A 56,276-nucleotide genomic window follows, 5' to 3' on the forward strand; every position below is an offset into this window, starting at 1 on the left:
TCGCCATCAAGGTCAGCGACAACGTGGCGACGGACGAGAGCGAGCCCGAGGTCCTGTTCACCTTCCACCAGCATGCGCGCGAGCACCTGACGGTGGAGATGGCGCTGTATCTGCTGCGGGAGTTGGGGGCCGGGTACGGCAGCGACTCACGAATCACCAGCATGGTGAACAGCCGGGAGATCTGGATCGTGCCCGATCTCAACCCGGACGGCGGCGAGTACGACATCGCCACGGGCTCGTACCGGTCGTGGCGCAAGAACCGGCAGCCCAACTCCGGTTCCTCGTACGTCGGTACGGACCTCAACCGGAACTGGAACTACAAGTGGGGCTGCTGCGGCGGCTCTTCGGGGTCCACGTCCTCGGAGACGTACCGGGGTGCGTCCGCCGAGTCCGCGCCCGAGGTGAAGGTGGTCGCCGACTTCGTGCGCGGCCGTGTGGTCGGCGGCAAGCAGCAGATCACCGCTGGGATCGACTTCCACACGTACAGCGAACTGGTGTTGTGGCCGTTCGGCTACACGTACTCGGACACGACGACCGGGATGACGACGGACGACTACAACGCGTTCAAAACCGTCGGGCAGAAGATGGCCGCGAGCAACGGGTACACCGCCGAGCAGTCCAGTGACCTGTACATCACGGACGGGTCGATCGACGACTATCTCTGGGGTACGCAGAAGATCTTCTCGTACACCTTCGAGATGTACCCGACGTCCGGTTCCGGGGGTGGGTTCTATCCACCCGACGAGGTGATCGAGCGGGAGACCTCCCGGAACCGGGATGCCGTCCTGCAGTTGCTGGAGAACGCGGACTGCATGTACCGGTCCATCGGCAAAGAGGCCCAGTACTGCGGTTAAACCATGGGGTGGCGGCCGGGGGCCTGGACAGGACGGGTCCCCGGCTCGGCACATCCGCGCTGCTCCGCGGCCGCGATGGTCGGGTGCTGGGCGGGAACCTGGCGGAGTTGCCGAGCTGGGGGTGAGGTGGGACGGAGTGCCCAGGAGGCCTAGTCGGCCTTGGCCTCGGTCTCGGCATCGGCCTTGACCTCGGCATCGGCCTCGACTTCAGCCTCGGGCTCGGCATCGGTCTCGGCTTCAGCTTCGGCGTCCGACTCATGCTCGGCATCGGTCTCGGCTTCAGCTTCGGCGTCCGCCTCGGGCTCAGTCTCAGGCTCGGACTCGGGCTCCTCCACACCGTCCTCGAAGTAGGCGTCGAGGACCGCGTCCAGCTCCTCTTCCCACTCCTCGAAGCGCGCCCGGGCCGTCGCCTCGATCTCGATCGGGTACCAGCGGCGGTCAGGGGTGTGGACCGTGATGGTGAAACGCTTGCCGAAGCGGGGGGACTCCGTCTCTACGGCGCCGATCTCGTCCCAGCGGAACTCGCACTCCTGGTCGTCCAGGGAGAGCCGTACACCGTTGTGGTCGGCGACGATCTTCGCGCGCCGGTCGGAGGCTTCGAAGACGGGGCCTTCGGGGGCCTCGGCGTTTTCCCCGTCGTCTTCCTCTTCCGTTTCCTCGCGCTCGTCCTCGTCGACCGCGGGCTCCGCCGGGGCCGTCTCCTCGGAGGTGACCCCCGCCGCCGTCTCCTCGGCATCCTCCGGGCTGGCATCATCCGGCTCAGCGGATGCGGGCGAGGTGAGCCCGGGGATGAAGGCCGGGTCGATCCCGGCGCCGTCCAGGGCCTTGCTGCTCGAATCTATTCGCTGCTCCACGCCGGAAGTATGGCCGACGATCCTGTGCCGGGGACAGTCAGCCCTGCCTTCACATCCGCATACCCGGGTTACATCTGCGCAACGGACGCGTACGCCACGAACTCCGCCCAGGCCGTCGGCTGGAGGGCGAGCCGGGGGCCGTCGGTGTGCTTGGAGTCGCGGACGTGGATGGTGGCGGGGGTGTTGGCCACCTCGACGCAGTCGTTCGGGTTGTTGCTGTCGCTGTAGCTGCTCTTGAACCACACCAGCTCGGAAGCGCCCCCGGCAGAGGCCTTGCGGATCATGTTTCTCCCACCAGTTGCTCGACGAAGGACAGTGACTCCCGTGCGGTCAGAGCCTCGGCCCGGATGATGCCATAGCGCAGTTCGAGGATCCGGAGCTGCCTCGGGTCGTGGACAGGGCGCCCATTGAACTCGTCGTCCATGCGCCCGACCGCCGAGCCGTCCCCGAACTTCAACACCTGGACTCGCCCTCCCATACCAGGATGGTCCCAGCGGTCCATCGGCATCACCTGAATTTCGACGTTCCGCAACTGAGCCATCTCCAGTAGATGTTCAAGCTGCCTGCGCCACACCATCTTGCCTCCGACCGGGCGCCTCAGCGTCGTCTCTTCCAGGACGAAGCTGAATTCAGCAGCCGGTGAGCGTTCGTAGATCACCTTACGGGCCATCCGCGCCGCCACTGCCTGCTCCAGCTGGCCTTCTGGAGGCACGGGCCGCCGCGTCCTCAGCAACGCCCATGCGTACTCCTCCGTCTGGAGCAGACCATGCAGGTTGTGGTTGCCGTAGGAGAGCAACTCCACCGCCCTGGCCTCCAGTTGCGCCAGATCCCGCACCTGCTTCGGGTAACGGACCTTCTCCACGTCCTCCTTCATCGCCGAGATCAGCCCACCCGCCCCCAACACCTCGTCCCCCTTGTCCAGATAGCCAGGCTGGGGAATCCGCTTCCCGGACTCGATCTTGCGCACCATGTCCTCGCCGTAGCCGACGGCCCTCCCGAAGTCGGCAACGCGCATCCCCACCGCCTCCCGTCGCAGCCTCAACTGCCGCCCCACGGTGGCGATGACCGCCAGCCCCCACTCGTCGTCCGGATCCACCTCCCAACCCGGCTCGTCCGCCTCGGTCTTGAGCCGCTCCGTCTCGCCGTCCACGCTCATCCCGCACCCCTTCGCCGTACGTCCGCGCACTCGACGCCCCCTACCCGTACGACCGCCCCCGACAGCCCGGACAGCACCGGACAAGCCCCGGACAGTCACCGTACGCAACGGCGTCGTCACTGTTCACGGTAAGCACGCATCGCCACGCTGAGTGACGTGAATCAAGAAACCGCCGGGCTTCGAACGCGCCCGCGTCCCCGGCGGCCGTATCGTCACCCGCACGATCTCCTGCAACCAGCCCGGATTGGTGGCCGTGGACCTCTCCTTCTACAAGTCGTACATCTCGGAAGAGATCCGTGACGAGGGCCGTGAAGAAGGCCGCGTTCGGACGGCCGCCGAGGACGTCCTACTCGTCCTGGAAGCACGCGGCCTCGACGTCTCCGACGAGATCCTCGAACGCATCACCGGCTGCGCCGACTCCGACCTCCTCCGCCGCTGGCTCACCCGCGCCGCCACCGCAACGACCGCCGAGGAGATCTTCACGGAACCGGAGAGCGAAGCCTGAGCCGCCGGGCCGGTGAGGGGGCCACCCCCCTCACCGGCCCGTACGGTCGCCGTAGGCCTACACGAACAGGCTCAACACCGCCGCCACCACGAACCCCACCACCGACAGCACCGACTCCAGCACGGTCCATGTCTTGAGGGTGTCCCGTTCGCTGATGCCGAAGTACTTCGCCACCATCCAGAAGCCGCCGTCGTTGACGTGCGAGGCGAAGATCGAGCCCGCCGAGATGGCCATGATGACGAGGGCGACGAAGGCCTGGGAGTGGTGGCCCTCGGAGAGCAGGGGGGCGACGATGCCGGCCGTCGTGACGATGGCGACCGTGGCCGAGCCCTGGGCGACCCGGAGGACGACCGAGATCAGGTAGGAGAGGACGAGGACCGGCAGGCCCACGTCGTGGAAGGTGTCCGAGAGGGCCTGGGCGACGCCGCTCGCCTTCAGGATCGCGCCGAAGATACCGCCCGCGCCGACCACCAGCAGGATGTTGCCGACCGGCTTGAGCGACGCCGTCGAGACGGTCTCCAGGGACTTGCGGGACCAGCCCCTGCGGATGCCCAGCAGGTAGTACGCCAGCAGCAGCGCGATCGTCAGCGCCACGAACGGGTGGCCGAAGAACTCGATCACCGAGCGGCCCGTGGAGGGGTCAAGGGCGATGGAGGAGAAGGTCGCCGCCAGGATGAGGATCAGGGGAGTGCCGATGATGCCGAGGACCGTGCCGAGCGGCACCGGCTCCTCGCGCGGCTCCACCCCCTGCTCGCGCTGCTCGTTGATCACCGCGAGCTTCGCCTCCGCCGCGGCCTCCACCATGTCCTGCGGTACGGCGACGAAGATACGGCGGCCGACCCACGCGGCGTAGGCCCAGGCGGCCAGTACCGCCGGGATGCCGCAGATGATGCCCATCAGGATGATCCAGCCGAGGTCCACGTGGAGGAGGCCGGCCGCGGCCACCGGGCCCGGGTGCGGGGGCAGGAACGCGTGGGTCATCGACAGGCCCGCGAGAAGGGGCAGGCAGTACAGCAGGATCGACTTGCCCGAGCGCTTGGCGGCGGCGTAGACGATCGGCGCGAGCACGAAGATGCCGACGTCGAAGAAGACCGGGATGCCGAAGATCAGGCCCGTGAGGCCCATCGCGAGGGGCGCTCGCTTCTCGCCGAAGAGGTTCAGCAGGCGGGAGGCCAACACCTCGGCGCCGCCGCTGACTTCGAGGATCGCGCCGAGCATCGTGCCCAGGCCGATGATGATCGCGACATGGCCGAGGATGCCGCCCATGCCGGACTCGATGGTCGACACGGCGTCCGATCGCTGGACGGTGCCGAAGAGTTCGGTGACGGACAGGCCGGCCAGCAGGCCGACGGTTATGGAGACGGCGAGCAGGGCGACGAACGGCTGGAGCCTGACCTTGATGATCAGGAAGAGGAGCAGGGCGATGCCGAGGGCGGCGACCGTCAGGAGGCCGGCCGTTCCGTCGATCAGGAGGAGGAGGCCTCCCGTGTGGGGTGGGGTCTCGACGGGGGCCGTTGCGGCGAGCGGAAGGGACATTGGGGGGTCCTCTGCGTAAGGGCATGGTCCAGGGGGTTGCGAGGTGTCCCCCCAGCGGGCGCAGCCGGGCAGGGGGGATCGCGGCACGGCGCCCCGGGGAGGAGGGGCGCCGTGCCGTGAGGTGTACGAGGTGCGGGAGTTGAGGGAGCGTCAGCCCAGGACGGCCAGCGCGTCGATCTCGATGAGAAGCCCGGCGGGCAGACCGACGTACACCGTGGTGCGGGCGGCCGGCGGCTGGGTGAGGCCCTGCTCCTCGAAGTAGGTGTTGTAGATGCCGTTCATCTCGGCGAAGTGGTCGACGTCCGTGAGGTAGACGCGGATCATCATCACGTCGTCCCAGCTCGCGCCGCCCTCCTCGAGGATCGCCTTGACGTTGGCGAGCGTCTGGAGGGTCTGCTCGCGCAGGGTCGGGCCGGCGGGCGTGGGGGCCTTGCCCTCCTCGGCGGGCAGGAAGCCGACCTGGCCGGCGACCTGGAGGATGTTGCCCTTCTTGACGCCGTGGGAGAACTTCGCGGGCGGGGTGGTGTGGGTCTTGGGGGTGAGTGCGATCTTCTCGGTCACAGGCTGTCCTTCACTGGCGTTCTTCCGGAGTACTCCCCGCTGATCGCGTCGGCCGTGCGGCGCACCAGCGGGAGCAGGGTGAGGAGTTCGTCGGCGGTGACGACGACGTTCGGTGCGGAGACCGACATCGCGGCCACGACCCGGCCGTCGGCGCCGCGGATGGGGGCCGCGACGCAGTTGATGGACTCCTCGTGGCCGCCGAGGTCGGTGGCCCAGCCCTGGTCGCGCACCTTGTCCAACTCCCGTAGAAAGGCAGGGGCGTTGGGGGTGGACCGGGCCGTGTACATGGGGTAGTCGAGCTTGTCGGCGAGCACCCGGCGCTCGCTTTCGGGAAGGTCGGCGAGCAGCAGCTTCGCGACCGCGGCGACGGTGATCGCCACCGGTTTCCCGATCCGTGAGTACATCCGGACCGGGTACCGGCTCTCCACCTTGTCGATGTAGAGGACCTCGGACTCCTCGTACACCGCGAGATGGACGGTGTGCCCGCACTGCTCGTTGAGGCGTACGAGGTGGGGGTGGCCGATCTCGCGGATGTCGAGGTTCTCCATGGCCTCCTGGGCGAGCGCGATGAGGCGGGCGCCGAGGCGGTAGCGCTGGTCGGACTGGCGGTAGACGAGACCGTGCTCGTGCAGCGTCCTGAGCAGGCGCAGGGCCGTGGACTTGTGCACGCCGAGCCGGTCGGCGACCTGGCCGAGGTCGGCGGGGCCCTCGGCGAGCAGCGGCAGGATGCTGAGCGCGCGGTCGACGGTCTGGCTCATGGCGCGGGTACCTCCTCGTCGGCCCGGTGTACGGCTTGATCGACGGCTTGTGTCCAGCCGGGGCCGAGTCGAAGTGTCCCCCACGCGTCGTCGTCGAGAGCGGCGAGGCGGTCGGCGTGGTCGCGGGCGGGGGGTGCGGCGAGGTCGCCGGGGACGGTGAGGGCGGCGGCGGCCATGAGGTGGCCGTGGCGCAGGCGGTCGCGGACGGGCAGTCCGCGCAGGGTGGCGGAGAGGAATCCGGCGGCGAAGGCGTCCCCGGCTCCGACGGCGGCCACCACGTCCACCCGCGGCGCGGGCACGAAGGTGACGTGCTCGGTGCCGGACTCCTTGTCGAACACGGTCGCCCCGTGCCCGCCCTGCTTGACGACGAGCACCTCGGGGTCGGGGAACGCGGCGCGGACGGCGTCGGCGCCGGTCAGCCCCCACACCTCCTGCGCCTCGTCCTCGCCGACGAACACGAGGTCGGCGCGGCGGGCCAGTTCCAGCAGCACCCGGGGCCCGTCGGCCTCCCGCCACACCGTGGGCCGGTGGTTGACGTCGAAGGAGACGAGGGGCCGCCGGGCGCGGGGCGCGGTCAGCGCGCGGACCAGGTCGAGGCAGTCGTCGGAAAGCATCGGCGTGATCCCGGACAGGTGCAGTACCCGCCCGGCGCGTACGACGTCCAGATCCGTGTTGGCGACGGCCATCGCGGAGGCGGCGGACCCGGCCCGGTAGTACGCCACCTCGTGGGCATCGGTCGACCGGTCGCCGGCCGTACGGAAGTAGATGCCGGTGGGGCGTGCCGGGTCCCTTCGTACGGCGGTGACGTCGACGCCGTACGCCCCGATCGCCTCGACCAGGTGGTCGCCGAAGCCGTCGGCGCCGACCCTGCTCACCCAGCGCACGGAGTGCCCGGCGGCCGCCAGCGTGCACACCACGTTGGACTCCGCGCCGCCGATGGCGCGGTCGAAGGAGGGGACGTCGGCGAGGCGGCCGGGGCTGGAGGGCAGGAACGTGACCATGGACTCGCCGAGCGTGACGACATCGACGACATCGACGGCGTCGAGGGCATTGCCAGGTCCGGTCGCGGTCACGATCGTCGTAGCTCCTCGGTGCGGTGGCGGGCGAGCGCAGCGAGATGGGGGTCCCCCGGCCGAAAGCTGGGGGAGGCTCCGTTGACCCCGCGTTGGCCGAGATGTTAGACAGCGGTAAGCGATATACGCAATGAGCGTTGCAGAGATTGCAACGCACCCGATCAGGGAGGCCTCATGGTCACGGAAGCCCTCGCCCGGCTCGCCGGGGAACGCGTCGACCACCGCTTCAAGGGCCTCCCGCCGGACGCCGAGGGCCTGACCGTCGGCGAGCTGGCCGCGCAGCGCCGCAACCTCTTCACCGACAGCTTCGCGACCCCCGTCCTCGCCCTGTCGGCCGAGCGCCTGGAGCACAACCTCGCGCTCATGGAGACGTACGCGACCCGCCACGGCCTGGCCTTCGCCCCGCACGGCAAGACCTCCATGGCACCCCAGCTGTTCCAGCGGCAGATCGAGCGCGGCGCCTGGGGCATCACGCTCGCGCTCCCCCACCAGGTGCGCGTGGCAAGGGCGTTCGGCATCGAGCGGATCTTCGTCGCCAACGAGCTGGTCGACCCGGCCGCCCTGAAGTGGATCTCCGCCGAACTCGACGCCGACCCCCGCTTCCGCTTCATCTGCTACGTCGACTCCGTGCGCGGGGTGGAGCTGATGGACGCGGCACTGCGGGGGGCCGCGCGTCCGCTGGACGTCGTGGTCGAGCTGGCCGCCGGTGAGGGCGCGCGCACCGGGGTCCGTACGGAGGCGGAGTGCGCGGCGGTGGCGGACGCGGTGGCGGCCTCCGCCACGCTGCGGCTCGTCGGTGTCGCGGGCTACGAGGGCGAGGTCCCGCAGGCCGACCCGGAGCGGGTGCACGCGTGGCTGCGCCGGCTGGTCGCGCTGGCGGCGGACTTCGACAAGGCGGGGCGGTTCGCGGGGCTGGACGAGGTCGTCGTGAGCGCGGGCGGCAGTGCCTGGTTCGACGCGGTGGCCGACGTGTTCGCCGAGATCCCCGAACTGTCCGTCCCCGTACTGAAGTTGCTGCGCTCGGGCGCCTATGTCTCGCACGACGACGGGCACTACCGCAAGATCACCCCCTTCAACCGGGTGCCCGAGGAGGGCGCCCTGGAGCCGGCCTTCCGGCTCTGGGCGCAGGTGGTCTCCCGGCCCTCCCCCGAGCAGGCCTTCGCCAACGCGGGCAAGCGGGACGCGGCCTACGACCTGGACCTCCCCTTCGCCCAGGTGGTCCGCCGGGACGGCGCCGAGCGCCCGGCCACCGGCGTCTCGGTGACCGGGCTGTCCGACCAGCACGCGTGGCTGCGTACGGCTCCCGAGGCGGACCTGGAGGTCGGAGACTGGCTGGGCCTGGGCCTGTCCCACCCGTGCACGTCCTTCGACAAGTGGCAGCTGATCCCGGTGGCCGAGGCGGACGGCACGGTCGTCGACTACATCCGTACGTTCTTCTAGGAGGAGTCATGGAGGTGGGAGGGGCCATGGAGCAGCTCGTCATCCGGGACGCGGACGTCGTGGACGGCAGCGGCGAGCCGTCGTACCGCGCCGACGTGGTGATCGACGACGGCAGGATCGTCTCGATCGTCAAGGAGGCCGCGGCGGCCGGCTGCCAACGCCCCAGGGCGCGCCGCGAGTTGGACGCGGAGGGGCTGGTCCTCTCCCCCGGCTTCATCGACATGCACGCCCACAGCGACCTGGCCCTTCTGCGCGACCCGGACCACAGCGCGAAGGCCGCGCAGGGGGTGACCCTGGAAGTCATCGGCCAGGACGGGCTGTCGTACGCGCCGGTCGACGACCGCACGCTCGCCGAGGTGCGCCGGGCGATCACCGGCTGGAACGGGTACGGCGACGACATCGACTTCGACTGGCGTTCGGTGGGCGAGTACCTGGACCGGCTGGACCACGGTTTCGAGGGCCGGGGCATCGCCGTCAACGCGGCGTATCTGATCCCGCAGGGCACGGTCCGCATGCTCGCCGTCGGCTGGGAGGACCGCGAGGCGACCCCGCAGGAACTGGACCGTATGCGGCAGTTGGTCGCCGAGGGGCTGGAGCAGGGCGCGGTCGGCATGTCGTCCGGGCTGACGTACACGCCGGGCATGTACGCCAAGGACGCCGAACTGACCGAGCTGTGCCGGGTGGTGGCGTCGTACGACGGCTACTACTGCCCCCACCACCGCTCGTACGGCGCCGGGGCCCTGGAGGCGTACGAGGAGATGGTCGCCCTGAGCCGGGAGGCGGACTGCTCGCTCCATCTGGCCCACGCCACCATGAACTTCGGCGTGAACAAGGGCCGGGCGCCCGAGCTGCTGACCCTCCTGGACGAGGCGCTGGCGACCGGGGCCGACATCAGCCTCGACACGTACCCCTACACCCCCGGCTGCACCACTCTCGTGGCGATGCTGCCGAGTTGGGCGAGCGAGGGCGGTCCGGAGGCGATCCTCAAGCGGCTGGCGGACGAGGAGACGGCCGAGCGCATCCGGCACCACATGGAGGTCGTGGGCGCGGACGGCTGCCACGGTGTGCCCATCGAGTGGGACACCATCGAGATCTCGGGCGTGACCGATCCGGCGCTGGGCGACTTCGTCGGCCGGACGGTCGGGGAGTCGGCGGACCTGCGCGGCGAGTCCCCCTGGGCCACGGCCCGTCGCCTGCTGCTTCAGGACCAGCTGGGCCCGACGATCCTGCAGCACGTGGGCCACGAGGAGAACGTCCAGGCGATCATGCGGCACCCCGTCCACTCCGGCGGCTCTGACGGCATCCTCCAGGGCGCGAAGCCGCACCCGCGCGCCTACGGCACCTTCCCGCAGTATCTCGGCCGGTACGTACGGGAGTTGGGCGTGCTGTCGCTCGAGGAGTGCGTCGCCCATCTCACGTCGCGGCCGGCCGCGCGGCTGCGGCTGCCGGACCGGGGGCTGGTCCGCGAGGGCCACCGGGCGGACCTGGTCCTGTTCGACCCGCAGACGGTCGCGGCGGGGTCGACGTTCGAGAATCCGCGCACGCTCCCGACGGGCATTCCCCATGTCCTCGTCGACGGGCGGTTCGTGATCGAGGACGGGCGGCGGACGGACGTGCTGGCGGGCCGGGCGGTCCGTCGCAGTCCCGTGCGACGGAGCGCCACCCGTCCCTGACCTACGGCTTGGGCAGCGTGCAGCCGCTCTTGCTCAGGTCGAGCTTGTTGCCGGTGCCGAAGCAGGCCGGTATCTGGTAGGTCTCCTCGGCGTAGTTGATGCCCTTGCGGACCGTCACGTTGCCGCTCTCGTCGACCTCGCAGGGGTTGTTCTCGGTGCAGCGCTCGCCGTCCTCGTTGCCGGTGTTGTTGACGGCGACGACCTTGCCGGTGGCGTTGTCGACGACGGGCGAGCCCGAGGTGCCGCCGATGGTCTGGCAGGCGGAGGTGTAACGCAGCGAGTCCTTCCAGGTCCAGTCGCCCTCCTTGAGGCGGTAGACGAAGCCGTCGACGTTGCAGGCGTACGTCTTCTTCCAGTAGCCGGAGACGACGGTGATGGCGGTGCCGGCGGTCGGGTGCGTGTCGCTGACCGTCAGCGGGCTGATGCCGTACGAGCTCTTGATCTGCGCGTAGGTGGTGGTGAGCTGGTAGATCGTGACGTCAGTGTCGGTCATGGTCGAGTACACGACCTTGCTCGCGCGCAGCGTCCCGACCCTGGTGGCGGAGGAGTTGAGCAGCCCGAAGGTACGGCTGGAGGTCTGGTTCGTGATGACCTCGCCGGGCTCCGGGAACCCGGTCTCCAGGCAGTGTCCGTTGCTCATGACGAGCGCCGGGTCACTGTCCGCGGAGTTCGGGAAGCGGATGACGGAGCCGGAGCAGTTGCTGAGCGAGACGGTGCCGGCGAAGTTGACGGCCTTGACCGACGGGGTGGTGAGCCGGGCCAGGTTCGCCGTGGTGGACGTGACCGCGTCGTGGACCACGGACTTGACGGTGTCCGTGTCGGTGACCGGGGCGGCGGGTTCGGCCGCGACCGCGGGTGCCGCACCGATCCCGGCCAGTGCCAGGGCGCTGAGCGCGGCGACGAGAGGCTTTCTCATGTGGGGGTCCCCTCTTGCGACTTGGGCGACCGGAGAATTTCCGGCCGCCCATAGATTTGACATGTGCATTGTGAGGGGACAGGGGTGGATGAGCAAGGAGTTCTTTTTGGCCTGGGGGTGCCGTGAAGCGTCGCCGTCCGGCCCTCACGTCATGTCGGAGACGAAGTCCAGGCGCACCTGCCCCGTTTCGGCAGAGCCAACCCACCGAGTGCGGTGGCTATTTGGGCTTCTTGGTGGCGCCCTGTCCCCGTCCGGGATTCCCGTTGGGGTTGCCCGGGCCCGACGTACTCGTGGCGGGGGCGGAGGTGGTCGGGGACCCGGCGGAGGCTTCCGGGTCGGTACCGGCGGGCGCCGACCCCTCCCCGGTGGGCGAGCCACTGCGCGCCGCGCTCGCCGAAGGTGCGGCCGACGGCTGCGCACCGCCGGAGGACGACCGGGCGGCGGGGGCCCCCGGGCCGGACGACCCCGGGCCCGCGGAGTCCCCGGTCGTCGACCGGGTGCGCCCGTCCTTGCCGTCCGTGCCGCCCGACGACGAGCCCCCGAAGGAGAACCCCACGATCACGGCCGCCACCGACACCGCTGCGACCGCCCCGGCGACGACCGCCGCCCGCCGCGAGCGCGGGGCACGGCGTCCACGCGGGGCGCGGTGCCCCGAGCCGTCACGACGGGGCTCCCGCGTCCCTTCGGCCACCGCGGGCAGCTCGGCCGTCTCGTCGTACGCGTTCTGCCAGCCGTGCGCGGCGGCCGGATCGGCGTACTCCTCGTACACGGGGGCCCGCTCCGGCTGCGGGTGGTACACATTCGGCGGAGCCTGGGACCCAGCCGGCGTACCCGTTTCACTGGTGCCATGAGCGCCGTTCGCGCTGTTCGCTCCGTACATCTCGTTTTCGTGCTGCGGCGGCCTGGACATGGGCGCGCATTCTAGGTACGGACGGGGCCCCTGGGACAGCTACCGGCGATAACAGCCCAAACCACCCGTCTCACGTGGTGGAAAACACGGCCCGCGGGGCGTTACCGGGCCGTAAGCTCCCAGACATGCAGGTGATCCAGTCGACCAAGCTCGCCAACGTCTGTTACGAGATCCGGGGCCCGGTGCTCGAGGAGGCGATGCGGCTTGAGGCGGCCGGGCATCGGATCCTCAAGCTGAACACCGGGAACCCGGCGGCGTTCGGCTTCGAGTGTCCGCCCGAGATCCTCGAGGACATCCTCCGCAACGTGTCGACGGCGCACGGCTACGGCGACGCGAAGGGCCTGCTGGCCGCGCGCCGGGCGGTCGTCATGCACAACCAGACCCTCGGCATCGAGACGGACGTCGAGCACGTCTTCGTCGGCAACGGCGTCTCCGAGCTGATCGTGATGGCCATGCAGGGGCTCCTCGACGACGGGGACGAGGTCCTCGTACCGTCGCCCGACTACCCGCTGTGGACCGCAGCCGTCTCGCTCTCCGGCGGCACGGCCGTGCACTACCGCTGCGACGAGCAGTCGGACTGGATGCCCGACCTCGCGGACGTCGAGCGCAAGGTCACCGACCGCACCAAGGCGATCGTCATCATCAACCCCAACAACCCGACGGGGGCCGTCTACGACGAGGCGATGCTCAAGGGGCTGACCGACATCGCCCGCCGCCACAACCTGCTCGTCTGCTCGGACGAGATCTACGACAAGATCCTCTACGACGACGCCACGCACACGGCGACCGCGGCGATCGCCCCCGACCTGCTGACCCTCACCTTCAACGGCATGTCGAAGGCGTACCGGGTGGCCGGCTACCGGGTCGGCTGGATGTCGATCTCCGGCCCGCGCGCGCACGCCGACTCCTACATCGAGGGTCTGACGATCCTGGCCAACATGCGCCTGTGCGCGAACATGCCGGGACAGCACGGCGTGGTCGCCGCGCTGAGCGGTCGGCAGACGATCAACGACCTGGTGCTGCCGGGCGGGCGGCTGAAGGAGCAGCGGGACGTCGCGTACGAGCTGCTCACCCAGATCCCGGGCGTGACCTGCGTGAAGCCCAAGGGCGCGCTGTATCTCTTCCCGCGCCTGGACCCCAAGGTGTTCAAGATCAAGGACGACCGGCGGCTGGTCCTGGACCTGCTGCGCCGCGAGAAGATCATGGTCGTGCAGGGGACCGGGTTCAACTGGTCCGAGCCCGACCACTTCCGGGTCGTGACCCTGCCGTCGATCGGGGATCTGCGGGATGCGGTCACCCGGATCGGGAACTTCCTGGACGGCTACAGCCAGCCCTGACGCTCACACTGGGTATACAACGCGTCCTTCTTTGTGAACAACTCAACTTTAGACGGAATCTAAGCTAGGATGGTTTCCTGACAGCTCAGGAGGCCATCCATGTACGAACCGATCCGCACCAAGTCGGTCCACAGCACGATGGCCGGCACCACCTCCGACTTCCCCCACCGGTCCCGTGAGGAGGAGCTGGACATCCAGCTCGCGGGGCACCTCGCGGCGCTGCTCGCCGTCACCGACGAGCTGCGCTCGGCGGCCCCCTCCGAGGACCTGGACACCGCGGCCGACCGGCTCACCACGCAGGTGACCCGGCTGCGGGGCGGGCATCCGCCGGTCCGCGCGGTCGCCGGAGACGCTGGCCGGACCAAGCCCGCGGCCCTGCACCGGCGGGCGCACGCACTCGCGGGACGCGCCCTGGTGGTGGCGGCGTCGCGCGCGGACACCGCGGCGGCGATCCTCTCCGCCGAGCAGATGGACGTCCACGCGGCGGCGCTGGAGCCCCGCGAACTCGCGTCCCACTGAGCCCCCGGGCTCCCCCGAACGGCCCCGGTCCGCGTGCACCCGCAGCGACGCGCGGACCGGGTGCCATGGCACTGCGTCTGCCTGGGCCGGGGTGCCTGTTCGCCGTAGGGGTTCGTGTCGTCCTGCGGCTGCGGGTTCACGGTGGCTGATCGCGCCCACGCGGCGGAGCCGCATATCGATACAGCCCCGCGCCCACTCTTTTCGGGAGTTGCAGTGCCGGGGCAGGTACGACACCCCCCGTTCACCCTCCCCGCCGTTCACCCTCCCCGCCGGGCGGCTGGTGACGGGCCCTCGGGAGACGGAGGCGCGACGGCAGGAGTCGCACACGCGGTATCCGGAGGACCGGGGCCGGGCGAACTGACCCTCGGTTCCCCGGAAAAGGACGAAGGCCTGTCGTCGGTCTCCCGTCGGGGCGGACGGGAGACCGACGACAGGCCCGGAGCCCCCCACGCCGTTGTGCGGGGCCTCGTCGACTGTCACCGCGGCCGGCCGTGACGATCACTGGTCAGGGCTCCACCATGCCTTGAAGGCGTGGAAGTACCCCCAGTGCAGGCCGCGGAGGTATCGGGTTGGGTTCAGCCCAGGCGCTGCACCAGCGCGCGGTACTCGTCCCACAGCTCCTTCGGGGTGTGCTCGCCGAAGGTGTTGAGGTGCTCGGGGACCAGGGCGGCCTCCTCGCGCCAGACCTCCTTGTCGACCGTGAGCAGGAAGTCCAGGTCGGAGTCGGACAGTTCGAGGCCGTTGGTGTCGAGGGCCTCCTTGGTCGGCAGGATGCCGATCGGGGTCTCGACGCCCTCCGCCCTGCCGTCGAGGCGGTCGACGATCCACTTCAGGACGCGGCTGTTCTCGCCGAAGCCGGGCCAGACGAACTTGCCCTCGTCGTTCTTGCGGAACCAGTTGACGTAGTAGATCTTCGGGAGCTTCGCCTGGTCCTTGTCCTTGGCGACGTCGACCCAGTGACCCATGTAGTCGCCCATGTTGTAGCCGCAGAACGGCAGCATGGCGAAGGGGTCGCGGCGCAACTCACCGACCTTGCCCTCGGCGGCGGCGGTCTTCTCGGAGGCCACGTTGGCGCCGAGGAAGACGCCGTGGTTCCAGTCGAAGGACTCCGTCACCAGCGGGACCGCGGTGGCGCGGCGGCCGCCGAAGAGGATCGCCGAGATCGGCACGCCCTTGGGGTCCTCCCACTCGGGCGCGATGATCGGGCACTGGGCGGCGGGGGTGGTGAAGCGGGCGTTGGGGTGGGCGGCCGGGGTCTGGGACTCCGGCGTCCAGTCGTTGCCCTTCCAGTCGGTGAGGTGGGCCGGAGTCTCCTCCGTCATGCCCTCCCACCAGATGTCGTTGTCGTCGGTCAACGCCACGTTCGTGAAGACCGAGTTGCCCCACAGCGTCTTCATCGCGTTGGCGTTGGTGTGTTCACCGGTGCCGGGCGCGACGCCGAAGAAGCCGGCCTCGGGGTTGATGGCGTACAGACGGCCGTCCTCGCCGAAGCGCATCCAGGCGATGTCGTCGCCGATCGTCTCGACGGTCCAGCCGCCCACCGTCGGCTCCAGCATGGCGAGGTTCGTCTTGCCGCAGGCGCTCGGGAAGGCGGCGGCGACGTACTTCGACCCGCCCTGCGGCGGCGTCAGTTTGAGGATCAGCATGTGCTCGGCCAGCCAGCCCTCGTCGCGGGCCATCACCGACGCGATGCGCAGGGCGTAGCACTTCTTGCCGAGCAGCGCGTTGCCGCCGTAGCCGGAGCCGTAGGACCAGATCTCGCGGCTCTCGGGGAAGTGCGAGATGTACTTGGTGGAGTTGCACGGCCAGGGAACGTCCTCCTGGCCTTCCGCCAAGGGCGCCCCGAGGGTGTGGACGGCCTTCACGAAGAAGCCGTCGGAGCCGAGTTCGTCGAGGACCGGCTGTCCCATGCGGGTCATCGTGCGCATGGACACGGCGACGTAGGCGGAGTCGGTGATCTCGACGCCGATCGCGGAGAGGTCCGAGCCGAGGGGGCCCATGCAGAACGGGACGACGTACATCGTCCGGCCCTTCATGGAGCCGCGGAAGACGCCCTTCTCACCGGCGAAGATCTCCCGCATCTCGGCGGGATCCTTCCAGTGGTTGGTCGGGCCGGCGTCCTCCTCCTTCTCGGAGCAGATGAACGTCCGGTCCTCGACCCGCGCGACATCGGTCGGGTCGGAAGCGGCGTAGTACGAGTTGGGGCGCTTGATCGGGTCGAGCTTCCTGAAGGTGCCCTTGTCGACGAGCTCCTGCGCCAGTCGCTCGTACTCGGCCTCGGATCCGTCACACCAGACCACGCTGTCCGGCTGCGTCAGTTCTGCGATCTCGTTCACCCACGAGACCAGTTCCTTGTGCTGGGTGGGGATGACGGGGGGAGCCGCGATGTCGCGCGCCACGATTGCTCCTAAATGAGGGATTTTTTGTTGGAGGCCCCGTGGGGGCTGCGACCCGGATGCTGCCGTGGCTGGATCTTCAGCGCTCATCCGGTGCCGACCGCACTCATTTGATCATCCGACGAGAGCGCCCATATGTCCAGAGGGCCTCACAGGTGAGCGGAGTGGGGATCGTCACGCGACAGTGTGTTTCCGAGTGTGTTTTTGCGTGCACGTTGAGTTCATCTGAAGGTTCTTTTGCCTGGCGGGCGTTGGCCCAACTCCCGTGAGACGATGGCCACTCTTGACCGAATCTCGGCCCGCACTCATCCGTAACTTACGGTTCCGTAGGTACGATGCGGGGCATGACTGCCCCCGTCCCCGACGCGCCCACGGACACGCCGGCCGCCGGCCGCGATTCCGACGCGGGCTCCCTGTCGCACCAGATAAAGCAGCACGCCCAGCAGCTCGCCGAGCCCATCAAGCCGAAGCTGCGCGGCTGGCTGCACCTCGGCATGTTTCCGGCCGTACTGGTCTCGGGCCTGGTACTCACCGCCCTCGCCGACTCCCCCAGAGGACGTATCGCCTGCGGGATCTTCGCCCTGACGGCCTGTCTGCTGTTCGGCGTGAGCGCGCTCTACCACCGGGGCAACTGGAGCCCGCGCATGGACGGCATCCTGCGCAGGCTCGATCACGCCAACATCTTCCTGATCATCGCGGGCACGTACACGCCGCTGACGATGCTGCTGCTCCCGGGGGCGAAGGGGCAGTGGCTGCTGTGGGGGATCTGGGGTGCCGCCGCGGCGGGCATCGCCTTCCGCGTCTTCTGGGTCGGCGCCCCGCGCTGGCTCTACACCCCCTGCTACATCGCGATGGGCTGGGCGGCCGTCTTCTTCCTCCCCGACTTCATGCGCAGCGGCGGCATCGCGGTGCTGGTCCTGGTGATCGTGGGCGGTCTCCTCTACAGCGCGGGCGGCGTGATCTACGGCATCAAGCGGCCGAACCCGTCACCGCGCTGGTTCGGCTTCCACGAGGTGTTCCACTCGCTCACGCTCGCCGCGTTCGTCGTCCACTACGTGGGGATCTCGCTGGTGGCTTACCAGCACGGGTAACCGCCCCCTCTTCAGGGACACATGGCCACGGCTCTCCAGCCGTGGCCATTTTTCGTGCGCCGTTTTTTCGTGCGCCATGGCCGGTCCCGCCACCCGCCGTGGCCGGTCCCGCCGTATGCCGACGGCAGATCCCGTATACCGAGAGCAGATACCTATTGACACTCACTATATTTTGAGAGCTACTCTCATTTCATGGCTACTGTCACTCATCCGGACGAGACACGGCGCGATCCCCGCCGCTGGTGGGCCCTCGGGGCCCTGGTCGCGAGCATGCTCACGCTCGGCTTCGACATGACGATCCTCAACGTGGCGCTGCCGACCATGGCCGGCGACCTCGGCGCCACCACAGGCGAACAGCAGTGGATGGCGGACGCGTACGTCGTCGTCTTCGCGGCCCTGATGCTCCCGGCCGGGCTGCTGGGCGACCGGTTCGGGCGACGCCGGATGCTGATCGCCGGGCTCGGCATCTTCCTCGTCGGCTCGCTGGCGGGCGCGCTGGCCGGGAACGTCGACTGGGTCATCGCGGCCCGTGCGTTCATGGGCATCGGCGGCGCGCTGGTCACCCCGCTCGCCCTGTCCGTGCTGCCCTCGCTCTTCGGCCCCGACGAGCGCACCAAGGCCGTCGGTGTCATCTCCGCCGCCTCGGCGCTCGGCCTGCCGCTCGGCCCGATCATCGGCGGCTGGCTGCTCAACCACTTCTGGTGGGGCTCGGTCTTCCTGGTCAACGTCCCGATGGCCGCGATCGGCATCGCCGCCTGCGTCTTCCTGCTCCCCGAGACCCGCGACCCCTCCTCCCCCAAGGTCGACGCCCTGTCCACCGCGCTCACCGCAACCGGACTCGGCGCCCTCATCTACGCGATCATCGAGGCACCGGGGCGCGGCTGGGGCGACCCGCTGGTCCTGGTCATGTTCGCCGCGGCCGCGATCCTGATCACCGCGCTGGTGCTGCGCGAGCGGCGGGTGGCACGGCCGATGCTCGACATGGAACTGCTGGCCCAGCGCGGCTTCCTGTTCAACACGCTCGCCGCGACCCTGGTGATGTTCGTCCTCTCGGGCCTGCTGTTCGTGCTGCCCCAGTACCTCCAGGCCGTCCTCGGCCATGACGCCTTCGGCACGGGTCTGCGGCTGCTGCCGCTGATGGGCGGCCTGATGATCGCCGCCCGGGGCGCCCAGCCGGTCGTCGCCAGGTTCGGTCCGCGCGCCGTGGTGAGCGCCGGTCTGGTGGTACTGGCCTTCGCCGCGCTGCTCGGCAGCCGTACGACGGTCGACTCCGGCTACGGCTTCACGGCGCTGTGGCTCTCGATCACCGGGGTCGGCTTCGGTTTCTCCGTGGTCCCGGCGATGGACGGCGCCCTCGGCACCCTGCCCCGCGACCGGGCCGGCAGCGGCTCGGGGCTGCTCATGACGTTGCGCCAGGTCGGCGCCGCGATCGGTATCGCCCTGCTCGGCAGCCTGCTCGCCGGCATCTTCCGCGACCGGCTCGACGTCGGCGGACTGCCCGCGCGGGCCGCCGACACCGCGGGGGACTCCGTGGTCGCGGCGCACATCGTCGCCGAGCGGGCCCACTCGGCCCATCTGGCCGCCTCCGCGAACAGCGCGTACGTCCACGGCATGAGTGTCGTCCTGCTGGTGTGCGGCATCGCGGCGCTCGTCGCGGCGCTGCTGGCCGGGGCGTTGCTGCCCGGCACGCGGGCCGCCGCACGGAACAAGTCGCCCGAGGCCCCGGAGATGGCCACCTCCGGGACCGATGCCGGACAATGACCTGCATGACGGCCGCACGATCTCCCCTCTCCCCCGCCGACCGCCCCGGGCTCGGCCTCCGCGAACGCAAGAAGATCAAGACCCGCGAGGCGATCCGCTCGGCGACGTACGGACTGATCAAGGACCAGGGATACGACGCCACGACGATCGAGCAGATCGCCGAGCGGGCGGAGGTGTCGCCGTCGACCGTCTTCCGGTACTTCCCGACGAAGGAGGACATCGTCCTCACGGACGAGTACGACCCCCTGATGCTGGAGGAGTTGCGCGCCCGGCCCGCCGGTGAGCCGTGGATGACGTCGCTGCGGCACATCATGTTCAGGGCGCTGGACTGGAGCATGCAGGACAGCCCGGAGATGGTGCGGATGCGGGCGCACCTCTGCGTTCAGGTCCCCGCCGTCCGTTCCCGGATGTTCGAGAGCATGTCGGAGACCGGGCGCCTGCTGTGCGGGGCGATCGGCGACCACTTCGGCCTGGACCCGGACGACCTCAGAGTCCGTGTCTACGCGATGTCCCTGATCGGCGGTCTCATGGAGGTCTCCATGTACTGGGCGGAGAGCGACTTCAAGGGCGACCTCAAGGACCTCATGCACCAGGCCCTGGACGTCATGGAGCACGGCCTCCCCACGGAAAAGCCCTGAGCCCGCCGCCCCCACCCGTGACATCCTGACCGGGTGAACGGTCCCGAGATCCACGTCGAGTTCGCCCCCGACCTGGCCGTGTTCGTCCCGCACGAGCGCCGGCGCGCAGCCACCGCGCTCGTCACCGACGGCGTCTCCTCCCTCGGTCACGTCGTCGAGTCGACCGGCGTCCCGCTGACCGAGGTCGGGACGCTGTGGGTGAACGGCCGCGAGGTGCCGTACTCGTACGTCCCCGCCGCGGGCGACTGTGTGGAGGTCCGGACCGTCGACCGCCCCCAGCAGGTCCCGGGCGCCCCCCTCCGCTTCCTCCTCGACGTCCACCTCGGCACGCTCGCCCGCCGCCTGCGCCTGCTCGGCGTGGACACGTCGTACGAGTCGACGGACATCGGCGACCCCGCCCTCGCCGCCCGCTCGGCCGCCGAGCAGCGGGTCATGCTCAGCCGCGACCGGGGCCTGCTGCGCCGCCGCGAACTGTGGGCCGGCGCCTACGTGTACAGCACCCGCCCCGAGGACCAGCTGCGGGACGTCCTGGACCGGTTCCGGCCGCGGCTGCTGCCCTGGACGCGCTGCACCGCCTGCAACGGGCTGCTCAGGGAGGCCACCAAGGAGGAGGTGGCGGACCAGTTGGCGGGCGGCACGCACCAGTCGTACGACGTGTTCGCGCAGTGCCAGGACTGCGGGCGCGCGTACTGGAAGGGCGCGCACCACGAGCAGCTGGTGGCCATCGTGGAGCGCGCCCTGGAGGAGTTCGCGGGCTAGAACCTGAAAAGGATCAGCCCTTCCTGACGTCCGCCTTTCCGCAGGCGATGCCGTCCTTGTTCCGGTCGAGGCCCAGGGGGTCGTCCCTGCCGTTGACCTTCAGGCGGCCGTAGTCGTTCTTCTTCAGCCAGGCGCAGCGCGAGGCCGTCGTCTTCCGCACGCCCTTCGGGAAGGCGGTCGGCACGCACACGTTGATCGAGCCGTAGTGCCGGTCGCAGCCGGAGAGGGTGACGGGGACCTTCTGCGACGTCCGCTTCTTGCCCGGCCCCACCACCTTGCCGGAGAGGTCGTCGGCGAAGGAGTGGACGTGCGCCGAGGCGGTGTCGGCGCTCAGGGCCTGCGGGCCCTGCAGGTGCACCCACTTGGCCACCGACGGCACCCCGTTGGCGTCGACCGCGAAGAGCATGTACCAGCCGGGCGGGGCCACGTTGGGGTTGCTCGTCACATTGAGGTCGACGTTGTTGCCGTCCACGGACAGCGGCAGGTCGACGAACCGCTGGTTCGGGTCCGAGGAGTGCGTGACGGCGGCCGGGCGGATCAACTCGGCCTTGGCGATGGGCCGGTCGACCGTGATCCGCTGGGTGTCGCCGTAGTTCCACTCGGTGTCGATCACCGAAGTGATCGTCGGACGCGTGCTCTTGAGCAGATACGGCGGCGTGTAGATCGACACGTTGTGGTTCCAGGTGCCGTTGCCCGGGTTGTCGCCGGTGGCCATCACCCGGCCGTCCGGGAGCAGGAACGCCGACGAGTGGTAGCCGCGGGCCTCGGGGTCGGCGGCCACCGGGTCGAAGGTGTTGGCGGTCGGGTCGTAGATCGACGCCTCGTAGACCGGGTTGGCCCGGTTGTGCAGAGCGCCGCCCGTCTCCAGCACGTTGCCGTCGGGCAGCAGTACGGCGGAGACGTACATCTTGCCCTGGTTGCCGGTCTCGGCCACCGGGCCGTTGCCCAGGTCCACCGTGCCCTGCGGGATCGGGGGCCCGGCGACGTAGGACGGGTTGGCGTCCTTGAGGTCGATGACGTCGGTCAGCCGGTTGCCGTCCGGGTTGGAGTCGATGTTGCCGCCGCCGATGGTGAGGACCTTCTGGTCCTGCGCCGGGGGCAGCAGCACGCTCGCGGACTGGTCACGCTCGTCCTTGCTCTGCAGGCCCGGGACCTGCGTGATGGTGTTGGCGCCGTAGTCGTAGATCGCCGAGCCCGTGCCCGGGATGTTGTTGCCGAAGACGTGGCTGCCCGAGTAGAAGAGGCGGCCGTCCTGCATCAGGATCATCGACGGGTACAGACCCCAGTACGACCAGGTCTGGTTGACCTGCCACAGCGCCAGCCACTTCTGCTGGGCGTCCGACCAGTACTCGGCGGTCACCGAGCCGGTCGAGTCCTCGCGCAGACCGCCGAAGGAGATGACGTCACCGTTGCCGAGCTCGGTCGCCGACGGGTACCAGTGGCCGTCGTTGAGGTCGTTCGTCCTGCTGTACGTCTCGGTGACCGGGTCGAAGATGTACGAGTCCTTGTAGCCCTCGTAGCCGTGCGAACCGTCCGCCGCCGGGAACGCCTTGTTGCCGCTCAGCACCAGCACCCGGCCGTCCTGCAGCTGGATGTGCCCGGAGCAGAACATGTCCTTCGGGGTCGGGATCACCTTGTAGCTGCCGTCGGCCGGGTTGTAGACGGCCGAGGTGAAGGTGCCCGCGTCGAAGTTCTCCTGGCTGTTTCCGGAGCCCGCGATCAGCAGCACCTTGCCGTTGTTGAGGACGACGGAGTGCATGGAGCGGACCGGGTTCTGCGTGGGCAGCACGTCCCAGCGGCCGTTGGCGCACTCGTCCGCCGTACCCGTGCAGGTCGCGGGCGGGGTGACGTCGGCGACCTGGTCCATCGTGTAGTCGTCGGTGGTCGCCGAGCCGGTGCCGTAGACGGAGACACCCCAGGTGATGCGGTCGGTGCCGGCCGGGACCTCCGGGGTGCGGACGGTGGCCTGGGTCCAACTGCCCTGCATCTCCAGGGTCTTGAGGTCGGTCCAGTACTGCCAGCCGCCGGTCGCGTCGTGCCGGAACACGGTGACGTTCGCGTCCGGAGTGGTCGTCTTGTACCAGAGCGACAGGTCGTACTGCTTGCCCGCCGTCACCACCGGCGCGCAGTCCGTCGACTCGGTGATCAGCGCCTTGCGGTCGCCCTCGACGCGGCGGGTGAGCGACACCTTCATCGCCTTGGAGCCGCTGTGGGCGTCCGCCGTCGTCTCGAAGGTGAAGTCGTTGTCGCCCCAGCCGGACTTCTCCCAGCAGTACGGCATCCCGTCGCTCCCGGCGGTCTCGAAGCCGGGGTTCTTCACGAGGTTGGCGGCCTCGGCGGACTGAGGGGAGGTGAGCAGCATACCGGCGGTCAGGGCCCCCACCCCGACCAGCGCGGTTCTTCTACGGTGCTGGGTGAGACTCTGTCTGTTCACACGGCTCTCCTTGCTGCGGTGCCACTGTCGCGCCCCCTGCGCGGCAGATAGACCAGCGCCTCGGTCCCCACGAAGCGCAGGACGAACGTCGTCACCAGCGCGAGCGCGGTGGCGGACAGCACCCCCATCCCGAACCGGTCCACGAACAGCGCGATCAGCGGGATGCGCAGCACCAGGTCGGCGTTGGCGAGCAGCGCGAACCTGCCGACGCGGTCCCACCAGCGGCGGTGCCCGCGGCGGTCGCGGAACAGCAGGTGCTCGATGAGGACGAAGTTCCAGGCGACGCCGAGCTGGTTGGCGAGGATCTCGGCGGGGACGTAGTGCATGCCGACGGCCATCAGGGCCCACAGGCCGACCAGGTTCGGCAGGAAGCCGCTCGCGCCGATCAGGCCGAAGCCCACCATGCGGGCGACGGGCGAGGCGGTGCGCAGCCCGATCAGATGGCGCAGGAAGCGGAAGCCCTCCTGCGCGCTCGACTTGGACTCCCCCGCGAACCGGTCCTGGAAGACGAACGGCACCTCGGTGACCTGGCGCGGACGGCTGCGGACGGCGAGTTCGAGGAGGATCTTGTAGCCGAGGGGCTTGAGGGCCTGAGCCGTGATGTCGCTGCGGCGGATCGCGAAGAAGCCGCTCATGGGGTCGCTGATGCCGCGCAGCTTGCGCGGGAACAGGGACTTGGTCAGCCAGGTCGCACCGCGCGAGACGGCCACCCGGTAGTTGCCCGCGAGGCCGGCGCGGCTGCCGCCCTTGATGTAACGGGAGGCGACGACCAGACCGGCGTTCGCGCGTTCGCCGGTGGCGACCAACTCCGGTACCAGGGACGGCGGATGCTGGCAGTCGCCGTCCATGACGACGATCCAGTCCGACCCGGCCGCCTTCATGCCCTCGACGACCGCGCCGCCGAGGCCGCCGACCGGTTCCTCGCGGTGCAGGACGGTGACCGGGAAGGGGCAGTCCTTGGCGGCCTCGTGGATGACCTCGGGGGTGTCGTCGGTGGAGTCGTCGACGAAGACGACCTCGCAGGGCAGCCGGGACGGCACCGACTCGGTGATCTGGTGCAGGAGTTGACGGATGTTCGCGGACTCGTTGTACGTCGGTACGACGATGGTGACGGCGCCGGGTTCGGCGATCTCGGCGGCCTGTACGGCCGGATCGCCCAGCTTCCCGGGGGCGGTGTATTCGTGGGTCATCGGACGCCTCCATCAGCCGTAGCGGTCGTCTGGATCTGCCGGATCTCGATCCGGTCCTCACCGGTACCGAACGTGGCGACCGGGGTCGAATGCTCAATGGCCGCCTTCACGTTGGGCAGGTCCACCGCGTCGCGCCGCACCGTCGGGGAGGCCACTACGTAGTCGATGTCCTTCCAGCCGTGCGGCATCGTCTTCGTCACGGCCGGGTCGAGGTCGGCCTTGTAGAACCAGATGACGCCGAGCCCGGGCCGGTACCCGCCGTGCACCAGGTCCAGCCAGAGCGCGTCGTCGACGAGGACACGGGTGTCCTTCGGGTCCTCGACCTGGGTGGTGAGCCACTTGGAGGCGCCCCGGTAGGGGGCGTTGGCGTCGGCGGTGACCGCGGTGCGGTCGCCGTCGTACCACTTCGGGACGACGTACGCACCGGCGGCGATCGCCAGGACGGCCGCGAGCGCGTAACGGCCGCCGGTCCTCCACCGCTGCTCGTCGGGGCGCCGCCATCTGCGCAGCACACCGTGGGCGACGGAGGCGGCGCCTCCGGCGAGGACCAGGGCGAGGAAGGGCAGCGCCTGGATGACGTACATCGCTGGCAGGTAGCCGCCCGGGCGCATGGCCAGCCCGGTGAGGATCGCGATCGTGAGGGCGGGTCCGGCCAGGGCGCGGGCGGTGACCGACCAGCGCCAGGTGGCCACCAGCAGCAGCGCGCCGGCCAGTCCGCCCAGCGGCAGGACACGGTCGTAGTACAGCCACGAGTGGAGCACGCCGTACGAGCCGGAACCCTGGTCCAGGATGAAGCCCGAACCCGGCCTGGTCATCTGGTACTTGACGCCGTCCCAGAGCGAGACGTGCCCGCCGCCCGGCAACAACTCGCCCTTGAGCAGAGCGAAGAGGGGGTAGCTGAAGCCGATCAGCACGCAGGCGGTCACGGCGCCGGTCACCGCGAACTTCCGTGTGTCCCGGTGGCTGTGCCGCCACAGGGTGACGAACAGCGCCGGCAGGATGACGAGCATCGTCTCCTTGGTGAGCACGGCCGTGGCGGCCGCGAGGCCCGCGCCGAAGTGGTGCCAGAGGTGACGGCTCGGGGAGGCGGCGAGGGTGAAGGCGAGCAGCGTCCACATCACCGCGATGTTGTCGAGGAAGATCTCGCGCTGGAGTACGACCGAGAGCGGCGACAGGCCGAACAGGGCCATGGCGAGCCCGGCGGCCCAGCGCGGCAGGGACAGGCGGCGCGCCAGGACGTAGACGAGGACCGCGCTGACCGCGGAGACGACCAGCATCACGATCCGCATGCTGCCGACCGTCATCGAACCGGGGCTGAGCCATGACGGTATCCAGGTGAGCACCGCTATCTGGATCCAGCCGAGGGGCGGATGGTCGTACCAGTAGGTGTAGTGGGCCAGGCCCCTGCCCTGCTGGACCGACCAGGCCTGGGCGAGATAGGTGCCCTCGTCGTCGCTGAGCGTCGGGTAGTCGGCGATGTTCCAGCCCTGCACGACGAGGATCGCCACCAGGAGCGCGCCGCACAGGAGGAGGTCGGGTCGGGAGGAATGCAGGCGCTTCGGCGGGGTCGTTCGACCGGCCGAACCGACGTCAGGCGCAGGCTGCCGCTGCGCGGGGACCTTGGGTGCGGTCACCGCGGGAAGGGTGGAAGTCACGCAGGGACGTCCTCTCGGAGGTCTCGGTTCGATCCGACTTCGACTTCGGCTCTGACTTCGGGTCCGGCTGCGGGTTCGAGTTCGGGTCCGGCTGCGGGTTCGAGTTCGGGTTCGGTGAGATGTGCGCCGACGTGGCTGGTCAACTCCCAGTCGTTGCGGCCGCGTTGCTCGCGCCATACGGCGCGGATCGCGGCCCCGGCGAGGAGGACCTGGTAGAAGGGGCCGCCCACGACCAGCTTGAGGTAGTGGACCAGGCGGACGCGAAGCCCGTACTGCTTGCCGAAGTCGTGCAGTCCGACGACCTCGAAGACGAAGGTGACCGCGGCCGTGACCAGCGGCAGGAAGGTGAGGAAGGCGACCCCGACGGGCACGTCGAGGAAGAGCGCGACCGCCGCGTTCAGCGGGATGATCACGCCGGAGAACGCCTGCAGGAACGGCGTCATGAGGGTGTACCGGGCGAGCAACCGCTGCCCGAATCCCGGGAGTTGCTTCCAGTCCTTCTTCCGGTAGACCTGGAGGAAGCCCTGGTTCCAGCGGGTGCGCTGCTTGAGCAGCGACATCAGCGAACCCGGTGTCTCCTCCCGGGTCACCATGTCGGAGTCGTAGGCGACGACGACCTTCTTGCCGACACTGGACAGCCGCACACCCAGGTCGCAGTCCTCGGCAAGGCAGTCGGGGTCCCAGCCGTCCGCTTCCCTGAGCACGTCGGTCCGTACGAAGACGGTGTTGCCGCCGAGCGGGATGAACCCCTTCTGCGCGTGCAGGTGCAGCCGGGAGCGGAACCAGAAGAAGTACTCCAGGCAGTTGCGCAGGGAGTACCAGCTGGAGTGGAAGTTGATGAGCTGGACGCCGCCCTGGACGACATCCGCTTTCGTCGTCCGGAACGCGTGGTCGACGTGGGCGAGGAGCTCCGGGTGGACCTGGTCCTCGGCGTCGAAGACCCCGACGACATCGCCGCGGCAGTGCGGCAGCGCCGTGTTCATGGCCTTCGGCTTGTTCTTCTTCTCGTGGGTGTCGACGACGACACGGACGCGCGGATCGCGTTCGGCGGCCTTCTCGGCCACCGCCGTGGTCTCGGGGTCGTCGTGCCCCACGATGACGATGATCTCGAAGTCGGTGTGTGTGGACTCCAGCAACCGCTGGATCGTGTGGTCCAGCACGGCCTGCTCGTGCCGCGCCGGAAGCAGCAGCGAGAAGGAGACGTGCTCGTCCCCGTCCGGTCTGCTGAACCGGGTGGAGGCGAGCACTTCGGGCGTACGCCACGCGTGCATCTGCCACCACAAGGTGAAGGCCGCCATCCAGAACAAGGCCAGCGAAACGGCAGCGATGAAGACAGACGTCAGCAACAGATCCCCCCAGATCCCCAATTCCCCCTGCCGCGACGGTGAGTCACTCACGTCGCGTCCCTGTGCAGAGATTAGGGGGGATCTGTGAAGTGAACGGGCCCCTTCAATGAAGAGCGCGTTTCATCACAACGATGCTCCAGAGTGAACATCTGGAACGCCGATTGCGTGAACTGACGTTTCTTGCTTGTCGTTTCAGCTGCTCAACGCGGTGCGCAGCTGTTCCGGATCGGTGGTCGGTGCGTCGCAGGTGAAGTTACGGCAGACGTATGCGGTGGGTGCACCGCCGACGAGAGGCCGCTCGGCGAGCAACGGGAACTCGTCACTCTCCGGAGCCCCCACGGCGACCACCGCACCTGGCGCGCGACCCAGAAGCGCCGTACGGTGCAGGGTCTTCGTCGCCTCGTCGCCCAGCGCGGGCCCGACGATCGCGACCTCCTTCGGCCCGTCGAGGAACGCCTCGGCGACCGCGAGCCCCCAGCCGATGAAGCGGGGCACGCGCGGCCCGAGCGCCTTGACCACGCCCAACGCCCTTTCGGCGGCGGTGCGATGGGGCTCCGCGCCCGTCTGCGCGGCATAGCTCAGCAGGGCGCCCGCGGCGGCGGACCAACCGGACGGCGTGGCGTTGTCGGTGGGGTCCTGCGGCCGGCGGATCAGCTTCTCGGCGTCGGCGGCGGTGTCGTAGAGGGTGCCGGTCTCCGGGTCCACGAAACCGGCCAGGACATGGTCGAGCAGGAACCCGGCGAACTCCAGCCAGACACCCTCACCCGTGACGGACGCCAGCGCGAGGAAGCCCTCGGCGACATCCGCGTAGTCCTCCAACACACCGGCGTTGGCGCCCACTTGACCGTCCTTGCTGGTACGGGCCAGACGGGCGTGCTCGTCCAGATGCAGCCGTACGAGGAGATCGGCGGCGCCGACCGCGGCCTCGACCAGGTCGGGGCGGTCGAAGTAGGCGCCGGTCTCGGCGAGCGCGGCGATGGCGAGGCCGTTCCAGGCGGCGACCACCTTGTCGTCGCGGCCGGGGGCGGGGCGGGCGCTGCGGGCCCGGAGCAGACGGTCCTTGATGCTATCGATCTTCCCGGCGTCGAACACGCCCTCCTGCTGCGGGAGTTGGAGGACGGAGGAGCCGTGCTCGAAGGTGCCCTCCTCGGTGACGCCGAAGTGCTGGGCGGCGAGTTCGGCGTCGTCGCCGCCGAGGACCTCGGTGAGCTGCCGGGGCGTCCACACGTAGTACGCGCCCTCGACGTGCTTGCCCGTACCGTCGTCGCTGTCGGCGTCGAGAGCGGAGGCGAACCCGCCCTCGTTCGTGCGGAGTTCGCGGACCATGAAGTCGGCGGTCTCCAGGGCGACGCGGCGGGCGAGCTCGGAGCCCGTGGTGCGCCAGAGGTGGGCGTAGACGCGGCACAGCAGGGCGTTGTCGTAGAGCATCTTCTCGAAGTGCGGGACGACCCAGTCGCGGTCGACCGAGTAGCGGGCGAAGCCGCCGCCGAGCTGGTCGTAGATGCCGCCGCGGGCCATGCGCTCGCAGGTGTCGTGGGCCATCTGGAGGGCGCCGTCGGAGCCGGTGCGGGCGTGGTGGCGCAACAGGAACTCGATCACCATGGACGGAGGGAACTTCGGCGCGCCGCCGAACCCGCCGCGCTGCGGGTCGTACTCGCGGGTGAGACCGAGCAGCGCCTGCGCGAGCTCCTCCTCGCCCGGGGTGGCGGCGTCCCCGTAGGAGATCTCCCGTCCGGCGAGGTCCTTCACGATCTTCCCGGCGACCTCGGCGACCTCGTCCCGACGGTCGGTCCACGCGGAGCGGACTCCCTCCAGCACCTGCCGGAAGGAGGGCATGCCCTGACGGGGGGCGGGCGGGAAGTAGGTGCCGAAGTAGAACGGCTCGGCGTCCGGGGTGAGGAACACGGTCATGGGCCAGCCGCCCTGACCCGTGGCCGCCTGGACGGCCTCCATGTAGACGGCGTCGACGTCGGGGCGTTCCTCGCGGTCGACCTTGATGCTGACGAAATGTTCGTTGAGGAAGTCGGCGGTGGCCTGGTCCTCGAAGGACTCGTGAGCCATGACGTGACACCAGTGACAGCTGCTGTATCCGACGCTCAGCAGAACGGGTTTGTTCGCCTTGCGGGCCTCGTCGAAGGCCTCGGTCGACCAGGGCCACCAGTCGACGGGGTTGTCGGCGTGCTGGAGGAGATACGGGGACGTCTCATGTGCCAGTCGGTTCACCGTCCCACTCTCCCACGGGCTCGGGCGCCGCGTAGAAACGCATGTTGACCGGGCGCGCCCCGTCGGGGGCCCTCTCGCGGGGGTGGCCGTAGCGGTCGATGAGGGCGTGGTACTCGCGCATGAAGGCGAGGAGTTCGTCCTTGGTCATCCAGGCGCCGTGACGCTGGACCTGGGCCCAGCCGTCCGGCCCCCGGTACTCCTCGTGGGCGCGGCGGAACAGCCTGGTGTCGACCTCGATCTTCAGCAGGGCGAGCTGCTCGGCCGCCGCGTACTCCTCCGGGGGCATCGTGGCCGGGTCGGGTGTGGTGTGACTGAACGGCAGCGACCGCCACCACCTCTCCCGCCCGCCCGACTTCTCCGGGATCTCCTCGATGAGCCGCTGCTCGGCGAGTTTGCGCAGGTGGTAGCTGGTGGTGCCGGAACTCTCGCCGAGCTCCTTCGCCAGCACGGTGGAGTTCGCCTCCCCGTGCCGGCCGATGTAGTCGAGGATCCGGCGGCGCAGCGGGTTGCCGAGGGACTTGTACAGGGCGGTGCGTTCGAGGCTGGTCAGCTCGGGCGGGCCGTCGGTCATGCGGCCACGGTAACCCTGAGAACCCTGAGACGTCCCTGATGTCTGCCGAATTTTCTTTGCAGAACTTTCTCTGCAGTCTAGCGTGGAGGCATGCCAACTGAAGGGGGAACCCGATGAGTTCGACGAAGCCGAATCCGCCGACACGGCCGACTCCATCGGTGAAGCCGGCGACGTGGCAGCCGCGCAAGAAGCCGCTGCTGGGGTGGACGCTGCTCCTGCTGGGCGTGGCAGCCGCGCTGCTGCAGAGGTGGACGCTGGCCCTCCTGGGCGCGGCAGCGGTGCTCCTGGTGCCGTGGATGGTGATACTCGGCCTGACGCTGCCGGGCAGCACCGAAGTGCGGCACTGGTCACTCGCCTGGATCGGCCTGGACGTCCTGATGGCGGCGGGCTGCGCGACAACAGCCGTGCTGGGCCTGCGGGGTGACGGACGCGCCCGGCTGACGGCGTCCGCGACCGCCGCCGTCGCCGTCCTGGACGCCTGGTTCGACATAACCACGGCCTCGTCGGGTGCGTCGCTGCTGCAGGCATTGGGCTGTGCAGTGGCGGAGGTTGCGCTGGCCTGGGCGTGTGTGGTTCTGGCGGTGTCGGGTGGGATGGGGCGGGGTGTGCGTGAGTGAGTGATTGGTGGTGGAGGTGGGGGTGGGGCCCTCCGTCGCTGGAGGGGGTGGGGCCCCAGCCGCGTCACGACACGGAACAGGCCCCCCGGCCTCGCCGTCACCCACCCCAATGATCGCCGCCCTCTCGCGCTAACGCCCTCCCCGAAGGACACTCGTACGCAAAGGAGTTGCCGCCAAAGGGGGACGTGACATGCGGGACAGCCATCGGGCGGACGCCGAACGGCTGTTGGCCCGGGCCGTGGAGGAAGAGGTGCGACGCTCCGGCGGACGCACCGACGGGGCAGTGCTGCTGTCCCGGTCGCGCGGCGCGCTGGACGCGATGGCGGAGACGGCCGCCGAGGAGTACGAGGCCTACACACGCGCACTCGACGAGGCGGAGGGCGACCGGCTCACCTTCGCGCAGAGGTACGCGAAGGAGGGATCCGGAACTCCCTTGCTGGTGGCGGCCGTTGCCGCGGTCACGGCGGCGGTGGCCGACGTGGCTCTCGGCACCGACACGGGCACGGCACTCGGCGTGGGCGTGACCGTGGGCGTCGTGGGCGCGGCGGCGACGGTGATCAAGGTGGCCGGCTCGCATCTGCCCGCCGCACACCATCGGGCCGGTGCCGCGAGCCAGCCGGGTGGGCCGGAGCAGCTGCGGCTGCAGTGGCTGACGGCTCTGGAGGTGCGCGGCATCCGCCCGTTCCTCGACCAGCAGCGGGTGCGCGCCGCGTCCACCGGCCCGAAGAAGACGGGGCCGCAGCTGCGTGGCACGGACAAGAGCGCGGCGGCCCGCGGGCGCAACGTACTGACGCAGTCGTTCGGTCAACTCCCCGAGTCTGCCGGCGTGTTCGCGGGCCGGCGGCAGGAGATGGCGCGGATCCGGCAGTGGGTGCAGGCCTCGCGTGCGAGCACGGAGACCCGCCCGACGGTCGTGGTGCTGCACGGAACGCCCGGCAGCGGCCGTACGACACTGGCCGTGCGCGCCACGCACGACCTGAAGGACTACTTCCGCGGCGCCTGCGTCGTGGACCTGCGCGGCGGCAGCCCCGAGGAGACGCCGCTGTCCACCCGTGACGCCCTGCTCCACCTGCTGAACCGTCTGGGCGCGCCGCGCGAACAGTTGTTGTTCCGTGAGCGTTCCTCTCCCGATCAGCAGGTCAAGCGGCTGAGTGAGCTGTATCACCAGCATCTGACGGGTCTGCCGGTCACGATCGTCCTGGACGACGCCTCGGACCCCGAGCAGATCCGTACGCTCGTTCCGGAGCGTTCCGACAGCCTGGTCCTGGTCACCGCATCGCAGCCCCTCGAGCTGCCGGCCGATCTGCTGGCTCAGGTGCACCAGTTGCCGGTCGAGGCGCTGGACTCGGCGGGCGCCGAGGAGTTGCTGGACGCGGCGGCGCAGGAGAGTTCGGGGCCGTACGACGCCGATGCGGCCGACCGGATCAGGGAGTTGTGCGGCGGGCTGCCGCTGGCGTTGAGCATCGCGGGCTCGTCGCTGGGCCCGCGTTCACCGCGTCAACTGGCCACGGATCTCGAGGCGTACGGCCCGGTGGAGCCGATCGAGCGTGTGCTGTGGCTGCGTTATACGGACCAGTCGGAGACGGCCCGCCGTCTGCTGCGCCGGCTGGCCCTCGCCGGCCGCGCCTCTCTCGGTGCCGCCGCGGCCGCCTCTCTCCTGGCGACGGACGACACGGAGGCCACCCGCCATCTGGTCGCGCTGTCCCGGGCGGGTCTGATCGACCATGTGCGCGGCGACCGGTACCGCCTTCACGACCTGGTGCGGGCCTTCGCCCAGGCCCGTCTGCTGGACGAGGAGGAACCGCGGGAGCGCACGGCCGCGCAGGAACGCCTGATCGTGAACTACGCCGATCTGGCGGACTCGGTGCTGCGCCTGGTCGACGGCAACATGTCGACCCGCTCGGACCGTTTCAGCCCGCACGGCTTCACGTCTTTGGACGAGGCGCTGCGCTGGCTGGACGACGAGTCGAGCTTCATCACGTCGACGCTGCGGCACGCGGAGGGCGTGAACCAGGCGGCGGTGCTGAATCTCCTCGGTGCGCTGTGCGACTACTGCCTGCTGCGCGGCGACCTCTACCGCCTGGGCGAGATCAGCGAGTTGGCGCAGGCCGTCGACCAGGGTCTGCTGGTCCGCTCGGTGCAGTGGCGTACGGGCATCGCGGCCCGTCAGCTGGGCGAGCTGGACAAGGCGCGTACGACGCTGACGTCGGTGGTCGATCTGTACATGGAGGCGCACCACGACGCGGGGGCGGCCCGCGCCCTGTGTTCGCTGGGCATCACCCTGCACCATCAGGGCAACCTCACCGAGGCCGCGGCGAAGCTCCGCGAGGCGCTGGACCTGCAGGCGCCCCCGGAACTGGCGACGGACCGCGCCTGGACGATGCACGCCCTGGCCGCGGTGGAGCGGGACCGCGGTCATGTCTCCGAGGCGCTGCGCCTCCTCACCGAGTCCCTGGTCCTGCACGGCGAGGGCGAGTCCGTGCACGGCGAGGCCTGGGCCCACTTCCAGCTCGGCCAGCTGTCCCTGCGCATGGGTGACGTCCCGCGTGCGGAGTCGGAGCTGCGCGCGGCCCTGGACCGGTACGGCCGTACGCGCGACGCCCGCGGCGAGGCCTGGGCTCTGACCCAGCTGGCGCGTGCCCGTCTGGTCGCCGGGGACCCGTCCCCTGCGGTGGACGGCCTGCGCCAGGCGGCGTCCCGGCATCGCGACAACGAGGACGCGCGGGGGGAGGCATGGACGGTCTACCACCTGGGCCAGGCCCTGGAGGAGACGGGCAACCTCGACCACGCGGTCCGCGAGCTGGAACGCTCCCGCACGATGTTCTCCCGCATGCGGGACGTCTACGGCCTGGCCTGCGCCCGTCACCACTCGGCGAGGGTCACTCGTGACCAGCGGGCGGCCCAGACGGGCTCGCTGCGCAACTCCGGCTTCGCCCGTCAGCTCCTGGTCGATGCCCGGGCCGACTTCCAGCGCATCGGCGTGGCCCACGGCGAGGCGTGGACATGCCTGGAACTGGCCGTGGTGGACGCGGGCAATGCCCGTACCCAGCAGGCGCTGACGCTGTGCGACGAGGCGGTGGACCTGTTCACGTCGTATGCCGACAGGCGCGGCGAGGACTGGGCCCGCTTCCTGCGCTGCACCCTGCTCCCCTACGCGGCTCCCGGCGGCGTGGAGATCGGCACGGCGGTCGCCCAGGAGGAACTGACCCAGCTCTCCCGCACGAGTCACCCGCTGCGGGACGAGAAGCTCGACGACTACGTGGAGGCGTACCAGCTGCTGCTGGAGCGGGGTGTGAATCTGGAGGCGGGCTGGCAGGCCTGGCGCCTTGGGATGGTGCCGAGCCGGCGGGCGCGGGAGGTGATGGGGGTGGTGGTGCCGGCCAGTCACTGACCGTCGGCCACCCCCATTCCCACGACGTCAGCTCTGGCCGGCCTTGGGTTCTGCGGCGGACTCCTCGGAGCCGGCCTTCGGGTCCGCGGGCTCCTTGAACTCGACCCTGTTCATGTGGCGGCTCATGGACTTCATCAGTGCCCAGACCGCGAGGGCCATCGCCGCGAAGACGATGAAGCCGAGGACTCCGGGGGTGACCTTGTCCTCGTCCACCTCCTTGGCGAGGGGGACGAGGTGTGTCAGTGCCAGGCTCACGCTTGCGCTCATGTCAGGCATTGTCGCGGATGCCCGCGAAGAGGTCGTCCTCGGGGAGGGAGGTATCGACGAGGGACTTCGCGAGCTCGTACTCCTCCGTCGGCCAGACCTCCTTCTGGATCTCCATCGGCACCTTGAACCAGCCGCCGTCGGGGTCGATCTGCGTGGCGTGCGCGATCAGTGCCTTGTCGCGGATCTCGAAGAACTCGGCGCACGGAATGTGCGTGGTCAGGGTGCGCTCGGCGCGCTCGAACTCCTTCCAGCGCTCGAGCCACTCCGCGTACGGCGACTCCATGCCCCGGTCGAGCAGCGCCTTGTGCAGCGCCTCGGTGCGCGGGCGGTTGAAGCCCTGGTTGTAGTACAGCTTGAGCGGCTGGTACCCGGGGCCGAACTCCGACTCCGGGTACTTCTCGGTGTCCGCCGCGTCCTCGAACGCCACCATCGAGATCTTGTGGGTCATGATGTGGTCGGGGTGCGGGTAGCCGCCGTTCTCGTCGTAGGTGGTGATCACCTGGGGACGGAAGGAGCGGATCTGCTTCACCAGCTCGCCGGCCGCCTTGTCGACGTCCTCGAGAGCGAAGCAGCCATCGGGCAGCGGGGGCAGCGGGTCGCCCTCGGGCAGGCCGGAGTCGACGAAGCCGAGCCACTCCTGCTTGACGCCGAGGATCTCCCGGGCCTCGTCCATCTCCTTCTTGCGTACTTCGTGGATGTGCTCCTCGATGTACTTGTCGCCCTGCAGCTTCGGATTGAGGATGGAGCCGCGCTCCCCACCGGTGCAGGTCACGACCAGCACGTCCACCCCCTCGGACACGTACTTCGCCATGGTGGCCGCGCCCTTGCTCGACTCGTCGTCGGGGTGGGCGTGGATAGCCATCAGTCGCAGCTGGTCAGTCAAGACTCAATCCTCGGTAAGTCGGCGCCCGGTGTGAACCGGCGCGATCGGCGGCTTCTATAGTGACCGAATCGGGGGGCGAAAAATTCCGGGGTCCGGTTTCCCGGTGCCCCTTCGGGACCTTTGTCCCGTTCATTGCCGAAGGCCTTGCCGAGAGGACGATCATGAGTACGGCGAGCACGCGACTGCCCGAGGGCCGTTACGGCCGTTCCTCGGACGAGCGCGCCGACCACAAGCTCAAGATCGTCGGTGCGGTTCTCGCGGCAGCGCTGCTCGCACTGGTCGGCTATTTCGCCTACCACTACGTCGCCCAGAACAAGATCAGCGCCGAGGTCATCACCTTCGATGCGCACAAGGACTCGGTGACGGTGCATCTGGAGGTCCGCAAGGACGCCGACGCCACCGGCTACTGCACGATCCGCTCCCAGGCGGCGAACGGTGCCGAGGTGGGCCGGGCGGACTTCCACTTCGACGGGCACGCCACCCGCATCGACAGGGCCGTCACCCTCCGTACGACGTCCGCGGGCACCACGGCGGAGCTGCTCGGCTGCCACGCCGACTGACGTCGACCGTCCTCAGCCGGATGCGTAGGCCCTGACCTGCGTTGACGCAATTCTGATGGCTTATGTCCTCCCCCTTCAGCCGCGGAATTGTTAGGCTCGTGGTTTCGCCCATCCGAGAAGGAACATTCTTCTGGGTAGGGCGATGCTTTGTATTCCCAGTACCTACGAGGAGCACCTGTGACCCAGACCAGCGAAGACGTCACCTGGCTCACGCAGGAGGCGTACACCAAGCTCAAGGACGAGCTGGAGTACCTGTCTGGTCCCGCGCGCGCCGAGATCACCGTGAAGATCGCGGCCGCACGCGAGGAGGGCGACCTGCGCGAGAACGGCGGGTACCACGCGGCCAAGGAAGAGCAGGGCAAGCAGGAACTCCGCATCCGCCAGCTGACCCAGCTCCTGGAGAAGGCCAAGGTCGGCGAGGCTCCGGTGTCGGCGGACGGTGCCGTGGCGCCCGGCATGGTCGTGACGATCGCCTTCGACGGCGACGAGGACGACACGACGACGTTCCTGCTCGCCTCGCGTGAGTACGCGAGCGCCGACATCGAGACGTACTCGCCGCAGTCCCCGCTGGGTTCCGGCGTGATCGGCCACAAGGTCGGCGAGGACGCGGAGTACGAGCTGCCGAACGGCAAGAAGGCCTCTGTGACGATCCTCAAGGCCGAGCCCTACAACGGCTGACCCCGGCCGGCCGACCGATCATCCCGGCCGGCACGCCCTTGGCGAGCCCCCGGCGTCACGATGACGCCGGGGGCGTCGTCATGCTGTCGCCGAACGGTACTTCCGCACCGCCAGGGTCCTGAATATGACGATGATCAGGGCCGAGTAGATCAGTGAGGCCCACACCGAGTGCTGCATGGGCCAGGCGTCCGACTGCGACTGACCGGGGTTGGCGAAGAGCACACGGCAGGCCTGCGCGGTGGCGCTGAAGGGGTTCCATTCGGCGATGTGGCGTAGCCACGGCGTCATGTTGCTGGTGTCCACGAACGCGTTCGAGATGAACGTGACCGGGAACAGCCAGATGAGCCCGCTGGACGTGGCTGCTTCGGGGGTACGGACGGACATGCCGATCAGGGCACCGATCCACGTGAACGCATAGCCGAGCAGGAGCAGCAGACCGAAGGCGGCGAGGACCTTGCCGGCGTTCGTGCTGCCGTCCGATCCGACGCGCCAGCCGACCAGCACGGCGACCACGGCGAGGACGACCAGGGTCAGGGCCGTCTGCACCAGGTCGGCGAGCGTACGCCCGGTCAGCACCGCGCCGCGCGCCATGGGCAGGGAGCGGAAACGGTCGATGAGGCCCTTGTGCATGTCGTCGGCGATGCCCGCGCCCGAGCTGGCGGTGGCGAAGGTGACGGTCTGCGCGAAGATGCCCGCCATCAGGAAGTTCTTGTAGTCGGTGGCGCTGGTGCTGCCGCCGATCTGCATGGAACCGCCGAAGACGTAGGTGAAGAGCACCACGAACATGATCGGCTGGATGAGCCCGTAAATGATCATCTCGGGGATGCGGGACATACGGATCAGGTTGCGTTTCGCGACGACCATCGAGTCGCGGAAGGACTGGCTGACGGGGTTCGCGGCCGGCGCGACCCGCACGGCGTCGGTGAGGGCGCTCACTTGGCTTCCTCCTTCTTGTGCTTGCGGTCCTTGGCGTCCGCCGTCGTGCCGTTCCCCTCGTCCTTGTCCTCCGCCAGGTGTCCCGTCAGGGACAGGAAGACGTCGTCGAGGGTGGGGCGGCGCAGGCCGATGTCGTCCATCTCGATGCCCCGGGCGTCCAGCTCCCGGATGACCTCGGCGAGCAGCTTGGCGCCGCCGCTGACGGGCACGGTGAGTTTGCGGGTGTGCTCCTCGACGGTGAGTTCGCCCTTGCCGAAGCCGGTGAGGACCTCGCCGGCGGTCGCTATGTGCTCGCGCTCGTGGACGACGACCTCGACGCGCTCGCCGCCGGTGCGGGCCTTGAGCTGGTCGGAGGTGCCGCGGGCGATGACATGGCCGTGGTCGACGACCACGATGTCGTGCGCGAGGTGGTCGGCCTCTTCCAGGTACTGGGTGGTCAGCAGCAGCGTCGTACCACCGGAGACGAGCTTCTTGATGACCTCCCACAGCAGCTGGCGGTTGCGGGGGTCGAGGCCGGTCGTCGGCTCGTCCATGAACATCACGGGCGGTGAGACGACCAGGGCCGCCGCGAGGTCCAGCCGGCGGCGCATGCCTCCGGAGTACGTCTTCGCCGTACGGTCGGCGGCGTCCGCGAGGCCGAACTGGTCCAGCAGCTCCACGGCTCGGGCCTTCGCGGCCTTGGCCTTCATCTGGTAGAGCTGGCCGACCATCTGGAGGTTCTCGCGGCCGGTCAGGTATTCGTCGACCGCGGCGAACTGGCCGGACAGGCCGATGGAGCGCCGCACCTCGTTGGGCTGCTTGAGTACGTCGAGGCCGGCCACGACCGCCCTGCCGCTGTCGGGGCGCAGCAGAGTGGTCAGGCAGCGGACCGCCGTCGTCTTGCCCGCGCCGTTCGGCCCGAGCAGGCCCAGCACGGTGCCCTCGGGGACATCGAGGTCGACGCCGTCCAGAGCCCTTACGTCACCGAAGGTTTTGACCAGGCCTTCGGCATAGATGGCGCCTGGCATGTGAGTCTCCACGTCGTCGGGGATTCTTCGGAAAGCCTAGATTTGTACATTTCGTCCCGCCTGACGGATGGCACACAGGCGGACACGAGACACACCGTAACGCGATGTATCGCGTCTCTCAACGTATTTACTCGATCGAGTGACGAAGAGCCCCTGAGCTGGGCGTTCCGCTTGTTTCCGCTCCGTTTGCCGCTGGGATTCCGGGTGCCCGGCGCCTCAGTCGATGACCGTGTGGCCCGCCTCGCGCAGGGCGCGGCCGACCTCGGCGCAGTGCTCCGGCCCCTTCGTCTCCAGGTGCAGCTCGACCTCTGCCTCCGTGAGCCCGAGCCGTGGATCGGTCCGTACGTGACTCACATCGAGGACGTTAGCGTCCACCACTGACAACACCCCGAGAAGTGTGGCGAGCGCTCCCGGCCGGTCCGTCAGCCGCAGCCGTACGGCCAGGTAGCGGCCCTGCGCCGCCATGCCGTGCCGCAGGACGCGCTGCATCAGCAGCGGGTCGACGTTGCCACCGGACAGCACCGCGACCACCGGGCCCTCGAAGGCTCCCGGCTCGCTCAGCAGTGCCGCCACCGGACTCGCACCAGCCGGTTCGACGACCAGCTTGGCCCGCTCCAGGCACAGCAGCAGCGCGGTGGACAGCTGGTCCTCGGAGACCGTGCGGACCTCGTCCACCAGCTCGCGGATGATGCCGAACGGCACCTCGCCGGGCCGCCCGACCTTGATGCCGTCGGCCATGGTCGCCGGGTGCTCGACCGACACCGGGCGCCCGGCCGCGAGCGAGGGCGGATACGCGGCAGCGCCCTCCGCCTGCACGCCCACGATCCGCACGTCCGGCCGCAGCGCCTTCACCGCGATCGCGATACCGGCCGCGAGGCCTCCCCCGCCGATACCGACGACGATCGTGCGCACCTCCGGGCACTGCTCCAGGATCTCCAGGCCGACCGTGCCCTGGCCCGCGATGATGTCGGGGTGGTCGAAGGGGTGGATGAACACCGCGCCCGTCTCGGCCGCGTACACCTGCGCGGCGGCCAGCGTCTCGTCGACCACCTGCCCGTGCAGGCGCACCTCGGCGCCGTACTCGCGCGTGGCGCTGATCTTCGGCAGCGGGGCACCGTGCGGCATGAACACCGTCGCCCGCACGCCGAGCAGCGACGACGCCAGGGCGACGCCCTGCGCGTGGTTGCCCGCGCTCGCCGCGACGACCCCGGCGGCGCGCTCCTCGGGCAGCAGTCCGGCGATACGGACGTACGCGCCACGCAGCTTGAACGAACCCGTCCGCTGGAGGTTCTCGCACTTGAAGTGCACCGGCGCGCCCACCAGCTGGGACAAGTGCCTGCTGCCCTCCATCGCCGTCACCCGCGCCACGCCCGAGAGCATCTTCTGGGCGCCCCGCACGTCGTCGAGGGTCACGGGCCGAAAGGAGTCAGCCGTGCTGTAGCTCATGCCTCAAGCATCGCAGTTCACAGGCGCACACGGCCGCTGTGACCAACCTCCGAGACTGGTTTGCGCAGCGTCGGTACGGCCCGCCTCCCGGCCGCGTACTCTGTCCCCCAATCCAGCAGCCCCTTCATGAAGTGAGCCTCCGGCCATGCCCACAACACCTGAAATGTCGATGGACATGACGACCGTCGGTGACACCGGTCTCCTCGACACGCTGCAGCACGAGGTGGCGGTCTTCGCCCGCCGTGCCGAACAGACCCGGCTCGGCGGGGTCGGGCAGGTGCGCAACTCCATGGACCGCGCCGCATACCTGCTGCTCAACCGCCTCGACAAAGAGGGACCGATGGGCGTCAAGGCGCTCGCGGCGAGCATGGGCATCGACTCGTCGACGGTCACCCGGCAGGTGGCTCCGCTTGTCGACACCGGGCTCGTCAAGCGCACCTCGCACCCCGAGGACGGGCGGGCCGTGGTCCTTCAGCTGTCCCCGCGCGGGCTGTCGCGACTGGAGGAAGTGCGCTCGTCCAGGCGGCAGTTGATGGCCGAGCTGACCGACGACTGGTCGCCGGAGGAGCGCGAGGCGTTCTGCACGCTCCTCACCCGCTTCAACACCGCGCTCTCCTCCCGGATGTCGGCACAGGGGGTGCCGGGGGCGGAGGACCCGAACGCCTCGTAGCGGACAGCATCCGCGCGCGTACCTCGGCCGCTCTCTACGCGTCAGTACGCGCGCGCGCCGCCCGGCTCTTGACCGACGGGGCACCCCTGGCCTCATATGAGACCGGGTCCTAGTCGTACGCGGTTCCGCACCCCGTACGCGGCCGGGTCCCGTTCGGTCAGGGGCGCGTCAGGGCGGGAGGCGCGGTGCGACAACGGCAGGCGTCCCAAGGCGCCCGCCGGGCCCGGGAGTTCGAGGCGTTCGTCGCGGGCGCGGCAGGGCGGCTGCTGCATGCCGCCACGCTGCTCACGGCGGAGGCGCCGGACGACAACCCGCGCGCGCGGCGCCTGCTGACGCTTGCCCTCGCGCACACGTACACGTGCTGGCACCGGCTGCGGGGCGAGGACCCGTACGACCGCACCCGCCAGTACCTGGCCACCCGCTTCGCGCGCGCGGCATGGCACCAGTACGGCGGTTTCGGCCGGGCGCGTGCGCATCCCGACAGCCCGCTGGCCCGGCTCGTACCGCAGGAGCGCCTGATCCTGGTCCTCAGACTGTACGAGGGGGTCGCCGAGGAGCAGACGGCCGCGCTGCTCGGCCTGCCGACGGAACGCGTCCACACGATCTGCGACCGGGCCACGGCGACGCTGCTGCATCCGCCGGTGAGCACGGCACGGACGGTCGCCGGACCCAAGGTGGCGCCGTCATGAGGCGCGCAGGCGAGGAGAGGCGCACATGAACCGGACCCAGCGCGAGGCCGCCGCGCGGCGGATCATGGAGCGGGTGCCGCCGCCGGTACCGCCGGAGCTGTACGGGGACGTCATGCGCCGCGGTGCCCGCATGCTCCGCCGCAGGACGGTCGCCCGCCGGCTGATGTGGCTGCTGCTGTGCGCCGCGACCGTGGCGTTCCTCGTCTGGGCCATGATGGCCCGCCCGTGGGTGGAGCCGCCCTCGCAGACGACTCCCCCGTACACGGGCTGGTGAGCACGGGATCGGCTAGCCGAGCGCCCGCTGCAGGTCTTCCAGGAGGTCGTCGACGTTCTCGATGCCCACGGAGAGGCGTACGAGATCGGCGGGCACCTCGAGCGCCGAGCCGGCCACGGACGCGTGCGTCATGCGCCCGGGGTGCTCGATCAGCGACTCGACGCCGCCCAGGGACTCGCCGAGCGTGAACACCTTGGCACGGTTGCAGACCTCCACGGCCGCCTCCTCGCCGCCCGCGACCTGGAAGGAGACCATGCCGCCGAACGCCCGCATCTGCTTGGCGGCGACCTCGTGACCGGGGTGCTCGGGCAGGCCCGGGTAGAGGACGTTCGTCACGCGCGCGTGCCGGGTCAGCATGTCGGCGACCTTGGTGGCGTTCTCGCTGTGCCGGTCCATACGCACTGACAGCGTCTTGGCGCCGCGCAGCACCAGCCACGAGTCGAAGGGCCCGGCGACCGCGCCCATCGCGTTCTGGTGGTAAGCCAGCTCCTCGCCGAGCGCCTCGTCGCCGACGACCAGCGCACCGCCGACGACGTCGGAGTGACCGCCCATGTACTTGGTCAGCGAGTGCACGACGACGTCCGCGCCGAGCGCGAGCGGCTGCTGCAGGTACGGCGTGGCGAAGGTGTTGTCGACGACGAGCTTCGCGCCCGCGTCCCGGGCGATCTGGGCGACCGCGGCGATGTCGGTGATGCCGAGCAGCGGGTTGGAGGGGGTCTCCACCCACACGGCCTTGGTCTTCGGGGTGATGGCGGCCCGCACGGCGGACGGGTCACTGGTGTCGGCGACCGACCACTCCACCCCCCACCGGGCGACGACCTTCGCGAACAGACGGAACGTGCCGCCGTACGCGTCGTTGGGGATGACCACGTGGTCGCCGGGACTGAGCAGCGTACGCAACAGGCAGTCCTCGGCCGCCAGTCCGGACGCGAACGCGAGACCACGACGGCCGCCCTCGAGGGCTGCGAGGTTCTCTTCCAGGGCGGTCCTGGTGGGGTTGGCGCTACGGCTGTACTCGTAGCCGCCGCGCAGGCCGCCGACGCCGTCCTGCTTGTAGGTCGAGACCTGGTAGATCGGCGGGACGACCGCGCCGGTGAGGGGATCGGCGGTGTTGCCCGCGTGGATCGCGAGGGTCTCGAAGTGCTGACTGATGTGCCTGTCGCTCATGGGCACCGAGCGTAGTGCGCTCGCGGGGCAGGTGTCGGATCACGAGGCGCGGGAGGCCGTACTGCCGGGATTTCCCTCGGTTCAGGAGAGCGCACGACCCGGTTGTCCACAGGCCCGCCGACCGGCGTTGTCCACAGGTCACCGACCGGGTTGGCCAATTGTCGGTGGCGTCTGGAACGCTTGAGGCATGGAATTTCTCTGGGTCCTGATCGCCCTGGTCATGCTCGGCTTCGTGCTGCTCCCGGTCATGCGGCGCAGGCGGGGCATGATCGAGCAGGTCCCGCCCGGCCACCCGGACGCGGCCGACCCCGACAACTACGGCTTCGTACGCGAGGAGGAGCTGGACGTCCGCATGCCCGGCCCCGACCAGGACCTGCTGGACGTCCTGGACCTGGTGCAGCGCACGCAGGACTACCGCGCCGCCTCCCAGCTGCTGGCCGGCACAGAGGCCGAGGGCGAGCTGCGCTGGCAGCGCGTGCAGGCCTTCGCCGGTGCCGCGTCGCTGGAGCTGCAGCAGCGGCCCGGCGGGGTCAGCGAGACGCCGGGCGGGCAGTGGCTGCGGGTGTGGCGCACCGAGCAGCCCAAGGACGCGGGCGGCGCGGCGGTGCACGCGGAGTTCCTGGTCCAGCAGGCGTGGCGGACCTCGACGCGGGGCACGGACGAGTTCCGGATCATCATGGAGGAGGCGAAGGCGGCCTGCGGCGATGCGGCGCTGCTCGCCCCCGGTGACCCGATCCCGTACGTCGTCGAACTGTCGGTGGCCCGTGGACTGGCGTACCCCCGGCCGGAGTTCGAGCAGCTCTGGCTGAAGATCCTGGACCGCGCGCCGGCCCACATGGGAGCGCACCTGGCCGCCCTGCACTACTGGTGCGAGAAGTGGCACGGCTCGCGCGAGCTGGCGAACTCCTTCGCGGAGGCCGCGGCCGCGAGGGCACCCCAGGGCTCGCTCCTGGCCGCGATGCCGTTGTTCGCGGTCTTCGAGCACCTCCCCGAGGTGAACCTGGTCAGCAGCTTCTACCAGAGCGAGGTCGTCACGAAGGCGATCCACGGAGCGCTCCACGCCGTCCACTCGGCCCGCCCCGACGACCCGATGCTGGCGCATGTCCGCCACCTGCTGGTCTTCTTCCTGGTCCGCGCCGAGCGCTGGTCCGAGGCCATGAACCAGCTCATACACATCGACGGCCACGTCGGAGCCCTCCCCTGGACCCTGTCCCCCGACCCGGCGGCGGAATTCGCCGTCTACCGGGCGCTGGCGGTGGCCGGCTACGAGGCGAACGGCGGAAGCCCTGCGACACTGCCGCACTGAGGCGGCGGGGGCCGTCGCGGAGCACAACGCCGAGCTGTCGCAGAGCCCAGTGCAGGGTCGCAGGGGAGTCCAGGACAGGTCGCAGGGGAGTCCAGGACAGGTCGCAGGGGAGTCCAGGGCAGGTCGTCGTGGAGTCCAGGGCAGGTCGTCGTGGAATTCCGGGCGGCAACCGCACGTTGACGCGTGCGAACCTCAAGACGCTCCAGGAGACCGCATGTTCCTGCACAGCCGTACGCCGCAGCTGCCCACCCGTGAGCAGGCTCTGCACGGCCGCGCGGAGCCTGCCTTCTCGGTCCCCGACCGCCACACGGTGCTCGGCAACCGGCTGCTCGGCCCCTACCCCGAGGGCCTGGAGACCGCCGACTTCGCCATGGGCTGCTTCTGGGGCGCGGAGCGCAAGTTCTGGCAACTCCCGGCGGGCGTGTGGACGACCCTGGTCGGCTACCAGGGCGGCTACACCGAGCACCCCACCTACGAGGAGGTCTGCTCGGGCCTGACCGGCCACACGGAGGTGGTCCGCGTGGTCCACGACCCCGAGCTGATCTCGTACGAGCGCCTCCTGAAGACCTTCTGGGAGTCCCACGACCCGACCCAGGGCTTCCGCCAGGGCAACGACGTGGGCACCCAGTACCGCTCGGCGATCCACACCCACACCCCCGAGCAGGCAGCAACCGCCGAGTCGTCCCGCGCGGCCTACCAGAAGCGCCTGACGGCCTCGGGCCACGGCACGATCACGACGGAGATCCTTCCGGCGGAAGGGCGGACGTTCTATCCGGCGGAGGTGTACCACCAGCAGTATCTTTCGGGCAGCAAAAACCCGGGCGGGTACTGCGGGCTGGGCGGGACGGGTGTGTCCTGCCCGATCGGTGTCGCTCCCGTAGAAAGCTGATCAAGTGGCTGCCGGTCCCGCGTCCCGGTGAGCGGTCGGCCGGGGCCACGCATGACTGCACCCGCCGACGCGCTAACGCTCGCGTCGACGGGTGTCATCGACAGTCAATGGTGGGGCACTGCCGGCCCGCAGGCGCAAGCACGGCCCGGCTGGCTGCGGAGCCTCACCCGGTCAGCTCTGCCTTCCGCCGGGCCGTCTTGTGGTCAGCCCTCCGTGCGAGCGGGTAGCCGCCATCCCGGGCGCGGGAAGTGGCAGGTGTAGCCGTCCGGGTAACGCTGCAGGTAGTCCTGGTGCTCGGGCTCGGCCTCCCAGAAGGGGCCGACCGGCTCGACCTCGGTGACGACCTTGCCCGGCCACAGGCCGGAGGCGTCCACGTCCGCGATCGTGTCCTCGGCGATCCGCTTCTGCTCGTCGTCCACGTAGTAGATCGCCGAGCGGTAGCTGAGGCCGATGTCGTTGCCCTGGCGGTTCTCGGTGCTCGGGTCGTGGATCTGGAAGAAGAACTCCAGGATCGCGCGGAAGTCGGTCTTCGCCGGGTCGAAGAGGATCTCAATGGCCTCCGCGTGCGTGCCATGGTTCCGGTACGTCGCGTTCGGTACGTCGCCCCCGGTGTATCCGACCCGGGTCGCCGTCACGCCCGGGAGCCGGCGGATCAGCTCCTCCATCCCCCAGAAACATCCGCCCGCCAGCACGGCCCTCTGCGTCTGCGCAGCCATTGCGGCACCCTCCAATACTTGTCAGCTCGGTCACTCGGGCTTCTCGACTCGCACACCACCGGCATCCGATGCCCACCCTCCTCAACGTGTGAGGGTTCCCAGCGATTCCGTGCCCGTCCAGCGGGCCATGCGGCCGCCGGCCACCGCGAGGTGCGCACCGCCCAATTGCCCACCTCCGCGCCGGTAAGGCCGCCGAACGCTCAAGCGTCGCTGCCGGGGTGGGGCACATGGCATCACATCCGCGCGGACCGGAGTGCCCTGCCCCATCGGTGTCGCGAAGTGCGCTGAAGAGTGAGCGGCTTCCGCCGTCATGGCACCCAGGTGAGTCCCTACGGCCGCTTCGGATCCGGCCCCAGGGGCGGACAGCGACTTCACCGCCCACGCCCTGCTCGCCACCACCCGAGCCGACCTCGTCGAGCGCCTGTCCGGCCAGGAGGGCGTGCCGCGCGAACGGCTGCGGGCGCAGTTGTCGGACTTCACGACCAGAGTCGTGGGGTCCCGCCCACCACAGGGAGCGGCCTCCGAGGCGTGACCGGCGGCACGGCGACCACGAAAACCGGTGGCCACCCGGAGCCGTCGACCTCACGCTGTACAGGATGGAAGAAGATCCGCAGCGCGGGATCCGTGCGGTCCACGCAGAGTCCACGATCACCGTCTACCAGGCGTACGCCCCGGAAATCGGCCTGCCCGCCGTCCGCGAGGGGCGGTTTCCCGCGACGTGGAAGCGGGATCGGATGACATGGATCACCAAGCCGCGCTGACAGACTCCAGTCCCTCGCCGGCAACGGGTTTCGTGCACGCCGCTCAACAAGTCGGCTCGGATCCGGGAATCGCCTGTGGCGCCACCGATCAAGGCAGCGCGGAGGTCCCGGACCAGCGGGCCGGGGCGGGTACCACCGCTCGCGTCGGACGGTCGTCAGCTCAGGCTCTGGGCCCGGCGGCGGCGCACGATGACGAGCATGCCCGCACCCGTGACCACCGCCGCGGCAGCCACGCCCGTGATCGGCAGCGCCGAGGAGCCGGTCTCTGCCAGGGTGCCGCCATCCGTCGTCGTCCCGTTGCCGCCGCCCGACGACGACCCGCCGGCCGATCCGCCCGAGCCACCGGCCGATCCGCCCGACCCACCGGTCGATCCGCCCGTCGAGCCGGTCGGCCCCCCACCCGTGACGTCCAGCGTGATGTCGGCCTTGTCGTTGGCCTTGTCGGGGTCGAACGGCCGCGCTTCGGTGCTCAGCGCCACCGAGCCCTTGGCGTGCGCCGCCCGCTTGTCGATCTTCAGCTCGAAGGTGTAGGTCAGTCGGCCGCCCTCGTAGAGAGCCCGCTCACTCGTGCCGCAGTCGTACGCCTCGCCCTTGGCCTTGCAGTACCCGGGGGTCTTGACGACCGACGTTCCGGCGGGCGGCGTGACCATGACCCTGACGGAGGGCTCCCCCACCTTGGTCATGACCCAGGCGGGCCCGGCGTTGGTGAACTCCACCTTCATCGGCACCGTTTCACCGACGCTCCCCTTCAACGCCGCACCCGTCACCTGGAAGTCGGCCGTGTTGACCGAGGTGACGGGCACATCGACGACTCGCGCGGACCCCTCGCCCCTGGACTGGCTTTCGACCAGTTTCACCGCCGGTGCGGTTCCCATCACCGGCGGAGTGCCGTTGTCGTCCACCCCCGGATCGTCTTCCCCGACACGCAGGCGCAGTTCGTCGTTGAGCGCGCGGTCCAGTGCCTTGACACGGAGAGGCCTCTCGGGGGTGTAGACGACGCCCGGCTCCACCGCCTGGTCGAACGCGCACACCACGGTCCACCTCTCGGGCATCTCGTCGTAGGGGCGGACGTACTGTGTTCGACAGTTGGAGGGAACCTCCGCGAAGTCGAGTCCCCGGGTGACGGCGTAGTAGACCCATACCTTCTCGGTGGCTCCGGTGCCCTTGTTCGCCACGGTGACCGGCACATCGAAGGTGCTCCCCGGTTTCACCCCGACGATCGGCTCGATGCCTCCAACGACCCATTCGGGTGCGGGTTCATCGGCGAAGGCGGCGGGAGCCGCGGCCAGCGCGATCAGGCCGACAGCGCCGAGGGCGGCAACAACGGCGCTGGAAGCGCGACGGTTGTGCGGAGGCATCGGCATGGAGGGAACCCCTGTTGGAATGTGGGCAAACGGACGGTGTTCCCCGAGGGAACATCTCTTCGCTCGCTAGACTCCTGCCGGTCCCGAACGGTTGCACTCCCGGTGCCTCCTCCGCCCCACGATCGCACCCTCCGGACGCCGTGAGTCCCGCTCCGATTGCCAGTGCGAGGTCGTCGGAGAAGGATCGGCCGCCCGCCGGTTGAGCCCCTGAGTCCCGCCAACTGACGTACGCACCATGACCGCATCCTGGTCGCCCCGGCCCAGCGTGCACCGACCGCTCGTCGGCACGACGAGCGGTGACGGACCGCTGTGAACCCGCCCTGCCGCCCTGCTGATCCGAACGCTTGACGCCCCCCGGTGAAGGTGTGGCGGGCGTGGACCACAGTTCCGGAAGCACCTCAACGGCGGGCTCCCGCCCGAAGGGTGCAGAGTCGGCCCCGGATCCATCAAGGGACGGATGACCTTCGCGTGCCGGCGTCCGTCAGGGTCGGGGCCTGAACGGCCGCCCATGCCTCGAACTTGGCGCGGGTCGCAGCAGTCCACCTATGCACTCGGCGTCCGTCTCCAGGGGCACACGGCCGATCACGCAACACGGAAATGCGTCAACTCCGATGGCCAACTGGCACGTCGCGGCCCGGAGCGCGGATCATGGAACAGTATTGAAGTGGATCAAGGAGGTGGCTCCGGTGGAGCAACCCGGGCGTGAATCGGCGTTCTCGGCGTACCAACAGGCCATGCGGGATCGGCTGCTCGCCGCCCCTGTGGTGCCCGCGCCCGAACCCTGGCGGCCCGTCTTCGAGTACGAGTACGGCGTTCCTGTCGGTGGGCTTCTCGGGATCGGCTTCGCCACGCATCCCGACAGCGGTCACGACCTGGTGATGGTCGTCTCGCGCGACGGTCACGGCCTCTTCGACGCCGTCACGGGGGAGAAAATCGCCCGGGATCGCGACCCGGACCCGGATGAGCACACTCCTGACGCGTCCACCGACCTGTCTTGCCCTGGGTTGGGTCCGATCGCCGGCAGCAGGGTGCGCATAGCCGGGCTCTTCGGCGGAGGATTCCATACCTCTACGGACGACAGTTGGATCCTGGAGGTCGTTGCCCCGGCCTGGCCCAATGATCGGGTCCTACTGTCTCGGGACGGGGGGTTGCCTCACTCCGGTCCGCATGGAGAGGGGTGGTGGCACATCTTCCACGCCAACTACTCCGAATTCCGAGCCGCCGGATTCTCTCCGTCCGGTCAGACCATTGCCGTTGCGACGAGCAGCGATCTGTCTCTGTGGACACGCAGGCCGGTGTGAACCCGCTCGCCCACGAGATACACGCCCGCGTGAGCGGCGGCGACCTCGATGCGGCGGCTCGGCTGCTTCCACCTGAGCGTCCCTGCCCTGCCGCGGACGGGGTGCCGGCTCACCTGCGTCCGTGACCCGAGCAGGGCCGCCGCTCGTTTCTCACGGCTCCGCCTTGGGGTCCCGGTCTCCGCTGTCGTAGTAGACCACCAGTGTCTGTTCCGGCTGTTCGGCCAGGTGAAAAGCCGTGTACGTGTAGTCGCGTGCTCCTCGGCGCGGGTGCCTCAGACGTTTTCGGCCGCTGTGCCGGGCCTGCACCTCGTACTGGGGCCACCACTCCCGTGCTTCCGGGCTGCCCTCGGTGAGGTCTTCGACGAGGCGGGTGTAGCGCGGGTCGCCGGGATGACGTGCCGCCAGCATCCGTAGCCGGGCGAGCAGGGCGCGTGCCTCGGGTTCCCAGTCGAGCAGGACGTGCCGGGCCGCCGGTTCGAGGAACACCCAGCGGACGAAGTTGGCCGGCCGGTCCGCCTCCATGATGAGTCGCGGGAACAGGTCGGCGGCCGCCTGGTTGTGGCTGAGCACGTCGTAGGTGCCGCCGATGATGTACGCCGGGTTCGGCTGGAGCAACAGCGGGACGGCCGCCGCCTCGGCCGTGAGCGGCTCGCGTTCTTCGGCTTCGGCCGCCGCGGGGGCGTGACCGGCCAGCTGGAGGAGGTGATCGCGCTCCTGCGGGTCGAGCCGCAGCGCCACGGCGAGAGCGGTCAGCACCTGTTCGGAGGCGCGGATCTTCCGTCCCTGCTCCAGGTACGTGTACCAGGTGGCACTGATCCCGGCCAGCAGTGCCAGTTCCTCCCGGCGAAGTCCCGGAGTGCGGCGGCGTCCGGTCTGCGGCAGGCCGACCTCGTCCGGGGTCAGGCGCTCTCTCCGGCTGCGCAGGAACGTACCCAGCTGAGCGCGTCGGTCCGGCTGCGCGGGCATCACCGTGCTCCTTGTTCCAGTTGTTCCAGTTGTTCCAGAACTTCTTATTCCAGAATAAATGCATTCTGGATACCAGGCTAAGGCCTCGGAAGACTGGTGTGAGATCCAGGCCGCGGCACCGCCGACGGCCGCACCCAACAGCCAGCACCGAGAGGACACTTCATGTCCGAGACCGACACATCCGAGACCACCATGACCAGGACTGCCGGATCCGGCATCGACGGCAAAGTGGTGGCGATCACCGGGGCCAGCAGCGGCATCGGAGAAGCGACCGCGTTGCTGCTCGCCGAGCGCGGCGCGCGGCTCGTCCTCGGTGCGCGCCGGTCCGAGCAACTGGTGGACCTGGTGGCCCGGATCGAGAAGGAGGGCGGCACGGCCGTGCAGATCCGTACCGACGTGACCCGGCGCGGCGATCTGCACGCTCTGGTCGCGCTCGCCGGTGAGCGCTACGGCCGGCTCGACGTGCTCGTCAGCAACGCCGGAGCCGGCACGATCTCGCCTCTCGACGATCTGCGCGTCGAAGAGTGGGACAACATGGTCGACGTCAACGTGAAGGGCGTGCTGCACGGAATCGCCGCCGCGCTGCCGGTCTTCCGGGCGCAGGGCACCGGCCACTTCATCACCACGGCCTCCACGGCCGCGTACCGCATCGTGCCGACCATGGCGGTCTACGCAGGTACCAAGTTCGCCGTCCGGGCCATCTGCGAAGGGCTGCGTCAGGAGGCCGGGGACTCCCTGCGGGTGACCACCGTCTCTCCGGGAGTGACTGCCACCGCCTTCGCCGAGGCGTCCACGAACAGTGAGGTCCGCGCGGAGATCACGAAGATGCGGGACGAGCTCGCGATCCCGCCGGAGGCGATCGCCCGGGCCATCGCGTTCGCCATCGAGCAGCCTGCCGCGGTCGACGTGAGCGAGATCGTCGTCCGGCCCACCGCCCAGAGCTGACCGGGGCCTGTCCTGCGCCGTGCCTCTGCCGACTCTCAGCACCATCGGCGACCCACCCGCCCGACGGGCCGCAAATTCGGTTGCCCTTCGACGGGCCGGTGCGGGCTAATGCCACGCATGGCTGACATTCAGGGCTCGTACGACGATCTGTTCACCGCGGTGCCCAGCGCACTGGCCGAGTTGCTGGACGGCGGAGACGCCGGTGGCTCGGTGGCGGTCTTCGTGGACGGCGAGCCCGTGGTGGACGTGTGGGGCGGGTTCGCCGACGCGGGCCGCACGGTTCCGTGGGAGCGGGACACGATCGTCAACGTCCATTCCGTCACCAAGACGATGACGGCGCTGTGTGCGCTGATCCTGGCCGACCGTGGCGAGCTCGACCTGGACGCGCCGGTCGCCCGGTACTGGCCGGAGTTCGCCGCGGCGGGCAAGGAGAAGGTCCTGGTCCGGCATCTCCTCTCGCACACCGCGGGCCTGCCCGACTGGGACGGGCCAGTCGAGGAGATCTACGACTGGGCGTCCGCCACGGCGCGGCTCGTCGCGCAGGCTCCGCAGTGGGAGCCGGGCAGCGCTGCCGGATACCACTCGCTCACCCAGGGGTTCCTGGTGGGAGAGGTCGTGTGGCGGATCACCGGCCGGAGCGTGGGCGAGTTCTTCGCCGACGAGGTGGCGGGGCCGCTGGGCGCTGACTTCCGCATCGGGCTGTCCGCCGAGCACGACCGTCGCGTGGCCCTCACCGTGCCGCCGCCGGGCCGGGACGAGGACTACACCGCGAGCGCGGCCAGTAGCACCGCGGCCCCGGCCGCCGGGACCGCCATCCGGATCCGCGACAGCAACAGCGTGGCCTGGCGTCGCGCGCAGATCCCCGCGGCGAGCGGATTCGGCAACGCCCGCTCGGTCGCCCTCGTGCAGTCGGTGATGGCGTGCGGAGGGACGGCGCGCGGGGTGCGGCTGCTGTCGCGGGCGGGGTGTGAGCGTGCCTGGCAGGAGCAGTTCAGCGGCGAGGACCGGGTCCTGGGCATGTCGATGCGCTGGGGCCTGGGCTACGGGCTGTTCGGCAACACCTACGGGTGGGGCGGCTGGGGCGGCTCGCTGATGATGATCGAACCCGAGGCGCGCATGGTCGTGGCGTATGTGACCAACCAGATGCGCGAACCGGCCCACGACAACCGGGGGTTGGAGATCGTCATGTCCGCCTACGACGGTCTCATGGGGCTGCGGGCCTGATGCGGTGGGACTGACTCCGGTGGAGCTGACTCCGGCGGTACTGACGGGTGCCACCGCGGTCGGTTCCATCACCGTCAGTTCCACCGCGGTCAGTTTCACCGACTCTCACCACGGCATCACCAACACTCACCACGGCACCCCCGTCCCGTCCCACGAGAAGAACTCCCCTGTCGGCCCGTCGTCCGGCAGGAGAGCCAGGCGTACGGCACCCCCGGCCGCCTCCGCCGGATCGCCGCCCGTTGCCGATGCTCCCGGAACCAGGTCGGTGGCGCGAAGGCCGGGGGCGAGGGCGTTGATCTTGAAGCCTTCCTCGGCCAGGGTCTGGGCGTAGAAGAGCGTGAGGGCGTTGAGGCCGGCCTTCGAGGCGCGGTAGGCGGCGGAACCTGCGCGGCCCGGGGTGAACTGGGGGTTCGGGTGCGTGCTCCAGGTCAGGGATGCCGTACCGCTGGAGACGTTGACGATGCGGGGGTGCGGGGAGCGTCGTAGGACCGGCAGGAAGGTGTTGGTGACCTGCAGTACGGCGACGACGTTCGTCTCGTACGCGCGTCGGAACTCCTCGGCGTCGGACTCCGTCGGCATGGCCAGGGACGGATTGATGCCCGCGTTGTTGACCAGGACGTCGAGGCGGTCCACCTGCGCCACGGCCTTGGCGATGCTGTCGGGGTCCGTGACGTCGAGGACCAGCAGGCGGGCGTTGCCGCCGATCTCCTCGACGGCCCGCCGGCCGCGCCCGGCGTCCCGCGAACCCACGTACACGGTGAACCCCTCGGCCGCCAGCTGCCCGGCAATATGACGGCCGATTCCCTTGTTGGCACCCGTGACGAGTGCTGTGCGATCGTTCATGTCAGCCACGGTCCTCCGGCCGCCACCGTCCTGCCAGGGACGACCTGTACCAGGCGGGCAGCCGGCGAACGGGCCGCCGAAGGAGGCAGCATGGCCAGGCAGGAGTTGGCCCGTTTCCTGCGGGACCGTCGTGCGGGTCTGCGTCCGCACGAGGTGGGTCTGCCGCCCGGCGAGCCGCGCCGCACGCCGGGCCTGCGGCGCGAGGAGCTGGCGGAGCTGGCCCATATGTCGGTCGACTACTACGTACGTCTCGAGCAGGCCCGCGGGCCGAAGCCGTCGGCTCGGATCCTGGACGCGCTCGCGCGGGCCCTGCGGCTCGGTCCCGCCGAACGCGACCACCTCTTCCGCCTCGCGGGATCGGCCGCTCCGCCCGCCGCCAGTCCCGAGCGGAAGGTGCGCCCGCACGTGGCCCGGATGCTGGAGCGGCTGCCGGAGACCGCCGCGATCGTCACCGACGCGGCGTACGGTCTCGCCGCCTGGAACCCCTTGGCGCAGGAGCTGTTCGGCGGTGATCTCGGGCGCGGGACGACGAACCTGGCCCGGCGGCGGTTCCTCGGCGAGGGGCGGATGTACCAGAGCTCCAGTGCCGAGGAGTTCGGGCACATCGTGGTGGCGCGGCTGCGCCGGGCGGCGGACCGCTATCCGCAGGACGTCGCGCTCGCCGCCCAGCTGGCCGAACTGCACGCCGGCAGCGCGGAGTTCCGGCAGCTGTGGGAGAGCCGCCCGGTGCACGCGCCCGGCCACCGCACCAAGACCGTCGCCCACCCGACCGTGGGCCCACTGCGCCTGAACTGCGACGTCCTGCTCGTGCCCGAGGACGACCAGGAAGTGGTCCTGATCACCGCTGACCCCGGAACACCGTCCGCCCGGGCCCTGCGCGAACTCGCCGAAACCGAAACCACAACCGAAACCACAACGGAATCGGAAACGGAAACGCCGTCACGCGTGCCGCACTGAGCCACTCTGCTCCCGGCCCAGCCGCTCCGCCAGGAACTCCTCCCACGTCCGCTTCCCGAACTCCGCCCCCTCCAGCGTGAGGTTCTCCCCCGCCCGGTACGCCCGTCCCGCCTTCCCCGGGATACGGATTCGCAGTCTCGGGCGGGGGCGCCTGCCGCGGAGTTCGAGGTAGGGGCGGACCAGAGCGGGGATGTCGTAGAGCTTGGGGCCTGCCATGTCCGGTACGCGCCCGGCAGGCTCGCCCAGGGCCAACTCCACCAGCCGGGCGGCGACTTCGCGCGATTCGACCGGCTGGAGGCGGAGGCCGCCCGGGGCCGGGAGGACGGGGAGCCTGGCCATCTTCTCGACCATCGTCAGGGTGAGGTCGTGGAACTGGGCCGCGCGCAGGATCGTCCACCCGATGCCCGAGCCGGCGACGGCCCGCTCCGATTCCAGCTTGGTGCGCAGCCAGGCCAGCGGGACGCGGTCCGCGCCGATGACCGAGATGTGGATCAGGTGCCGGACGCCCGACGCCTGCGCCGCCCGTACCAGGGCGCGGGTCGCCTCGTCGTCGCCCTTCTGCCCGCCCGCGAGGTGCAGGACGGTCTCCGTACCGGCCACGGCCGCCTCGATGCCCTCGTCCTTCAGGAGGTCGCCAGTGACGTACTCGATGCCGTCCGCCGCCGGGCGATCGCTCCGGCTCAGTACGCCTACCTCGTGACCGGCCGCCCGCAGCAGGGGGAGGACGTGGCTGCCCAGGGTGCCCGTTCCGCCGGTGACCAGGATGGGTGACGGTGACGTCATGATGCACTGCTCCAAAACTCGTGGCGCCCGGAGTCGGTCTTCCGTAGCGTCTGCCGTCTTGTGCCTTCGCTGGTATGACCCCGCCCGGCGCGGCGGTGTGACCGGTCGGCGGAAAGAATGTGGGGGGCATTGATGGGCAGTCGTACGTTCCTGATCGGCGGTGGCTGGGACGCGACGGCCGCACGCGCCGTCTACGAGCCCTTCCTCCGGGCGGCCACCGGCCCGCGCATCGGGTGTCTCGTCCTGGACGAAGGCGAGGGTGACGGAGGCGGCGGCGGCGGCGAGGAGCAGTTCGGTCGCTACGACGCCGTACTGCGGAAGGTCGCGGACTGCAGCCCGGTACCGCTGCTCGTGCCGCTCGGCGCGACGTTCGACCCCGACCGCCTCCAGGGTCTGGACGGGCTTCTGGTCTGCGGTGGGCTGACGCCCGCGTATCAGGAGGCGTTCGCCGGGTGTCTGGGCCAACTGCCCTCCATGCTCGCCGAGTTCGGCATTCCGTACGCCGGTTTCTCCGCGGGTGCCGTGGTCGCCGCACGGCACGCTCTCGTCGGAGGGTGGCTCGACGACGGCGTTCCCGTGTGTCACGAGGACACCGCCGAGGACCTGGAGGAGATCGACGTACGGGCCGGGTTCGGGCTCGTGCCCTTCGCCGTGGACGTGCACGCCGCGCAGTGGGGAACCCTGCCGCGGTTGATCGCCGCGGTCACGAAACACGGGCTCCGGCACGGCGTCGCCATCGACGAGAACACGGTGGTGGAGTTCGGTGCGGACGAAGCGCGCGCCCGGGTCTCGGGCCTCGGGCGCGCCCATTCCGTACGGCCGTCCGCCGACGGGGGCATTCTCGTACGGTCCTACCGGGCCGGCGAGTTCATCCCCGCCGTCCCCGCCACCCCCTCCTCCCCCTCCTCCCCCTCCGCTCCCACAGCCCCCGGCATCCTCGCCGACTGATCAACTCCCGCTGCCGTACGGCCTGGTGAGGATCTCCAGGTTGTGCCCGCTGGGGTCCTCGAAGTACGCGCCCCGCCCGCCGTCGTTGCGGTTGATCTCGCCGCTGCGCCGATGGAAGGGGTCCGCCCAGTAGGTCAGGCCCGCCTCCTGGATGCGCGCGAATATGACGTCGAAGTCGCCCTCGGACACCAGGAACGCGTAGTGCTGCGACGCGATGTCGCCGGACGCCTCCATGTAGTCGAGGGTCACGCCGTTCGGGATCTCGACGGGGATGAACGGGCCGTACTGCGGGCCTGCTTCGAGCCCCAGGATGTCGGCGAGGAACTGGGCCGACGCCTTCTTGTCGTGCGCGGCGACGATGGTGTGGTTCAGCTGCACGGTCATCGTGTGGGCCTCCTCACGCCCAACATACTCCGGAGAGAAGTTAAGGTAAGGCTTGCCTTAGCAAATGGATCGGAGCGGTCGTGCGCGCAGTGGTGGGAATGAAGGCCGTTGTGGCCGCGAGCATCGTCGGAGGGCTGCTGGCCGGCTG

At 69.8% G+C, this 56,276-nt stretch carries 53 protein-coding genes and 2 pseudogenes (2 of these 55 running past the window's edge); 27 read left to right on the top strand and 28 right to left on the bottom strand.

The features are described 5' to 3' along the window. Positions 1-854, top strand: the 3' portion of a protein-coding gene (locus tag OG303_RS19540) for a M14 family metallopeptidase (RefSeq protein ID WP_405869689.1). Its footprint begins 490 nt before the window's first position; the window shows 854 of its 1,344 coding nt (coding positions 491-1,344); its start codon lies off the left edge, out of view; its stop codon occupies positions 852-854. 149 nt (positions 855-1,003) lie between these two features. On the opposite strand, the gene OG303_RS19545 is transcribed toward OG303_RS19540, so the two are convergent. The 3 genes from OG303_RS19545 to OG303_RS19555 form a co-directional block, all read right to left on the bottom strand. After that, complete coding sequence (locus tag OG303_RS19545; protein ID WP_405869690.1) at positions 1,004-1,708, bottom strand: hypothetical protein; 705 nt, start codon at positions 1,706-1,708, stop codon at positions 1,004-1,006. Positions 1,709-1,776: 68 nt separating this feature from the next. Continuing rightward, complete coding sequence (locus tag OG303_RS19550) at positions 1,777-1,992, bottom strand: DUF397 domain-containing protein (protein WP_405869691.1); 216 nt, start codon at positions 1,990-1,992, stop codon at positions 1,777-1,779. Beyond that, entirely contained in the window at positions 1,989-2,864 is an 876-nt protein-coding gene (locus OG303_RS19555; protein ID WP_405869692.1) for a helix-turn-helix transcriptional regulator, read from the bottom strand. The genes OG303_RS19550 and OG303_RS19555 overlap by 4 nt, the downstream gene beginning before the upstream one ends. A gap of 247 nt (positions 2,865-3,111) precedes the next feature. On the opposite strand from OG303_RS19555, the gene OG303_RS19560 reads away from it, so the two are divergent. Continuing rightward, a complete protein-coding gene (locus OG303_RS19560) occupies positions 3,112-3,369 on the top strand; it encodes a hypothetical protein (RefSeq protein WP_405869693.1) in 258 nt (85 codons plus the stop codon). Positions 3,370-3,426: 57 nt separating this feature from the next. Here the strand turns inward: OG303_RS19560 and OG303_RS19565 are convergent, their stop codons facing one another. The 4 genes from OG303_RS19565 to OG303_RS19580 all read right to left on the bottom strand — a co-directional run bounded on the left by OG303_RS19565 (position 3,427) and on the right by OG303_RS19580 (position 7,297). Further along, positions 3,427-4,905 carry a GntP family permease gene (locus tag OG303_RS19565; protein ID WP_405869694.1) on the bottom strand — a complete coding sequence of 493 codons (1,479 nt, stop codon included), beginning with the start codon at positions 4,903-4,905 and terminating at the stop codon, positions 3,427-3,429. Positions 4,906-5,055: 150 nt separating this feature from the next. Further along, positions 5,056-5,466, bottom strand: a complete 411-nt coding sequence (locus tag OG303_RS19570) for a RidA family protein (protein WP_405869695.1) — start codon at positions 5,464-5,466, stop codon at positions 5,056-5,058. Next, positions 5,463-6,224 carry an IclR family transcriptional regulator gene (locus OG303_RS19575; RefSeq protein WP_405869696.1) on the bottom strand — a complete coding sequence of 254 codons (762 nt, stop codon included), beginning with the start codon at positions 6,222-6,224 and terminating at the stop codon, positions 5,463-5,465. Before OG303_RS19575 ends, OG303_RS19570 begins: the two co-directional genes overlap by 4 nt. Next, complete coding sequence (locus tag OG303_RS19580; RefSeq protein WP_405869697.1) at positions 6,221-7,297, bottom strand: sugar kinase; 1,077 nt, start codon at positions 7,295-7,297, stop codon at positions 6,221-6,223. Before OG303_RS19580 ends, OG303_RS19575 begins: the two co-directional genes overlap by 4 nt. 174 nt (positions 7,298-7,471) lie before the next feature. On the opposite strand from OG303_RS19580, the gene OG303_RS19585 reads away from it, so the two are divergent. Both OG303_RS19585 and OG303_RS19590 read left to right on the top strand, forming a co-directional pair. Continuing rightward, complete coding sequence (locus tag OG303_RS19585; protein WP_405869698.1) at positions 7,472-8,737, top strand: amino acid deaminase; 1,266 nt, start codon at positions 7,472-7,474, stop codon at positions 8,735-8,737. Positions 8,738-8,763: 26 nt separating this feature from the next. Continuing rightward, positions 8,764-10,410, top strand: a complete 1,647-nt coding sequence (locus OG303_RS19590; protein WP_405877360.1) for an amidohydrolase family protein — start codon at positions 8,764-8,766, stop codon at positions 10,408-10,410. A 1-nt stretch (position 10,411) separates the two neighbouring features. Here OG303_RS19590 and OG303_RS19595 read toward each other — a convergent pair whose 3' ends face one another. Beyond that, positions 10,412-11,326 carry a serine protease gene (locus tag OG303_RS19595; protein ID WP_405869699.1) on the bottom strand — a complete coding sequence of 305 codons (915 nt, stop codon included), beginning with the start codon at positions 11,324-11,326 and terminating at the stop codon, positions 10,412-10,414. A gap of 217 nt (positions 11,327-11,543) precedes the next feature. Beyond that, entirely contained in the window at positions 11,544-12,125 is a 582-nt protein-coding gene (locus OG303_RS19600; RefSeq protein ID WP_405869700.1) for a hypothetical protein, read from the bottom strand. Positions 12,126-12,361: 236 nt separating this feature from the next. Here OG303_RS19600 and OG303_RS19605 point away from each other — a divergent pair, with 236 nt between their 5' ends. Then, entirely contained in the window at positions 12,362-13,573 is a 1,212-nt protein-coding gene (locus tag OG303_RS19605) for a pyridoxal phosphate-dependent aminotransferase (RefSeq protein ID WP_405869701.1), read from the top strand. 99 nt (positions 13,574-13,672) lie between these two features. Continuing rightward, on the top strand, positions 13,673-14,092 hold the full coding sequence (locus OG303_RS19610; protein ID WP_405869702.1) for a hypothetical protein: 420 nt from the start codon (positions 13,673-13,675) through the stop codon (positions 14,090-14,092). Between the two features lie 575 nt (positions 14,093-14,667). Here the strand turns inward: OG303_RS19610 and OG303_RS19615 are convergent. Then, the gene (locus OG303_RS19615) at positions 14,668-16,491 is read right to left on the bottom strand and encodes a phosphoenolpyruvate carboxykinase (GTP) (RefSeq protein ID WP_405869703.1); all 1,824 of its coding nucleotides are present in this window, start codon (positions 16,489-16,491) and stop codon (positions 14,668-14,670) included. A gap of 341 nt (positions 16,492-16,832) precedes the next feature. Here OG303_RS19615 and OG303_RS19620 point away from each other — a divergent pair, with 341 nt between their 5' ends. The 4 genes from OG303_RS19620 (at position 16,833) to OG303_RS19635 (ending at position 20,737) form a co-directional block, all read left to right on the top strand. Continuing rightward, a complete protein-coding gene (locus tag OG303_RS19620) occupies positions 16,833-17,579 on the top strand; it encodes a hemolysin III family protein (protein WP_405869704.1) in 747 nt (248 codons plus the stop codon). Between the two features lie 192 nt (positions 17,580-17,771). Next, a complete protein-coding gene (locus tag OG303_RS19625) occupies positions 17,772-19,340 on the top strand; it encodes an MFS transporter (RefSeq protein WP_405869705.1) in 1,569 nt (522 codons plus the stop codon). After that, entirely contained in the window at positions 19,337-19,978 is a 642-nt protein-coding gene (locus OG303_RS19630) for a TetR/AcrR family transcriptional regulator (RefSeq protein WP_405869706.1), read from the top strand. The genes OG303_RS19625 and OG303_RS19630 overlap by 4 nt, the downstream gene beginning before the upstream one ends. Positions 19,979-20,011: 33 nt before the next feature. Then, entirely contained in the window at positions 20,012-20,737 is a 726-nt protein-coding gene (locus OG303_RS19635; RefSeq protein ID WP_405869707.1) for a Mut7-C RNAse domain-containing protein, read from the top strand. Between the two features lie 13 nt (positions 20,738-20,750). On the opposite strand, the gene OG303_RS19640 is transcribed toward OG303_RS19635, so the two are convergent. The 6 genes from OG303_RS19640 to OG303_RS19665 all read right to left on the bottom strand — a co-directional run bounded on the left by OG303_RS19640 (position 20,751) and on the right by OG303_RS19665 (position 30,156). Further along, the gene (locus tag OG303_RS19640; RefSeq protein ID WP_405877362.1) at positions 20,751-23,099 is read right to left on the bottom strand and encodes a galactose oxidase-like domain-containing protein; all 2,349 of its coding nucleotides are present in this window, start codon (positions 23,097-23,099) and stop codon (positions 20,751-20,753) included. 68 nt (positions 23,100-23,167) lie between these two features. Further along, positions 23,168-24,361: a glycosyltransferase gene (locus OG303_RS19645; RefSeq protein WP_405869708.1), complete on the bottom strand. Its 1,194-nt coding sequence runs from the start codon at positions 24,359-24,361 to the stop codon at positions 23,168-23,170. After that, positions 24,358-26,016: an ArnT family glycosyltransferase gene (locus OG303_RS19650; RefSeq protein ID WP_405869709.1), complete on the bottom strand. Its 1,659-nt coding sequence runs from the start codon at positions 26,014-26,016 to the stop codon at positions 24,358-24,360. Before OG303_RS19650 ends, OG303_RS19645 begins: the two co-directional genes overlap by 4 nt. Then, positions 26,013-27,362: a glycosyltransferase gene (locus OG303_RS19655; protein ID WP_405869710.1), complete on the bottom strand. Its 1,350-nt coding sequence runs from the start codon at positions 27,360-27,362 to the stop codon at positions 26,013-26,015. Before OG303_RS19655 ends, OG303_RS19650 begins: the two co-directional genes overlap by 4 nt. 192 nt (positions 27,363-27,554) lie before the next feature. Further along, a complete protein-coding gene (locus tag OG303_RS19660; protein ID WP_405869711.1) occupies positions 27,555-29,585 on the bottom strand; it encodes a thioredoxin domain-containing protein in 2,031 nt (676 codons plus the stop codon). After that, a complete protein-coding gene (locus OG303_RS19665) occupies positions 29,566-30,156 on the bottom strand; it encodes an ArsR/SmtB family transcription factor (RefSeq protein ID WP_405869712.1) in 591 nt (196 codons plus the stop codon). Before OG303_RS19665 ends, OG303_RS19660 begins: the two co-directional genes overlap by 20 nt. 113 nt (positions 30,157-30,269) lie before the next feature. On the opposite strand from OG303_RS19665, the gene OG303_RS19670 reads away from it, so the two are divergent. Continuing rightward, entirely contained in the window at positions 30,270-30,773 is a 504-nt protein-coding gene (locus tag OG303_RS19670; protein ID WP_405869713.1) for a hypothetical protein, read from the top strand. Between the two features lie 190 nt (positions 30,774-30,963). Continuing rightward, positions 30,964-34,164 carry a tetratricopeptide repeat protein gene (locus OG303_RS19675; protein ID WP_405869714.1) on the top strand — a complete coding sequence of 1,067 codons (3,201 nt, stop codon included), beginning with the start codon at positions 30,964-30,966 and terminating at the stop codon, positions 34,162-34,164. A 27-nt stretch (positions 34,165-34,191) separates the two neighbouring features. Here OG303_RS19675 and OG303_RS19680 read toward each other — a convergent pair whose 3' ends face one another. Both OG303_RS19680 and mca read right to left on the bottom strand, forming a co-directional pair. Further along, positions 34,192-34,440, bottom strand: a complete 249-nt coding sequence (locus OG303_RS19680) for a hypothetical protein (RefSeq protein WP_405869715.1) — start codon at positions 34,438-34,440, stop codon at positions 34,192-34,194. Next, positions 34,433-35,314 (bottom strand): mycothiol conjugate amidase Mca, encoded by an 882-nt coding sequence (gene mca, locus OG303_RS19685; RefSeq protein ID WP_405869716.1) that lies wholly within the window; start codon positions 35,312-35,314, stop codon positions 34,433-34,435. The genes OG303_RS19680 and mca overlap by 8 nt, the downstream gene beginning before the upstream one ends. 161 nt (positions 35,315-35,475) lie before the next feature. Here mca and OG303_RS19690 point away from each other — a divergent pair, with 161 nt between their 5' ends. Together OG303_RS19690 and greA are read left to right on the top strand one after the other, a co-directional pair. Further along, positions 35,476-35,874, top strand: coding sequence for a DUF4307 domain-containing protein (locus tag OG303_RS19690; protein WP_405869717.1), 399 nt, complete (start codon positions 35,476-35,478; stop codon positions 35,872-35,874). A gap of 177 nt (positions 35,875-36,051) precedes the next feature. Then, positions 36,052-36,552, top strand: a complete 501-nt coding sequence (gene greA, locus OG303_RS19695) for a transcription elongation factor GreA (protein WP_405869718.1) — start codon at positions 36,052-36,054, stop codon at positions 36,550-36,552. Positions 36,553-36,630: 78 nt separating this feature from the next. Here the strand turns inward: greA and OG303_RS19700 are convergent, their stop codons facing one another. From OG303_RS19700 to ilvA, 3 genes are all read right to left on the bottom strand, one after another. Then, complete coding sequence (locus tag OG303_RS19700) at positions 36,631-37,488, bottom strand: ABC transporter permease (protein WP_405869719.1); 858 nt, start codon at positions 37,486-37,488, stop codon at positions 36,631-36,633. After that, entirely contained in the window at positions 37,485-38,495 is a 1,011-nt protein-coding gene (locus tag OG303_RS19705; protein ID WP_405869720.1) for an ATP-binding cassette domain-containing protein, read from the bottom strand. Before OG303_RS19705 ends, OG303_RS19700 begins: the two co-directional genes overlap by 4 nt. 216 nt (positions 38,496-38,711) lie before the next feature. Next, positions 38,712-39,941 carry a threonine ammonia-lyase gene (gene ilvA, locus OG303_RS19710; RefSeq protein WP_405869721.1) on the bottom strand — a complete coding sequence of 410 codons (1,230 nt, stop codon included), beginning with the start codon at positions 39,939-39,941 and terminating at the stop codon, positions 38,712-38,714. A gap of 163 nt (positions 39,942-40,104) precedes the next feature. Here ilvA and OG303_RS19715 point away from each other — a divergent pair, with 163 nt between their 5' ends. The 3 genes from OG303_RS19715 to OG303_RS19725 all read left to right on the top strand — a co-directional run bounded on the left by OG303_RS19715 (position 40,105) and on the right by OG303_RS19725 (position 41,574). Further along, positions 40,105-40,611: a MarR family winged helix-turn-helix transcriptional regulator gene (locus OG303_RS19715; RefSeq protein WP_405877364.1), complete on the top strand. Its 507-nt coding sequence runs from the start codon at positions 40,105-40,107 to the stop codon at positions 40,609-40,611. Positions 40,612-40,796: 185 nt separating this feature from the next. Beyond that, positions 40,797-41,300, top strand: coding sequence for a sigma factor-like helix-turn-helix DNA-binding protein (locus OG303_RS19720; RefSeq protein WP_405869722.1), 504 nt, complete (start codon positions 40,797-40,799; stop codon positions 41,298-41,300). Between the two features lie 25 nt (positions 41,301-41,325). After that, positions 41,326-41,574: a hypothetical protein gene (locus OG303_RS19725; RefSeq protein ID WP_405869723.1), complete on the top strand. Its 249-nt coding sequence runs from the start codon at positions 41,326-41,328 to the stop codon at positions 41,572-41,574. A 12-nt stretch (positions 41,575-41,586) separates the two neighbouring features. On the opposite strand, the gene OG303_RS19730 is transcribed toward OG303_RS19725, so the two are convergent. Continuing rightward, positions 41,587-42,741, bottom strand: a complete 1,155-nt coding sequence (locus OG303_RS19730) for a cystathionine gamma-synthase (RefSeq protein ID WP_405869724.1) — start codon at positions 42,739-42,741, stop codon at positions 41,587-41,589. Positions 42,742-42,928: 187 nt separating this feature from the next. Here OG303_RS19730 and OG303_RS19735 point away from each other — a divergent pair, with 187 nt between their 5' ends. Together OG303_RS19735 and msrA (OG303_RS19740) are read left to right on the top strand one after the other, a co-directional pair. Continuing rightward, positions 42,929-44,047 (top strand): hypothetical protein, encoded by a 1,119-nt coding sequence (locus OG303_RS19735; RefSeq protein WP_405869725.1) that lies wholly within the window; start codon positions 42,929-42,931, stop codon positions 44,045-44,047. Between the two features lie 214 nt (positions 44,048-44,261). Then, on the top strand, positions 44,262-44,936 hold the full coding sequence (gene msrA / locus OG303_RS19740) for a peptide-methionine (S)-S-oxide reductase MsrA (protein WP_405869726.1): 675 nt from the start codon (positions 44,262-44,264) through the stop codon (positions 44,934-44,936). A 203-nt stretch (positions 44,937-45,139) separates the two neighbouring features. Here msrA (OG303_RS19740) and msrA (OG303_RS19745) read toward each other — a convergent pair whose 3' ends face one another. Further along, positions 45,140-45,652, bottom strand: a complete 513-nt coding sequence (gene msrA / locus OG303_RS19745) for a peptide-methionine (S)-S-oxide reductase MsrA (protein ID WP_405869727.1) — start codon at positions 45,650-45,652, stop codon at positions 45,140-45,142. A gap of 352 nt (positions 45,653-46,004) precedes the next feature. Between msrA (OG303_RS19745) and OG303_RS19750 the strand changes: the two are divergent. Beyond that, positions 46,005-46,184: pseudogene (locus OG303_RS19750) on the top strand (TetR/AcrR family transcriptional regulator); the annotation flags it as partial. Positions 46,185-46,248: 64 nt separating this feature from the next. Then, positions 46,249-46,398: pseudogene (locus tag OG303_RS19755) on the top strand (DUF4291 family protein); the annotation flags it as partial. Positions 46,399-46,568: 170 nt separating this feature from the next. Here the strand turns inward: OG303_RS19755 and OG303_RS19760 are convergent. After that, positions 46,569-47,777 carry a hypothetical protein gene (locus OG303_RS19760; RefSeq protein WP_405869728.1) on the bottom strand — a complete coding sequence of 403 codons (1,209 nt, stop codon included), beginning with the start codon at positions 47,775-47,777 and terminating at the stop codon, positions 46,569-46,571. 734 nt (positions 47,778-48,511) lie between these two features. Here OG303_RS19760 and OG303_RS19765 point away from each other — a divergent pair. Then, the gene (locus OG303_RS19765; RefSeq protein WP_405877366.1) at positions 48,512-49,078 is read left to right on the top strand and encodes a hypothetical protein; all 567 of its coding nucleotides are present in this window, start codon (positions 48,512-48,514) and stop codon (positions 49,076-49,078) included. Between the two features lie 150 nt (positions 49,079-49,228). Here OG303_RS19765 and OG303_RS19770 read toward each other — a convergent pair whose 3' ends face one another. Beyond that, positions 49,229-50,044 (bottom strand): helix-turn-helix transcriptional regulator, encoded by an 816-nt coding sequence (locus OG303_RS19770; RefSeq protein WP_405869729.1) that lies wholly within the window; start codon positions 50,042-50,044, stop codon positions 49,229-49,231. 162 nt (positions 50,045-50,206) lie between these two features. Between OG303_RS19770 and OG303_RS19775 the strand changes: the two genes are divergently transcribed. Next, a complete protein-coding gene (locus OG303_RS19775; RefSeq protein ID WP_405869730.1) occupies positions 50,207-50,989 on the top strand; it encodes an SDR family oxidoreductase in 783 nt (260 codons plus the stop codon). Positions 50,990-51,106: 117 nt separating this feature from the next. Further along, complete coding sequence (locus OG303_RS19780) at positions 51,107-52,213, top strand: serine hydrolase domain-containing protein (protein WP_405869731.1); 1,107 nt, start codon at positions 51,107-51,109, stop codon at positions 52,211-52,213. Positions 52,214-52,339: 126 nt separating this feature from the next. Here the strand turns inward: OG303_RS19780 and OG303_RS19785 are convergent, their stop codons facing one another. Next, positions 52,340-53,056 carry an SDR family oxidoreductase gene (locus tag OG303_RS19785; protein ID WP_405869732.1) on the bottom strand — a complete coding sequence of 239 codons (717 nt, stop codon included), beginning with the start codon at positions 53,054-53,056 and terminating at the stop codon, positions 52,340-52,342. A gap of 90 nt (positions 53,057-53,146) precedes the next feature. Between OG303_RS19785 and OG303_RS19790 the strand changes: the two genes are divergently transcribed. Then, a complete protein-coding gene (locus OG303_RS19790) occupies positions 53,147-54,013 on the top strand; it encodes a helix-turn-helix transcriptional regulator (protein ID WP_405869733.1) in 867 nt (288 codons plus the stop codon). On the opposite strand, the gene OG303_RS19795 is transcribed toward OG303_RS19790, so the two are convergent. Beyond that, entirely contained in the window at positions 53,996-54,796 is an 801-nt protein-coding gene (locus OG303_RS19795) for an SDR family oxidoreductase (RefSeq protein ID WP_405869734.1), read from the bottom strand. The genes OG303_RS19790 and OG303_RS19795 overlap by 18 nt on opposite strands. Before the next feature lie 132 nt (positions 54,797-54,928). On the opposite strand from OG303_RS19795, the gene OG303_RS19800 reads away from it, so the two are divergent. Beyond that, positions 54,929-55,744: a hypothetical protein gene (locus OG303_RS19800; RefSeq protein WP_405869735.1), complete on the top strand. Its 816-nt coding sequence runs from the start codon at positions 54,929-54,931 to the stop codon at positions 55,742-55,744. Here OG303_RS19800 and OG303_RS19805 read toward each other — a convergent pair whose 3' ends face one another. After that, a complete protein-coding gene (locus OG303_RS19805; protein ID WP_405869736.1) occupies positions 55,745-56,128 on the bottom strand; it encodes a VOC family protein in 384 nt (127 codons plus the stop codon). It abuts the gene before it with no gap. 98 nt (positions 56,129-56,226) lie between these two features. Between OG303_RS19805 and OG303_RS19810 the strand changes: the two genes are divergently transcribed. Next, positions 56,227-56,276: the 5' end (the start) of an ABC transporter substrate-binding protein gene (locus OG303_RS19810; protein WP_405877368.1), read on the top strand. Its footprint extends 985 nt past the window's final position; only the first 50 of its 1,035 coding nucleotides appear in the window; it begins with the start codon at positions 56,227-56,229; its stop codon lies beyond the right edge, outside the window.

The sequence above is a fragment of the Streptomyces sp. NBC_00005 genome, from assembly GCF_045160215.1.
Classification (GTDB): Bacteria; Actinomycetota; Actinomycetes; order Streptomycetales; family Streptomycetaceae; genus Streptomyces.

Coding starts and splice junctions, on each gene's coding strand:
- OG303_RS19765 (WP_405877366.1), top strand. CDS start 48,512: ATGCGGGATCGGCTGCTCGCCGCCCCTGTGGTGCCCGCGCCCGAACCC.
- OG303_RS19645 (WP_405869708.1), bottom strand. CDS start 24,361: ATGACCCACGAATACACCGCCCCCGGGAAGCTGGGCGATCCGGCCGTA.
- OG303_RS19595 (WP_405869699.1), bottom strand. CDS start 11,326: ATGAGAAAGCCTCTCGTCGCCGCGCTCAGCGCCCTGGCACTGGCCGGG.
- OG303_RS19775 (WP_405869730.1), top strand. CDS start 50,207: ATGTCCGAGACCGACACATCCGAGACCACCATGACCAGGACTGCCGGA.
- OG303_RS19680 (WP_405869715.1), bottom strand. CDS start 34,440: ATGCCTGACATGAGCGCAAGCGTGAGCCTGGCACTGACACACCTCGTC.
- OG303_RS19785 (WP_405869732.1), bottom strand. CDS start 53,056: ATGAACGATCGCACAGCACTCGTCACGGGTGCCAACAAGGGAATCGGC.
- OG303_RS19725 (WP_405869723.1), top strand. CDS start 41,326: ATGAACCGGACCCAGCGCGAGGCCGCCGCGCGGCGGATCATGGAGCGG.
- OG303_RS19550 (WP_405869691.1), bottom strand. CDS start 1,992: ATGATCCGCAAGGCCTCTGCCGGGGGCGCTTCCGAGCTGGTGTGGTTC.
- OG303_RS19780 (WP_405869731.1), top strand. CDS start 51,107: ATGGCTGACATTCAGGGCTCGTACGACGATCTGTTCACCGCGGTGCCC.
- OG303_RS19790 (WP_405869733.1), top strand. CDS start 53,147: ATGGCCAGGCAGGAGTTGGCCCGTTTCCTGCGGGACCGTCGTGCGGGT.
- OG303_RS19690 (WP_405869717.1), top strand. CDS start 35,476: ATGAGTACGGCGAGCACGCGACTGCCCGAGGGCCGTTACGGCCGTTCC.
- OG303_RS19605 (WP_405869701.1), top strand. CDS start 12,362: ATGCAGGTGATCCAGTCGACCAAGCTCGCCAACGTCTGTTACGAGATC.
- OG303_RS19800 (WP_405869735.1), top strand. CDS start 54,929: ATGGGCAGTCGTACGTTCCTGATCGGCGGTGGCTGGGACGCGACGGCC.
- OG303_RS19805 (WP_405869736.1), bottom strand. CDS start 56,128: ATGACCGTGCAGCTGAACCACACCATCGTCGCCGCGCACGACAAGAAG.
- OG303_RS19610 (WP_405869702.1), top strand. CDS start 13,673: ATGTACGAACCGATCCGCACCAAGTCGGTCCACAGCACGATGGCCGGC.
- OG303_RS19590 (WP_405877360.1), top strand. CDS start 8,764: ATGGAGCAGCTCGTCATCCGGGACGCGGACGTCGTGGACGGCAGCGGC.
- OG303_RS19620 (WP_405869704.1), top strand. CDS start 16,833: ATGACTGCCCCCGTCCCCGACGCGCCCACGGACACGCCGGCCGCCGGC.
- OG303_RS19705 (WP_405869720.1), bottom strand. CDS start 38,495: ATGCCAGGCGCCATCTATGCCGAAGGCCTGGTCAAAACCTTCGGTGAC.
- OG303_RS19630 (WP_405869706.1), top strand. CDS start 19,337: ATGACCTGCATGACGGCCGCACGATCTCCCCTCTCCCCCGCCGACCGC.
- OG303_RS19640 (WP_405877362.1), bottom strand. CDS start 23,099: ATGCTGCTCACCTCCCCTCAGTCCGCCGAGGCCGCCAACCTCGTGAAG.
- OG303_RS19760 (WP_405869728.1), bottom strand. CDS start 47,777: ATGCCGATGCCTCCGCACAACCGTCGCGCTTCCAGCGCCGTTGTTGCC.
- OG303_RS19735 (WP_405869725.1), top strand. CDS start 42,929: ATGGAATTTCTCTGGGTCCTGATCGCCCTGGTCATGCTCGGCTTCGTG.
- OG303_RS19625 (WP_405869705.1), top strand. CDS start 17,772: ATGGCTACTGTCACTCATCCGGACGAGACACGGCGCGATCCCCGCCGC.
- OG303_RS19555 (WP_405869692.1), bottom strand. CDS start 2,864: ATGAGCGTGGACGGCGAGACGGAGCGGCTCAAGACCGAGGCGGACGAG.
- OG303_RS19585 (WP_405869698.1), top strand. CDS start 7,472: ATGGTCACGGAAGCCCTCGCCCGGCTCGCCGGGGAACGCGTCGACCAC.
- ilvA (WP_405869721.1), bottom strand. CDS start 39,941: ATGAGCTACAGCACGGCTGACTCCTTTCGGCCCGTGACCCTCGACGAC.
- OG303_RS19795 (WP_405869734.1), bottom strand. CDS start 54,796: ATGACGTCACCGTCACCCATCCTGGTCACCGGCGGAACGGGCACCCTG.
- OG303_RS19575 (WP_405869696.1), bottom strand. CDS start 6,224: ATGAGCCAGACCGTCGACCGCGCGCTCAGCATCCTGCCGCTGCTCGCC.
- OG303_RS19715 (WP_405877364.1), top strand. CDS start 40,105: ATGTCGATGGACATGACGACCGTCGGTGACACCGGTCTCCTCGACACG.
- OG303_RS19675 (WP_405869714.1), top strand. CDS start 30,964: ATGCGGGACAGCCATCGGGCGGACGCCGAACGGCTGTTGGCCCGGGCC.
- OG303_RS19565 (WP_405869694.1), bottom strand. CDS start 4,905: ATGTCCCTTCCGCTCGCCGCAACGGCCCCCGTCGAGACCCCACCCCAC.
- msrA (WP_405869727.1), bottom strand. CDS start 45,652: ATGGCTGCGCAGACGCAGAGGGCCGTGCTGGCGGGCGGATGTTTCTGG.
- OG303_RS19770 (WP_405869729.1), bottom strand. CDS start 50,044: ATGCCCGCGCAGCCGGACCGACGCGCTCAGCTGGGTACGTTCCTGCGC.
- msrA (WP_405869726.1), top strand. CDS start 44,262: ATGTTCCTGCACAGCCGTACGCCGCAGCTGCCCACCCGTGAGCAGGCT.
- OG303_RS19730 (WP_405869724.1), bottom strand. CDS start 42,741: ATGAGCGACAGGCACATCAGTCAGCACTTCGAGACCCTCGCGATCCAC.
- OG303_RS19670 (WP_405869713.1), top strand. CDS start 30,270: ATGAGTTCGACGAAGCCGAATCCGCCGACACGGCCGACTCCATCGGTG.
- OG303_RS19665 (WP_405869712.1), bottom strand. CDS start 30,156: ATGACCGACGGCCCGCCCGAGCTGACCAGCCTCGAACGCACCGCCCTG.